A 56,195-nucleotide genomic window follows, 5' to 3' on the forward strand; every position below is an offset into this window, starting at 1 on the left:
CACCCCGCCGCCGGGCCCCCCCCCCCCCCCCGTCGTCTCCGCGGGTTTGGTTTTTTATCTGGGCGCCGCGCTTCAACCCCCGGTTTTGCCGCCCCCCCCGCGACGTCAACTCTCAATCCGAAGCGAGCCCGTCGGGCGGGTGGTCAGGGGTGCCGGGTGGCCGGAGTCCGGCGCCGCGGAGGCCGGGCCGAGGGCACGATGGTGGTGAGCAGGGACAGCACGGTGCCGGTGATGGTCGTCAGGTCGGTGTCGTCCTGGCCTTCCAGCCACTTCCGGTAGGCCGTGCGGAAGATCTGGCTTCCCGTGCCGGCGGCGAGCTCCGCGACGTCGGGGTCGATTCCGCGCTCGCAGAGGGCCCGGCGGAACCCGTCGGCCATCTGATGCTGCTTGATCAGGTCGCGTTCCAGCAGCCGGGGGTTCGCCGCGATCATCCGGCTCCGCCGGTGCAGGGTTTCCCGCGATCCGAGGGCTTCCCAGTCGTAGCCGGTCAAGGTCCGGATCACCGCCTGGAGCGGCTGGGTGAGGTCGGGGGTCTGCAGGAGTTCCCCGACGAGCACCTCGTTGAGGTGGTCCGCGTCGGCGAAGAGGATTTCTTCCTTGTCCGGGAAGTACCGGAAGAAGGTCCGGGTGGTGACGCGGGCGCGTTCGGCGATCTGGACCGCGCTGGTGGCCTCGAAGCCCTGCTCCTCGAACAGCTCCATGGCGGCCTGCTTCATCCGCGTCTCACTTCCTTCTTCCCACCGGGGCATGGCGGCAGTGTACTTCCCGTGATGACTCGTCGTGACAACGCGCGGCCGCGGCCGGAGCCTCAGCGGAGGTGCTGGGACAGGAACAGCGCCGCGCGGTCGAGGGCCTGGCCCGCTTCCTCGAGGACGACGTCGACGCCGGCGTCGATCGCGCGGGCCGCCAGACGGGCCGAGTCGTCGAGCAGGACTTCGTGGGTCCCCGCCTGCAGCAGCGTCGCCGGGAATCCGGTGAGGTCCGCCGACAGGGCGGGGCTCAGGTGCGGGTGCCGCAGGTCCTGACCGGCGCAGTACATGCCGACGAGCGGTCCGAGCATCTCCCGCGTGAAGATCGGATCGATGCCCGCCTTGGTGTCCATGCTCTCGCCGCTGAGAGTGAGCCGCCGGCCGAGTCTCCGGCCGGCGCGATGCGTGCGGGGTCTTCGCCGTTCTCCAGCAGGGCGCGGTAGGCGTTGGCGCCGTCGTCGACCGCCGCCGGGTACGGGTGCTCCGGAGCCAAGCGGTAGTCCACGGACAGCGCGCGCATCGCCGTGCGGCTGACGAGGGCCCCGGTCGGCGAAAGCGCTGTCTCGGGCGAGCCGAGGCTCCAGGCGCCGCCGTGGAAGTACCGGATCGTTCCCGGGTGGTTGTCTCCGGTCGGCTCGACGAGGAGGGCGCGGCGGTCGCCGAGCGTCGCCTCCGAGCTGCGGATCCCGTCCGGGACGGCCATCCGGGCTTGCGTCGCGGCGTTCGCTGGCCTGGAAACACGGGTTCCGCGACGAGGACACGGCCAAGGCGGTCGCGGACTACAAGGCGCAAGGATCGACGTTCAGCCTGCGGGACAGCGGGATCCTGGACCGGCCGTCCAGCCTCCTGCTTTGCCTCAACGGCATGGAGGACTCGATCTTCCCCGTCGAGGACAGCATCCTCGTGGCCCTCTCCGGCGGTCGCGAGGAGATCCACGCGCGCAGTGGGCTGCGCCACATGGGCAATCCCGGCGGCGAGGAGATCGTTTACGACTGGCTCGACCGGCAGGTGGCGAACCACGCGTAGCACCGGGCGTCAGCCGGTCCGATCGGTCAGGATCGCGCCCACCACGAGGTCGAAGAGCCGCCTGGCGCGCGCTTCGTGCCCGGGCTGGTCGCCGAGCCAGGCGAACGCCGAAACCAGCGCGAAGAGATCCGCGCCATCGATGTCGGGCCGCGCCACGTCCGCGGCCTGGGCGTTGGTGAGGAGCCGGGCACCTGCCGCGCGCAGGGAGACGCAGGAAGCGTGCAGCGCGGATTCGGGTTCCTCGATCGCCTTCACCATCGACGTCACCACCCCGTGGTTGGCCGTGGTCATCGCGACGAACTCACGCACCCACACCGTCAGCGCCTCTCGAGGCGAACCGGTGGCCTCGACCTCGGCCGCCCGTGCCGTCAGCTCGTCGAAGCTCGTCCGGAGCAGGGCCTCCAGCAACGCCTCCCGGGTCGGGAAGTGCCGCAGCAGCGTCGCCAGCCCGACCCCGGCCCGGCGCGCGATGTCCCGCATCGACGCCTCGACACCCTGCTCGGCGAAGACGGCGCCGGCGACGACGAGCAGGCGGTCGCGGTTGGCCTGGGCATCCGCCCGCATGAGCTCTCCCTTGACTAAACGGATCACTGAACCATATATTCGGATCAGTGGTCCGGAAAAACGGATCCCTGGTTCACTTAGCTTACCGCGCGAGAGACGAAGGAGAGTGCCGTGCCGGCACAGACCATGAAAGCCATCCGGCTGCACGAGTTCGGCGGGCCCGAGGTACTGCGGTACGAGGACGTGCCGGTCCCCGAAGCGGGGCCGGGCGAGGTGCTCGTCCGCGTGCACGCGGTCGGGCTGAACCCGCCCGACTGGTACGCGCGGGAAGGCATGCCCGACGTGCCCGCCGAGCTGAAGCCCCCGATGGAACTCCCCTTGATCCCGGGCACCGACGTCTCGGGTGTCGTGGCCGCCGTCGGGGCCGGTGTCGACGGCTTCGCGGCCGGCGACGAGGTGTTCGGCCTGCTGCGCTTTCCCGCGGTGCTCCAAAGCGACGCCTACGCCGAGTACGTCACCGCCCCGGCGGCCGACCTCGCCCGCAAACCGGCCGGCGTCGACCACGTGCACGCCGCCGCCCTGGCCATGTCGGGGTTGACGGCGTGGCAGTTCCTGATCGAGCTCGGGCACGACCACCCCTCGCCGTTCCAGAAGGCCCAGCACCGCCCGGTGGCGCTCGACAGCGGGAAGACGGTGCTCGTCAACGGCGCGGCCGGCGGCGTGGGGCACCTCGCTCTCCAGCTGGCCAAGTGGAAGGGCGCCCGTGTCATCGCCGTGGCCTCCGGCGCCCACGAGGACTTCCTGCGTGAACTCGGCGCCGACGAAGTCATCGACTACACCAAGGAGCGGCCCGAAGACGTCGCTCGCGACCTCGACCTCGTCCTGGACAACGTCGGAGGTCCGCACAGCCGGCGCTTCCTGCGCACCCTCAAGCGCGGTGGGGCCCTCTACCCGGTGTACTTCGGCGAGTTCGACGACGAGGAGAACGCGAAGCTCGGGGTCACGGTCACCGCTACCCAGGTCCGCGCGAACGGCGCGCAGCTCGCCGAACTCGGGCGCCTGCACGAAGAAGGCACGATCCGCGTGGCGATCGACAGCACCTTCTCCCTCGAGGACGCCCAAGCAGCGCACAAACGAGCTGCCGAGGGACACCTGCGGGGCAAGATCGTGCTGACGGTCGCATGAGCGCGAACGCCGCCTCCGGCTGGGGGAGCGGCCACCTCCCCGCGATCCGTCCGGGGGCGGTGGCTCTCGACCCGGCGGAGCAGTTCGCCGTCCACCAGGCACTGGCGCGCTACGCCTTCGCCCTCGACCAGCAGGACTTGCCGGCACTGGAAGCCGTCCTGACCGAAGACGCCACCTGGACGTTCCTGATCGCCGGCGAGAACGAGCTCGGACCCGTCGCCGGACGCGCGGCCATCCTCGAGTTCGCCCGGGACGCGATGAGCGCCGAGACCGGCCAGCGCCGGCACAACCTGGTCAACGTGGCGTTGCACAGTGCGGACGCCGGCACAGCCCTGGTGCACGCCTATCTCCTGCTCACCTCGAACGGGGGTGTGATCGCCACCGGCTTCTACACCTTCCGGCTCGAGCACGCCGGCGGCGAGTGGCGGATCGCCGAGCTGTTCCTCGGCACGGACAACGCCTGGTAGCGGAGGGCCCGGATTTCCGGGTGGCGCCGGTCAAGACCGGGCGCGGAGGGCGTCGTAGATCGCGGTGGTGTAGGCCGCGGCCCGCGGTGAGCCGAGGATGTCGGCGCCCATGTTGTTCATGACAAAGCTGATCGTGACGTGCCGATCGAGGTCCAGGATGATCATCGAGCCGCCCCACCCGCCCCAGAAGGCGATGCGCCCGTCCGGGATCCACGGGAGCGTCCGCCGGAGCGCGCGAGCGGAGCCAGGATTTCGGCCACCGACGCCGCGTTCCCGTGCGCGTCGGCCGCGCCTAGTTCGGCCGCGCGCCACGCCGGGCCGTTGGCCGCGGTCGCGTCCAACGCGGGGCCGGTGAAAGTCTTGTACGCGACGGTGTCCCGGGCCAAGGCCGAGGGATCGAAGTCGATCGCGGGCGGGAGAACGTCGGCCACCCGGTCGGCATCAGACGCGCGTAACCCGATCTGGAAATCCGCGCCCAGGGGCGCGGAAATGTGCTGGTGCACGAACTCGCGCAAGGACTGACCGGTCAGGCGATGCACCAGCTCCCCGATCAGGTGGCCGTAGTTCAGCACGTGGTAGCCCGACGCCGAGCCGGGGCGCCACCAAGGCGCTTGAGCGGCCATCCGCGCCGCGGCCGCACGCGGGTCGTACAAGTCCTCGAGCCGAGCGGGGTGGTCGAGGCCGGAGACGCCGGAGGTGTGGGACAGCAGGTGCCGTACCTCGACCTGCGCCTTGCCGCGGGCGGCGAATTCGGGCCAGTAGCGGGCGACCGGCGCGGAGACGTCCAGTTCGCCCGCGTCGACGAGCAGGAAGGCGGCCAGGCTGGTCACGGTCTTCGTGATCGACCAGACGTTGGTGATCGTGTCGCGCCGCCAGGGACAGGCCGACCTCGGTTCCGCGACGCAGGTGCCCGGCCACGACATCGCGGACGGGTTCGAAGGCCGGGCTGACGGTTCCGTTCGGTTCGCTCATGCGGCCAGCCTCGAACGACGAAACGGCCCTGGGCCGCGTTCGGCAAATCCGTGAACTGCTGAACGCGGGCCTTTCCACGGACGTGATCCGCGCGGTCCTGCCGTGCCTCGCCTCACCACGCGATCCGATCGTCTTCGAAGGCGTCACGGCGGAGACGGTGGCGGCGCTCGAACGCGAGCGGGACAGGATGACCACGCGCATCGACGTCCTGGCCCGCAACCGAGACGCGATCGCCGCTTACCTGACCGAACTTCGGAAGCACGCCGGCTGACTCGTCGTCAACGGTGGCGCGCGTCGTGCCCGACTCCAGCGCCTGGTCCACGGAGAAATGGGTCGGCTCGGATCGGCGCGAAGCGGTTCCGTGGCGACGGCACCAGCCACGTCGAGATCGGCAGATCGGGCCAGGGCGACCGCGCAGTGATATCCTGCCCGGGCACTTCCACTGGGCACTACTTCTTCAGGTCACCGATGTCACAGAGCCACTGCAGGCAGTGAGCTGAGCGAGGGCCGGGACACGGGAAGCCGGATCCTCCGCATGAGCTGTGGCCGCGCGGGCTCGTCGAGCAACCTGGCCGGCGGGCCGGCACCAGAGCTTTCGCAAGGTCGAACCCGAGGTGCTCGTGCTTTGCGGAAACCGGCCGGCTTGTGCTCATGCCTGCGCGGCGCTGTCGGTAGCCGCAGCCATGATGCGGCGGATGCGCTCACGCAGGAACTGGTGCGCGCGGTCCTGGTGGTTGCGCGGATGCCACGCCATGCCGACTGTCAAAGCCGGGAGCGCCAGAGGAATCGGGAACGTGTGGAGGCCGAGCGCCTCCAGCATGGACCGGCCCAGTCTGGCCGGGGCGACGCAGACGACGTCGGTTTCGCGCGCCAGGAACAGCGCGCTCGCGAAGCTCGGGACCACGGCGACCACCTGCCGGTGCAGGCCGAGGCCGGCGAGCTGCTCATCGATCGGACCATGGGCCCGGCCGCGCCGTGACACGGCGACGTGCTCGGCCAGCGCGAACCGTCGCGGCGTGACGGTCTTCATCCTCGCCAGTGGATTGGCCGGCCGCACCACCCCGACCAGTGTCTCCGTGACCAGCGTTTCCGAGCGGATTTCCGGATCACCCGGACGGATGGTCCCGATCTCCAGATCCACGAATCCTTCGCGCAGGGCCGGGGTGTCCTCGAGATTCTCCGGCCGCAGCCGCAGCGAAATCCCGGGCGCCTGGACCCGCAGGTCGTCGATGAGGGACGGGATGAACATCGCGGACAGCATGTCGGTGACCTGAAGGTCGAACATGCGCACGGCCGTCCGCGGATCAGCGGCCTCCGAGGGCGCGAACAGGGCTCGCGCCCGAGTGGCGACCGCGTGCACTTCACCGCGCAGTTCGAGGGCACGGGCGGTGGGCACGAGGTCGCGGCCGGCGCGCACGAGCAACGGATCGTCGAAGGCGCGCCGCAGCCGGGCCAAGGCACGGCTCATCGCCGGCGCCGAGGTGTGCAGCCGCGCCGCGGCCTTCGTCACGCTGTTTTCGGCGAGCAGCGCGTCCAGCACCTCGATCAGGTTCAAGTCGTAATCCACCAGCCGATTATCACACGCGAAATTGATTTGTATCAACGTTGCACTGGAGAGAATCGGCTGGCGTCTCTACCGTCGAAAACGAGACGAGTGAAGGAGTACACAATGGACATCGAGACGCGGGCGGTGGTGATCGGCGGCGGGATCGTCGGTCTCACGAGCGGCCTCGCGCTGCGCCGCGCCGGGCTGGACGTGGTGATCTACGAGCGCGCTCCCGAGATCCGCGCCGCCGGGGCGGGGCTGGGGCTCTGGGCCAACGCGCTCGCGGCGTTCGACGAACTCGGCGTCGGCGAGCAGGTACGCGCCATCGGCAAACCCAGCGAAATGTACTTCCACGACGCCGGCGGGCGGCTGCTCGACACACCGGGTTTCGGCGAGGAGGACCACCAGTTCCTGCTGGTACACCGGGCGAAGCTGAACGACCTCCTCGCCGACGCGGTCGGGCGGGAGAACATCCGCCTGGCCACCGGGTTCGAGAAGTACGCCGAGCACGCCGATCGGGTCACGGTCCGGTTGTCCGACGGCAGCAGCGCGGACGCCGACGTGCTCGTCGGGGCCGACGGTGCGTACTCGACGGTGCGCGCGCAGCTGGTGCCGGACACCGCGGCGCGGGAACACGTCGGCCACCACGCCTGGCGCGCCGTCATCCCGGCCACCGGTCTCTCCGTGACCGAGAACCGGCTGACCCTGGGCACCGAGGGCTGTCGCGGCGGTTACGTCCGCACCTACGACGGCAGCGTTTACTGGCTGGTGAACCAATTCGACACGCCTCCGCTGACCGGCACCCGGAAGGAGCAAGCCCTCCAGCGGGCCGCCCACCTCGGCGAGGAAGGGCGGAACACGGTCCTGACCGAACTGATCTCCGCCACCCCCGAAGAGCTGATTCTGCACAACCGGGTCATGCTCGTACCACCTTTGCCGCACTGGGTTTCCGCGCGGGTCGTGCTGGCCGGCGACGCGGCGCACGCCATGTCCCCGCACATCACCGCGGGCGCCACGCTGGGCATCGAAGACGCGGCCCTGCTCGGCGACCTGCTCTCTCCCGGCGGCGACGTGCCTGGCGCGTTGGCCGTCTACGAAGCCCGCCAGATCCCGCGGTATGCCCATGCCGCGCGACTGTCCGAGGCCGTGGAGCACGCGCCCACTCCGCAGGAGTTCGCTCAGCGCTACGCCGAGTTCAGCCACTGGATGCTGACCCACGCGCGGGCAGAGAACGTGGCGAAGGCATGACCTTCACCGTCGAGGTCGACGTGCCTGTGCCGATGCGCGACGGCATCGCCCTCGCCACCAACGTGTGGCGGCCCGCCGGGCCGGGACCGTTCCCCGTGTTGCTGGTCCGCACCCCCTACGGCAAGGACGACGCCGGGACGTACGGCAACCCGAAGCTCCCGGACGTGTTCGCTCTGGTGGATGCCGGTTACGCAGTCGTGGCCCAGGACGTCCGGGGCACGTCCCGCTCGCCCGGGACGTTCGTACCCCACGCCCACGAGGGCCCGGACGGTCTCGACACCCTGGCGTGGCTGACCGACCAGCCGTGGTGTGACGGCGCGGTCGGCATGTGGGGTGGTTCCTACATGGGATTCGCGCAGTGGCAGGTGGCTCCGCACGACACGCCGGCATTGCGAGCGATCGCACCCGTGATGAGCTCCGCCGACCCGTACGCGGCTCCCTGGCGCTCGCCGGGCGGCGCGCTGTCCCAAGACGCCGTCCTGACCTGGGGGACCCTGTCGGCCCTGCGCAACCTGCGCCGCGGCGACGGGCACGATGACGCCGCCGACACCCGGGTACTGCTGTCCGGCCTGTCCGACCCGCACCTGCTGCACGACCCGCTGCCGGTCGCCGGCCGCGGCGCGCTGACCCGCCACCTGCCCTGGCTCGGCCAGGTGCTCGACCATCCGGAACGGGACGCGTTCTGGCGGGACGTCTCCGCGATCGACCACTGCCACCGCATCACCGTCCCGGCCCTCCAGATAGGAGGGTGGTACGACGTGTTCGTCGGCGAGACGGTGCGGTCGTACACGGCGATGCGTCAGCACGGTGGCAGTGCCGAGGCTCGCGACGGCCAGCGGCTGATCCTCGGTCCGTGGGCCCACGCCGACGGCACCGACCTGGGCACCTTCCCCGACCGGTCGTTCGGCCTCGCCGGCAGTATCAAGGCCGCCGGCGTCACGGAAGCCCACCTGCGGTTCTTCGACCGCTGGGTCCGCGGCCGGGCGACGGCCGACGGCGACACCCCGCGCGTCCGGATCTTCGTCATGGGTATCGACCGGTGGCGCGACGAGGCGGACTGGCCACTGCCGGACACCCGCTACACCGGCTTCTTCCTCACCGGCGGCGGCCGGGCCAACACCGCCGCCGGCGACGGCGTCCTGACGCGCGACGCCGTACAGATGGCGGCGGTGGACACCTTCCGCTACGACCCGCGCCGCCCGGTTCCGAGCCTGGGCGGCACCGTGCTCGCCGCCGCGTCCGGCTCCTACCCCGGCCCGGCCGACCAGGCCGCGGTCGAAACGCGCGAAGACGTGCTGTGCTTCACCACGGCCGTCCTCGAGCGTCCCGTCGAAGTCACCGGCCACGTCAGCCTGGTGCTGCATGTCTCTTCCTCGGCGCCGGACACCGACTTCACCGGCAAGCTCGTCGACGTGCACCCGGACGGCAAGGCGATCCTGCTGTGCGAGGGCATCCGGCGCGCCCGCTACCGCAAGTCCCTCACCGAGCCGGAGCTCTGGGAGCCGGGGACGGTCCACGAGCTCACCGTCGACCTTTCCGTGACCGCGAACGTCTTCCTGCCCGGGCACCGCATCCGGCTCGAAGTGTCCAGCAGCAACTTCCCCCGCTACGACCGCAACACCAACACCGGCGGGGCGATCGCCGCCGACGGCGAGGACGACGTGCGGGTCGCGGTCAACCGCGTCCACCACGGGCCGGCTCACCCCAGCCGCCTGGTGCTGCCGCTGATCGAACGGCCTTCCCCCGAAGCGCCCGAGGAGGCTCGAGCATGAACGCACTCGAAGAACTGACCGAGCGGGCGGCCATCGCCGACGTCGTCGCCGGCCTCGCCCACGCCCAGGACGACCGGGACTGGGCCGCGCTGCGGCGGCTGTTCGCCGACGAGGTGACGCTGGACCTGTCGACCCACTACTACGGCAGGCCACCGAAAACCGTGCCGGCCGCCGAGCTGGTCGAGCTGGCCCGCACGACCCTGGCGGGTTTCGACTGCACCCACCACACCGCCACCAACCTCGTCGTCCGGCTGACCGGCTATGAAGCCGAATGCCGCACCCACATGGTCGCCTACCACCACGTCCCCGCGGAGCCAGGTGTCGTCGACCACTGCACGATGCGCGGCTACTGGCGGCTCGGGCTCCGCAAACTCGGCGGCCACTGGCTGATCCACCGCTGGGCGGTGATGCGCACCGCACCGTGGGAAGGATCTCCGGACGTCTACGCGCTCGCTGCCGCCCGGGACTGACCATCGACACGAAGGAGAAGGACCGTGTTCTACGAAATCCGGACCGAGCACGCCCACCCCGGCCGCGGCGCCGAGCTGGCCGGATACCTGGCCGAGACCGTGATCCCGCTGCACGAGGAGGGGGGAATGCATGTGGTCGGATCCTTCACCGCGCTCGACGACGAGGACGCCTTCGTCTGGATTCGGCGGTTCGAGGACGCCGCCGACCGCGAACGCGTCGTGGACGCGGTCCACCGGGATCCCCGGTGCCCTGCCGTCATCGAGACCGTTTCCGCGCTGACAGCCGGATCCGCGTCCACGGTCCGGTTGGCGCCGACAGCCGGTTCACAGCTCCGCTGACTGACCGCGCGCGTGGCGTCGAGGATCAAGACGGGTGAATCGCCTGGTGCGGGAACACGGCGTGGACACCCCAGGTGTCGCTGGCGACTTGCGTGATGTGCAGGTCGACGACGGGACTGGCCAGGGCAAGCGCGACCGCCCTGTCCAGTCGCCGAGCGGCAGAAGGCCCCGGGCACCGTGACGGGGAGGTACAGCGTCGAGCCGGCGACCAGGTCGCGGCAGTCGATGGTGCCGCCGCCCTGGGGCGTCGGCGGGATCGTCGACTGCTCGCCCGGATCCGATGTCCTGATCCAGATCTGGGTGCCGCTGCGCCGGGGTGGCGTCACCCCGGGAATGCTGGTGATGGGCCTGCGGATCGAGACGCTGCGAGGCGGCCGGCCAAAGGGCCGCGCCTACTTGATCCGCTGGGTGCTGCTCACGGTCGACGGGTTGCTGCTGGGGCTGGTCGCGATGGTGAGCATCGTGGCGACCAGGCGGCGTCAGCGAATCGGTGACCTGGTGGCCCGGACACTGGTGGTCCGCACCGGCACCGACGGGCGTCGAGCGCGGGTGTTGCCTTCCGGCTCAGTGGGTGAAGCGGCCGCCGAGCAGGACCTGAGCCCGGGTGCGGACGACGGCGTGGTTGACCGTCGATGGCACTAAGGGGCGCTCGAACAGCTCTGGACCACTCCTGGCAACAATCGCTCGCGCCGTTGTGCCTTCACGAGCTGGTCACCCACTCAGGGTGCGACCTCGGAGCTGCGGCACACCGTCCGCACGCACGCCCTCGCACTGCCGCGGATCTCCGACCGGCTCGGCCCCGACCGGCCGCTGGGCGACGTCGCCGGCGACGAACTCAATGTCGCGCAGGGTGCCGAAGAACGCGTCCCAGTCCACCTCGCTCTGGCCGACCCCGCTGAGGGGATCGCGTCCAGCGGGGAAGTCTCGCGGGCCCCGTTGCTCTGGAGCTGGCAGGATGTGGTGCAGGGAGTCGTGCTCGTCGGACGCGCGATCCCTTTCCCGGCCCGAGGATTGGACGCAATGGGACGCTCGTCGGTGTTCACCTTCCAGTACATCGCCATCGACACGGAGGCTGGTGTCACGCCGGAGGAGTTCGAGACCTTCGTGCGTGCTGAAGGCGTTCACCTGCCCTTGTACCCGGGGTGGCGGTGGACCCTGCTGCGCGGGTTGCGCGGAGAGCGGACCGGGCAGTACCTGATGTTGTACGAGATCGAGAGCGCCGAGCAGCGCGACCGGTACGTCACGGCCCGGGGTGAGCGGACCGAGCCGGCCCGGCTGTTCTGGGCGCGGCACCCGGAGGCGGAGGCGGTGCTGGCGCGGTGGCGGCGGCTGGGCACGTTCGGTGAGCTGCCGACGTTGTTCACCGACTACCGGCTGCTGGCCGACAATCCGCGGAGCACGGTCACGCCCGGCCCCCGCTACCGCGACCGCCCGGGGGAGGAACCCGTCGCCCGGGTCGTGGGGATCCACAACCTGGCGTTGCGCGCCGGTGTGACCGAGGAGGTGTTCGACCGCTTCATCGCCGAGAACCACCACCGGATCGACGACTACCCGGACTGGCGGTTCCACGTGCTCAAGGGCGAGCGGGGCAACCGCCTCGACCAGTACGTGATGATGATGGAGATCGCGAGCCTGGACGCGCTGGACGTCTTCTACCCCGAGCCCGACATCGCCACCGGCGAGGCCGCGGAGTTCGCGTCCGCCCACCGTGACACCAAGCAGATGTACGAGGAGTGGAAGCAGCTGGCCTCGTTCTCGGGCTCGCCGCAGATCTACACGGACTACCTCGCCGTCGCGGAGAACCCGGCGTAGTCCCGCACGACCGGGACGGGCCCCCGGGTAGGTGAGGTCGGTCAGATGGTTGAGGCGAAGGCGGTGCGCAGGGCCGCGGTGGCCAGCACCCTCGCCGGCGTCCAGGCGTTGCCGCGGCAGCGCTCGGCGGCGTCGACATCGTGGTGGACAACGCCGGCGCCGCCCGCACCCACCTCGGGGGCATCGCCACCGCTGTCAGCACGTACACCACCGCCGCGAACACCTTCCGATCTGCCAACGGCACCGTCCCGCCACCTTGCTGTCCGGGCCGGAACGGCGGTGTCAGCGGCGGAGCGGGATCACTCCGTCGAGGTGCGGTGGCCGGCGTCTGCGGGCGGGCGGCGGTGCCGGAACGGCCGTCGCAGGTGGCGGATGGAATGGCCTGCCGGGTGGTCGGCTCGTTCGACGTCGCGACGGGCCGCCGCGGTGCGGTTGCACTCCCGCGAGCATTGGGACGGGCCGTCGATCCCGGCCATCGTCGCCCGATGCGGCAACCGGTCCAGCGTCACCGAACGCTGTTGCCCAGTCAGCGATCCCGACGTTTGTCGTCAAGATCTTCGACGACTTCGGGTAACGCTGATGATGACCTGGAACAACGCCGACGCCACGTCGCCTGGCAGTGGCAGGTACAGCGGCCCTCGATCGCGGCTTTGTGACAGCGGGCGGCGAGAACTGGCCCGAGACACCACCCGGCCGGTGTCCACCGAAGTCCGGGCATCGGATCGTCAGTGCTTCGGGCTCAGTCGACCAGCTTGCGCAGGGTGCGCCCGGCCAGGTCGACCACGCCGGGCTGGTGTCCGTTGGTGACCAGGTTGATGATCAGGCCGTCGACGCCGGGATCGAGGACCCTGGTTTTCAGGTCTGCGGCGACCTGGTCGGGATCGCCGACGAACTGTCGAGCCGTGACCGCGGCACGTTCTTTGTCGCCGAGCGTGTCGAGGTCGATTCCCCGCCTGCGCAGGAAGGCGCGCTGCTGTTCCCTGGCCCGGTCGCCGTTTTCGTCGATCATCACGAAGCCCAGGAAGCTCGTTTCCAACGTGGATCGGTCCCGGCCCGCTTCGGCGCATCGCTGGTCGAGCGCTTCGAGCTTGCGGGGCAGGTCTGCCGGGTCGCAGATGATGTTGAGGTGCTGGGCGAACCGGGCCGCCAGCGCGAAGGTCTTCTTCTCGCCGCTGCCGCCGAGCATGATCGGCAGGTCGTCGCGAATCCTGGGCTCGTTCATTGCGTTTTCGGTGTGATACCACTTGCCGTCGAAGGTGGGGCGCTGACCGCGCAGCATCGGTTCGATGATCTGCAGCGCCTCGTCGAGACGTTCGAACCGGTCGGTGAAGGTGCCGAACTCCCAGCCGAACTGCCGGTGTTCCAGCTCGAACCAGCCCGCGCCGATGCCCAGTACCGCGCGTCCGCCGCTAACCACGTCCAGCGTGGTGACGGTCTTGGCCAGCATCGGCGGGTTGCGGTAGGTGTTTCCGGTGACCAGCGCGGACAGTTGAATCCGCGAGGTGGCGGTGGCCAGTGCGCTCAGCGCGGAGTACGCCTCCAGCATCGGTTCGTCCGGCTCGCCGATGCCGGGCAACTGGTAGAAGTGATCCATCACGAACGCGGCGTCGAAGCCGGCATCTTCCGCTTCCCGCACCTGGCGGATCACCGTGGGGAACAGGTCCTTGACCGGCGTCCCGTAGCTGAAGTTGGGAATCTGGTAGCCAAGCCGAATACTCATGGTCCCAACGCTAAACCCTGGAGTGCGCTCCAGGGCAAGTCCAGCGCCTTGGTGGCCCGTCAGGCCCGGGACGCTCCGAGGAACCGCAGCACGGCCAGGACGCGGCGGTGGTCCGCGTCGGCCACGGGCAGGTCAAGCTTGGCGAAGATGTTGTTGATGTGCTTCGCCACCGCGCTCTCGCCGACCACCAGCGCCTGCGCGATGCCGGCGTTGGAGCGCCCCTCGGCCATCAGGCCGAGCACCTCCCGTTCGCGGGGGGTCAGCCGCGCGAACGGGTCGCTGTCGCGCCGCAGCAGCAACTGGGCGACGACCTGCGGGTCCAGGGCCGTGCCCCCGTCCGCCACGCGCCGGACCGCCGCCACGAAGTCGGCGACATCGGCCACCCGCTGCTTGAGCAGGTAGCCCACCCCGCTGGTGTTCGCGGACAGCAGGTCGGCCGCGTACCGCTCCTCCACGTACTGCGACAGCAGCACCACCGGCGTCCCCGGCCAGCGCCGGCGGATCTCCATCGCCGCCCGCACCCCCTCGTCGGTGAAGCCGGGCGGCATCCGGACGTCGATCAAGGCGAGTTCGGGCCGGTGCTCCGCCACCGCCGCCACCAGCCCCTCCGCGTCGCCGGCTTCCGCGACGACCTGGAACCCGCCCATCTCCAGCACCTTGATCAGGCCGACCCGCAACAACACCGAATCCTCGGCGATCACCGCGCGCACGGCAGCTCCGCGGTGATGGTGGTGGGCCCGCCGACGGGGCTGCTGACGTGGAAGGCCCCGTCGAGGGAGCCGACCCGCTTGGCCAGCCCGGTCAGCCCCGTGCCGCAGGCGGCGTCGGCACCGCCCAGCCCGTCGTCGGTGACGCGCACTCGCAGCACCTCGCCGACCTGCCGGACCACCACCTCCGCACGCAGCGCGTTGGCGTGCTTCGTGGCGTTGGTCAGCGCCTCGGAGATCACGAAGTACGCGACTGACTCCACGGTGGGCGCCACCCGCTCCTCCAGGGTGACCCGCAGCCGCACCGGCAGGGGCGTGCGGGCAGCCAGCCCGGACAACGCCGCGTCCAGTCCCCGGTCTTCGAGCACGGCCGGGTGCAGCCCCCGCACCAGGTCATTGAGCTCGGTGATCGCCTCCTTGGCCTCCAGGTGCGCTCTCGCGATCACCTCGCGGGCATCACCCGGCAGGTCCGGGCGGGTGGCCATGGCCAGGCCCAGGTTGACCGCGAGGGACACCAACCGCTGCTGGGTGCCGTCGTGCAGGTCGCGCTCGATCCGGCGGCGCTCGGCGTCGACGGCCTCGATCAGGTCGGTCCGGCTCACGGCCAGCTGATCGACCCGCTCCTGGAGCCGCTGCGCCCGGCTGGGCCCGAGCAGGCCCGACGCCAGCCGCGCCTCGGCCCGGGCTACCGCTCGCGCGGTCCAGGGCAGGGCGCACAGGAGGAGGAGTCCAGCCGCTGTGTAAGCCGGCAGCTGGGTCAGGTAGCCGAACCAGTCCTGGCGGATTCCGGTGGGCAGTGCCCATGACCAGGCGTAGGCGCTGACGGCTGCCAGGCACGCTGCCGCCACCGCGAGCACCAGGAGCTCCAGCAGCGCGAGCAGCGGGCCCAGCAGGAGGTGGTAGCCGATCTTGCGCCAAGGCCGCGTCGCCGCGAGCCACCGGGCGGTCGAGGCCCACGTCCGTCGTTCCGGCGTGGTGGGGGTGAGCCGGGGGACGTCCACACCGATGAGCACCCGGTAGCGAACCCGCTGGACGGCCGTCAGCACCGGGGTGCCGAGCAGGACCAGGGCGGCCGACACGGAAACCGCAAGAAGCCAGTTCCCCGTCCTGGCGACGGTCGTCGCCGCCCAGCCTCCCCACACGGGCACCAGCGCCAGGTGCGGCAGCACACCGGCGGCCAGAAAGCCGGTGTCCCGCCGCGCCCGGAGGACCGTGCGTCTCAGTCCGGCTGGAATCGTCATGGCACGACGCTAGGGCACCGCAGGAGGACGGTGCCATGAAGCCTGTACCCGATCTCATGGTGAACCTAGCTAGACAGCCGGGCGTCGGTACCGCCGCAACCATCGCCCGGACGCGGCCGATCGGCCGGTTCGCCGCCGCTGATGCCCTCGTCGTCAGGACGGCCTTTCGGTGTCGTGCAGGGCGAGCCACGTGCACAGGCCGGCCAAGGCCAGTTCCGGGACCGTGCAGACGAGTGCCTGGGTGAATTCGGCGCCGGCCTGGGCGCTCAGGACGTCGAACCAGGCGTCCATCACCATGAGCGCCGCGACGGCCGATGCCGACAGGCGGGCGCGGTCGTCGCCGTGGTGGGCCAAGCGCGCGGTGGTCGCGCAGCCGAGCGCCACCGCCAGGTCGAGTCCGATCCACACGGCCGGCCAGTGCCGCACCTGGGTGGTCTCGGGCAGGGACCGGCCCAGCACGAACACCCATGGCACCATGACCGCGGCGACCGCGCCGAGCACCCCGGGCGCCCAGCGGTTGCGGGGGCGCGCCCGGACACCCGGCGACCTCACCCAGAGTGGCGGCCGGGGCATCGTTCGAACGGTCACGGGATTCCTCCACCGAAGTTGTGGTGCTGCCGCCGGCGTCGGCGGCCCTGCGGTGAAACCTTGCCGCCGGAACCGGCCGAGATCAGTAGCCCGTGGTTCCGACTTCGTGGTGGTGCCGGCTACCGCACCGACCCGGGTGCCCGCGTGATGGTGCCGCCCGTCCGGTCTCGATTACCGTGGGATCACGGACACGGCACGACATGCTGGGCCCGCCGCTTCGGCGACATTCGCCATCGCGCTCGGGGGGATTCCGTCGCGCAGTGGTGCCAGCCGATGAGGTGTTGCTCGAACAGGGGATCCTCGACGGTGCCGTCCGGTCGTGCGCACCAGGCGTGCGGAATTAGCGCAGCCGATGCCGCTGTCGCGTAGCCCTCGACGTACGTGAGGTCGTAGTGGTGTCACATTCGCGAAGCGCCGCTGCTGCGGCGCGTTACGGGTGAAACGTCCTCCGTCGGCGACGAGGGTGATTCGTCTCGCCGCCGACGGGCGGGTCGCGGTGATCTCTCCCCAGTGAAATCCCGTCACCGCCGTCACTTCCGGGCGGCGGCGACCTTCTTGCGCGGGGCACGCTTGCGGGCCGCCTTGACCGGCTCGGCTTCTTGTACCTGGGCGGCGTCGTAGGCGGCGATCACCTCGGAGGAGAGACGTCCTCGTTCGGAAACCTCGTAGCCGTTGGCGTTGGCCCACGCGCGGATCTGCTGGTTGCGTTCGCGGTCGGACGCGGTGGTGGTCGACTGTCCGGTCGCGACGCGGACCTTGCGTCCGCCGGTGCGACGACCGGCGCTGATGTAGCGGGCGAGGTCGTCGCGCAGGGATGCCGCGTTGTCGTCGGAGAGGTCGATTTCGTAGGTGACGCCGTCGAGGGAAAACGGGATGGTGTGCGCGGCGGGGGTACCGTCGATGTCGTCGAGCATCTCGACGAGGACCTTCTGGGCCATTCCTGCTCCTTGATGCGGTATATACCAGTATGTAAGGCGCTCGAATGTCGTGCTCCTCTTCGGAGTGTATACACAGTGGTCTCGTCGGGGAAATATCTCCCGCCTGCCTGCAGCTCGCATCAAATGAGTCTCTGCCCGCGTGTCTGAGATGAATCGGATCTGCGGGAGGAGAAGCCACCGTGAAGCCGGAAAAGGCGCCAGGCGGTAACACGAATCTGCAAGTTGCACGCGCGGAGTTCGTGCCGGCCCGCCCTGCGCACCTACCGCCGGCGGCTTTGCCTGTGCGGCCTGACGATCCGCTGCGGTCACTGGCCAATGCTCTCGGTGACGTGCGTCCGGATCTGGGGGAATCGGTCGATGTTTGCCTGGATTTGATCCCGCTCGCACCAGCGCGGATCCTGCGCCACGCTCGGCAGGCCGCTCGGGAACTGGAAGCGGTTTCAGCTCTGGTCTGTTCGGAGCAGCAGCCGAGTTCGCCGTCAACCTGTTCGGCGAATTCCTGCCGATCGCACGCGCCTGCGGGTCGCGGAACAACGTCGCGACCGACGAGCCGGTTTTCGCTGTTCAGGTGCTCATTCGTGGGCGCCGGAAATCCCTGGCCGGGCGCAGGCTCACCTGCGCGGCGTGATCGGCGCGTTCGACGTTAACCGTGGCGAGAACCACTGGCTCGTGCGCGGACCACGTGTCCTCGGCTGATCGGCGGGGCGATGGGTCACCGAACGCCGCGGCTCGACTGCCTTGACATTCTGACAAAGTGACGCTGAGATGTCAGTCTGTCAGGATTCGCGCTGAGGACGGAGTCGGCATGGACGTCAAGGTCAACGGCACCGGCTACGTGGTGGACGCCGATCCCGACGCGCCCGCGGTCACGGTGTTGCGGGACGGTGTGGGGTTGACCGGGACGAAGCTGGTGTGCGGGGCCGGCGTCTGCGGCGCGTGCACGGTCCAGGTCGACGGCACGCCGATGGTCAGCTGCCTCCTGCCCGCCGCCGCGTTGTGCGGTCGCGAGGTGACCACCGTCGAAGGGCTGTCCGGCTCCCACCCGGTCCAGCGTGCGTTCGCCGCCCACGACGCCTTGCAGTGCGGCTACTGCACTCCCGGCTTCGTCGTCGAAGGTGCCGCGTTCGTGGACCGCTGGCGCGCCGAGCACGGCGACGTCGCGCCTTCGCGCGCCGAAATCGCCCGCGCGCTGTCCGGGCACCTCTGCCGATGCGGCGCCTACGCGAGCATCCACACCGCGATCGCCGCCGCGTGCACCGGGGCGCACGACACCGAAGACGTGCGGCCGGCCAGGGTCGAGGCGATGGAGAAGATCACCGGCCGGGCCCGCTACACCACCGATGTCCGGCTGCCCGGCCGGCTCGAGGGCGTGATCGTGCGATCCTCGAGCCCGCACGCGCTGATCCGATCCGTCAAGGCAGCCGGCGACACGGCGTTCGTCGATCTCCTTCCCGCGGACCGGATCGTGCGCTACATCGGCCAGCCGATCGCCGCCGTCGCGGGCAGGACCCGGGCCGAGGCGAGCGCCGCCGCGAGCCAGGTGCTCGTGGAGTACGAGGAGCTGCCACCGGTGCTCGACGCCGAGGCGGCGCAACGGCCCGGCGCGCCGCTGGTCTACTCGACGAAGGCCGAACGCAAGGCCGCGCCCAGCTCGGGTGAAGGCGCGCCGAGCTTGCCGACGTCGTGGAACGGCAACGTCCGCGGTCCGTCCTCGCTGGGCTGGCGCGGCCGCACCGCGGCCAGACGCGTCGAGGAGGCCAAGCAGCGCAACGATTCCAGGCTCGTCACGGCGACGTTCAGCACGCCGGTTCAGGTCCACACCGCCCTTGAACCGCACAGCTGTGTCGCGCATTGGCAGCCCGACGGGAGCCTGGACCTGTACGTCTCGACCCAGGCGGTCGGCGCGGTCGCGGAGTCGGCCGCCGAGCACTGGGGCCTGCGACCGGAGCAGGTGCACGTCGTGGCCGAGCACGTCGGCGGCGGCTTCGGCGCCAAGACCGCCCTCACCGCCGAGGCGATCGTCGCGGGCGAACTCGCGAAGCAGGCGGACGCGCCGGTGCGGGTCGTGCTCGACCGGTCCGAAGAGCTGACCGTGACCGGCTACCGGCCCGGCACCCGCACCGAGGTGAGCCTGCTCGCCGACGAGAACGGCGACATGGCGGCGCTCACCATGGACGTGCACGGCGACGGCGGGGTGGCGATCGGCTCGATGGTCGCGGGCCTCGGCCGGCTCGTCTACGGCACCGGGCCGCGCCGGCTGCGCGACTTCGACGTGCTGACCAACCAGTCGCCGGGCGCGCCGTTCCGCGGCCCCGGTGGCCCGCCGATGGCGTGGGCGCTGGAGCGCTCGATCGACGAGATGGCGGTGCGGCTGGGGGAGGACCCGATCGCGTTGCGGCGTCGCTGGGACGGCAACAAGAAGCGGCACGCGCTCTACGACTGGGCGGCGGCGCTGCCCGCGTGGACGCAGCGGCCCGCCGCGGGCGCACAGACCGGCCGGTTCCGCCGCGGGATCGGCGTCGCCGCGGCCAACTGGATGTACTTCGTCGACGGCAACACCGAGGTCGAACTGGTCGTCGACGGCGGGGTCGTGCTCGCCCGGACCACCGTGCAGGACATGGGAACCGGCATCCGCTCGGTGATCCACGGCATCCTGCGCCAGGACCTGGGACTACCCGACGACCGGGTCCGCGTCGAGATCGGCCGCAGCGGCCCGCGGCACGGCCCGACCTCCGGCGGCAGCCGCACCACGCCGTCGGTCGCGCCCGCCACCCGGGACGCGGCGCGCCTGCTGCGCCAGGCCCTGGGTGTCGCGGCCGGTTCCGTGGCGGATCGGCTCGGCAGCGCGGACGGCACGCGCGTCGTCGGCAAGCGCAAACGCGATCGGCGCGGCTACGTCACGCCGTTCGCGATGGACAACCTGTCGGTCGGCCGCGGGTTCAGCGGCGCGGTGCACGTCACCGAGGTCGAAGTGGACACCCGGCTCGGCAAGATCCGCGCGACCAGGGTGTGGGGCGGGATCGCCGCGGGTCACATCTACGACGACCGGCTGGCCCGCAGCCAATGCGAGGGCTCGATCATCCAGGGCGTCGGGTTCGCGCTGTACGAACAGCGCCACGTCGATCCCGCGACCGGCATCGTGCTCACCGACAACCTCGAGGACTACCGCATCCCCGGTATCGGGGACACCCCGGAGATCGAAGTGCACTTCCACCACGACGGCTGGGACCACGTCACCGGCGGCGGGGTCGGCATCGGTGAGCTGGCCACGCTGGGCGTCGCGGCCTCGGTCGGCAACGCGGTGCGCAACGCGACCGGGTGGAGCCCACAGGACCTGCCGATCCGCCCCGACGTCCTGCTGGAAGGGATCCGGTCATGACACTGTCCGATGTGGTCACCGCGGTGTCGCGCGGCGGCGAGTTGCGGGCCGGCGGGACGGACGTGGTCGCGCGCAGCCTGATCGGCCGCGCGACCGGCCCGTTCGTCGATCTCGGTGCGGTGCCGGGCATCCGGGGTATCGAGTGGCGGCCGGACGGGTCCGCGCGGATCGCCGCGATGACCACGGTGGCCGAGATCGCCGCGGACCCGAAGCTGCGCGCGGCCTACCCCGCGCTCACCATGACCGCGGGTGGTCTCGCCACCCCGCAGATCAGGGCGGCCGCGACGATCGGCGGGAACCTGTTGCAGCGCAACAGGTGCTGGTACTACCGCAACCCCCGGTTCAGCTGCACGCAGACCGGCGGCGAAGGGTGCCCGGCCCGCGACGGCCGGCACCTGTACTCGGTGGTGATCGACCAAGGGCCTTGTGTCGCACCGCATCCGTCGTCGATCGGGATGGCGTTGCTCGCCTACGACGCGCTGGTCGAGGTGCACGGGCGCGGCCTGCTCCCGGTCGCCGAGCTCTACGGTGACGGCTCCGACCCCACGCGTGATCACCTGCTCGGCCCGGCCGAGGTGCTGCTCGCCGTCGAACTGCCCGTCCCGGTGGCCGGCGAGCGGGCCGCGTACCACCGGGCGATCGGCCGCGCCGAAGCGGAATGGCCGCTGGTCGAAGCGGTGGCGCGGGTCGTGGCCGACGAGGCGTCCGGAGCGATCACCGCGGTGGCGGTCGCGGTCGGCGGGGTGGCGCACACGCCGTTGCGGCTGACCGAGGTCGAGGCCGCGTTCACCGGCGTGGACACCCTGCTCGCGGCGGCCGATCAGGCCACCGCCCGGTGCCGTCCGTTGCCGCAGACAGGGTACAAGGTCGCGCTGCTGCGGGACACCGTGCTGGAGGTGCTCGAACGAGCGTCCGGCGTCGTATGCGATATTCCTGAGCATGGCAGCCGCACCGATTGACCGGATCCTGGACGCGGCGTACGCGTGTTTCGTCCGGCACGGGATGCGCCGGACCACGATGGACGACATCGCCGCGGCCGCGGGCATGTCACGTCCGGCCGTCTACCAGTACGTCAAGAACAAGGACGACGTGTTCCTGCGGCTGGCGTCCAGGCTCTTCGAGCAGGCCCTGACCGCGGCGCGCACCGCCGCGTCCGCCGATGGGCCGCTGGCCGATCGGCTGTACAACGTGCTGGCCGCGAAGCTGTCGCTGACCCTGCGGGTGGTGCAGGACAGCCCGCACGCCGCGGAACTGCTGGACGAGAGCGCGCGGCTGTCCGGGACGCTGGTGGAAGGGTTCAAGACGTCGATCTTGACCTTGCTCACCGACACGGTGACTTCGGCGGCCGACACCGGCGAGATCGCGGTCGACGGCCCCGACCCGGTGGAGATCGCGGAGCTGGCGCTGGCCCTCAACCACGGCATCGAGGAAAGCCCGGTGGACCCGGACCGCCTGAGGGCCCGCCTGCGCCTGGGCATCACCTTGATGGTCGGCGGCCTGAAGCCGGGAAAGCCACTTTCAGGACGCTGAGCGCCGGCGCCCCGGCCCAACGCCGGCATGAGACCTGGTGTTGCCCCCGGCCGTGCGGTGCCGGCCACCTGGCCGACCTGCGCCGAATGCCTCGAACGTCAGCGCGGTGAACGGGGGACACGGATCCCGCGTCCCCCGCGCGAGCCACCGTCGATGTCCCCGGCAGGGGGACTCGGCCGCCCGTGTCCGCTCGCTAGTCTTCCGTGTCATTCCCTTCGTGCCGGCCGGAACACGGCCGGTGCGGCACCGCGCGTCGAGGAGAGAACGTGACCAGGTCGACTTCGGGATGGACGGCCGCCGACGTGCCCGGCCTGCGAGGGCACACGGCGGTGGTGACCGGCGCGAATTCCGGCATCGGCTTCGAGACCGCGCGGATGCTCGCCGAGAAGGGTGCGCGCGTGGTCCTGGCGTGCCGGAACCCCGGCAAGGCCGCCCTGGCGTGCGACGCGATCCGTGCGGCCGTACCGGATGCCGACCTGCACCCGGTCCGGCTGGACCTCACGGACGCCGCGTCCGTCCGGGACGCGGCGGCGGTGATCGGTGGCGAGTGCGACCGGATCGACGTCCTGGTCAACAACGCCGGTGCCGCGTTCGGGTCACTGGCTCTGGTCGACGGGGTGGACCGGACGTTCGTCACCAACCAGCTGGGGCCGTTCGCCTTCACCGGTCTGCTGGTGCGGCACGTGCTGGCCGCGCCGGCCGGGCGGATCGTCACGGTGACCAGCGGTGGCCACGAGATGGGGCGGCTGCAGCTCGACGACCTGGCCTTCGCGAACCGGCGGTACACCCGCTGGCGCGCCTACACGCAGACGAAACTGGCCAACCTCGTGTTCACGGCCGAACTCCAGCGACGGCTGGCGGCCGCGGGCGCACCCGCGATCGCGGTGGCCGCGCACCCCGGTGCCGCGGCCACCGAATTCGGCCGCAACAGCGGCGGTCTCATGCGGGTGGTGTCCGCGCCACCCTTGCGGTGGCTGCTTGCTCCGCTCGTCAACACCGCGGCCGAGGGTGCGCTGCCCACGCTGCGGGCCGCGGTCGATCCGGGGGTACGGGGTGGGGACTTGTACGGTCCCGGCGGGGTGCACGGCGTCAAGGGCCGGCCGGAACGGATCGAGGTGTCCGCCGCCGCCCGCGACGAGGTGGCGGGCGCGACGCTGTGGGAGCGGTGCGAACAGCTCACCGGCGTCCGCTACCCGTTGCCGTGACCGGGAACTAGGACTCGCCGTCGAGGCGGTACTCCGCGTTCACGAGCTCGAGGAGCTCGGCCACCGAGGTGTCCGCGGACCGCCGGTCGAAGGTGATTTCCCCGTGCTGCAACAGGTTCACCCGGTCGCAGACGTCCATCACCTGCCCGTAGTTGTGGGCGATGAGGATGATCGCGATGTCCCCGCGCTGCTTCAGCTCCCGCAGCAGGCGCAGGATCACCGCGCTCTCCTTGGCGCCCATCGCGGCGAGTGGCTCGTCGAGCAGCAGCAGCTTCGCGTTCGAGTACACCGACCGGGCCACCGCGATCGCCTGCCGCTGCCCACCGGACAGCATGCCCACCTCGGCGGTCACCGACGGGATGGTGATGCCGATCGAATCCAGCGTCTCCCGGGCGCGGCGCTTCATCTCGCGGCGGCGCAGGAACGGCAGCGGACGATGGGTCAGTTCGCGGTTCAGGTGCAGGTTCAGGTAGACGGGCAGGTCGTTGACCATCGCCAGGTCCTGGAAGACCGTCTCGATGCCCAGCGACCTCGCGTGCACCACGGATCTCAGCGTGATCGGCTCGCCTTCGAACAGGATCTTCCCGCCGTCCGGCTGGTGGTAGCCGGTGAGGATCTTGATCAGCGTCGACTTGCCGGCGCCGTTGTCCCCGATGAGCCCGAGGATCTCGCCGCGCCGCACCCGCAGGGTGACGTCGGTGAGCGCGTCGACCGGGCCGAAACTCTTGCTGACGCCTTCGACCCGGATGACGTCGCCGGTCATGTCGGCTCCCGGGAGCCGACGCGGTTGCGGGCGACGATCAGCGTCACGTTCAGCACCATCGCGCCCAGGATGGCGGCGCCGAGCACCAGGTTGAACGCGTTCGCGCTGACTCCGGTCAGGTTGAACCCGTCGAACACGATGCCGAGCAGCAGGGCGCCGAGGAACGCGCCGACCACCGTGCCGGAGCCGCCGAGCAGCGCGGTGCCGCCGATCACGGCCGCCGCCACCGCGAAGAACATCGTGGTGAACCCGCCGTTCGTCGGGTCGTACGAGCCGACCCGGGTGCCCTGCAGGATGCCGGCGAGCCCGGCCAGGGTGCTGGTGACCGCGAAGTTGACCACCTTCACCCGGTTGACCGCGATGCCGGATTCGGCGGCCCCGACCGGGTTCCCGCCGGTGGCCTGGGTGTGGATGCCGAACCGGGTCGCCGAGAGCACCACCTGCATCACGAGGACCACGCCGACGGCCCACAGGAACTCGCTCCAGCGTGCGCCGCCGAACACGTCGAGCACGCCGCTGTCCTTCGGCGCACCGACCGGGCGGGCGTTGGAGATGATGAGAACCAGCCCCTGCAACAGGAAAGCCATGCCGAGGGTGGTGATGAACGACGGAATCGTCAGCACGGTCCGGATCAGCCCGTTCACGACGCCGATCACCGCGCTCAGCACGATCGCCCCGAGCAGCGCGAGCCACAGCGGCCAGCCGTTGACGAAGAGCTGCATCAGCAGGAACGGGGAGAGGGTGAACACGAAGCCGGCGGACAGGTCGATTTCCCCGCAGATCAGCAGCATCACCTGCCCCGCCGCGATGATCGACCACGGCGCGACGTACTGGGCGATCGTCTGGTAGTTGTCCGGCGAGTTGAACGCGCCGGTCGTCGCCGTGAAGTAGCTTCCGGCGGCGATCGTGACCAGCAGGATGCTCAGTTCCTTGATCCGCATCACGCCGAGCAGCAGCGATCTCACGACGTCGCCCCGCTACCGGCTCAGCACCGACGCCGGCGGCAACGGGATCGAGCCCGGCATCGCGATTACGTCCTTGTTGTCGCCGCCTTCGAACCGGCTGCGGGCCGACGCGTACGGGCCGACGTTCTCCTTGGTGACGAACGTGAGGCCGGTATCGGTGACCGGCGGCGCGACCAGCGTGCCGGACAGCCGGAACAGGTAGAGGTAGAGGACCGACAGGAACCCCTGCAGGTACGGGGACTGGTCGATGGTGAAGTCGAGCGCCCCGCCTTTCACGCCGGTGACGGTGTCGTCGAGCAGGTCGAACCCGCCGCCGTCGAGCTTGCCGGCCTGGCCGCGGTCGGCGATGAGCTTCGCGCACGCGGCGGTGCTGCCGGCGTCGACCGCGTAGATCCCCTTCACCGCGGTGTTCCCGGTGTACGCGGCGGTCATCGCGTTGAGTTCGCCGGCCTGCTCGGCCCCGGTGTTCACCGACCGGACGCGCACGCCCGGCGCGGCCTGCTTGAGCGCGTCGGTGATGCCGTCGAGCCGGGGCTGGACGTTGTTGCCGCCCGGCTGGGAGATGCCGACCAGGATGTCGCCGGAGGTGACCTTCCGCGCGATGCGCTGTCCCATCCGGAAGCCCGACAGGTACAGGTCCTGGCCGACGTAGGTGAGCGGGTAGTTGCCGGCGGCGTTGGCGTTGTAGGCGATCACCGGGATGCCCTGGCCCAGCGCCCGTTTGGTCAGGTCGACGAAGGCGTTGTCGTCGGTCAGCGCGACGGCGATCCCGTCGGCCTTGCCGGTGATCGCGGTCTCCATGGCGCTCGCCATCTGGGCGACGTTGCCGTTCTCCGAGCCGGTCCACTGTGGCTCGGGGACCCCGAGCAGGGCCGCGGCGTCGGCGAGCCCGGTCCGCGTCGGCACGAAGAAGGAGTTCGTGGTGACGTGGTTGACGAACACGAACCGCCAGCCCGGCGTGCCCGGGAAGGGGCCGGCGTGGCCGCCGTTCTGGGCTTCCTGGACGCCGGTGCACGCCGCGAGCAGCGTGCTCGCGGTGATCGTCGCACCGCCCGCGCCCAGGTACTTGAGCGCGGTCCTCCGGGAAGTGGTGCCGGTTCCAGCTCTCATCGTGACCCCGCATTCATCGCAGCGGCAGTGCTTCGTACGACGGGTCTTTCGTGGTGCGGCATCAAAGACGGTAGCAGACGTATGATGTCTCGACCAGGTTCTCGCGGATTCGACCGTGCTTCTGGACTTTCGGGCGGCAAAAGCGTAGCCATACGTATGTTGTCTCCCGGTCGGTTGGTGAAAGGTGGCGGACTTGCCCGAAGTGATCAGCGCGATCGAGGCGCTCGACGTCCGCTTTCCGACGTCGCTGGACCTGGACGGTTCGGACGCGATGAACCCGGAACCCGACTACTCCGCCGCGTACGTCACCATCCGCACGAGCGCGGGGGAGGAGGGGTACGGCCTCGCGTTCACCGTCGGGCGCGGGAACGACGTGCAGGTCGCCGCCGTCCGGGCCCTGGTACCCCTGGTCGCGGGCATGCCGGTGGACGAAGTCCTCGCCGACCTCGGGGGCTTCTCGCGCCGCCTGACCGGGGACAGCCAGCTCCGGTGGCTGGGCCCCGACAAGGGGGCGATCCACATGGCGGCGGCCGCGATCGTCAACGCCGTGTGGGACCTGCGGGCCCGCCGGGTGGGCAAGCCGGTCTGGCGGCTGCTCGCCGAGTTGCCGCCGGCGGAGCTGGTCGACCTGATCGACTTCCGGTACCTGAAGGAAGCGCTTACCCGCGACGAAGCGCTGGACATCCTCCGTCGCGCCGAACCGGGCCGGGCGGCTCGCCAGGCGGAGCTGCTCGCGTCCGGCTATCCGGCCTACACCACCACTCCCGGCTGGCTCGGTTACTCGCCGGAGAAGCTGGCGACGCTCGCGTCGGCGGCGGTCGCGGACGGGTTCACGCAGATCAAGCTCAAGGTCGGGGCCGATCTCGACGAGGACGTCCGGCGGCTGCGGCTGGCGCGCGAGGTCGTCGGCCCGGACGTGCGGATCGCCGTCGACGCCAACCAGGTGTGGGGGGTCGAGCAGGCCATCGCGTGGATGCGGCCGCTGGCGGAGTTCGACCCGTACTGGATCGAGGAGCCGACCTCGCCCGACGACGTGCTCGGCCACGCCGCGATCCGCCGGGCGGTGGCGCCGATCAAGGTGGCCACCGGGGAGCACACGCACAACGCGGTGATGTTCAAGCAGCTGCTGCAGGCGGAGGCGATCGACATCCTCCAGCTCGACGCGAGCCGGGTCGCCGGCGTCACCGAGAACATCGCGATCCTCCTGCTGGCCGCGAAGTTCGGCGTGCCGGTGTGCCCGCACGCCGGCGGGGTCGGGCTCTGCGAGATGGTGCAGCACCTGGCGATGTTCGACTTCGTCGCGGTCAGCGGGACCCGGGCCGATCGGGTCATCGAATACGTGGACCACCTGCACGAGCACTTCGTCGATCCGGTACGGGTCGAGCGGGGGAGGTACCTGGCGCCGGACCGGCCGGGTCTCGGCGCCCGCCTGCACACCGAATCCATCTCGCGCTACCGGTACCCCGACGGTCCGGCCTGGCGCGCCGAGGCGGTGGTGGTCGCGTGACCACCGGCCCGCGAATCCTTCCGTAGCCTGTCAACGAGGAGAGGTCATGAAGATCCGCTACCTGTGCTCGGCCGCCGTCGTCGCGGCCGGCCTGCTCGCCGGCTGCAGCGGCGGGGGCACCACCGCCGCCGGCAGCACCGTCGTCGGCGTCGACTACCCCCGCTCGGACACCGACTTCTGGAACGCCTACATCAAGTACGTGCCCCAGTTCGCCGGCCAGGACGGCTTCGAGCTTAAGACCACGAACTCGCAGAACGACGTCGCCACCCTGACCGCCAACGTGCAGACGATGATCAGCCAGGGCGTCAAGGGCGTCGTCATGGCACCGCAGGACACCGCGGCGATCATCCCGACGCTGCAGCAGCTGGCCGGGAAGAAGATCCCGGTCGTGTCCGTCGACACCCGCCCCGACCAGGGCAACGTCTACATGGTGGTGCGAGCGGACAACCGTGCCTACGGCGAAAAGGCGTGCCGGTTCCTCGGCACGAAGCTCGGCGGCAAGGGGAAGGTCGTGATGCTGCAGGGCGATCTCGCCTCGATCAACGGGCGGGACCGCACCGAGGCCTTCAACGACTGCATGAAGCAGAACTTCCCCGGCATCACGGTCTTCGGGGAGGCCACCAACTGGGACGCCAACACCGCGGCCCAGAAACTCCAGACCCGGCTGACCGCGAACCCGGACGTCAAGGGCGTCTACATGCAGTCCAGCTTCGCTCTCGCGGGGACGTTGCAGCTGCTGAAGCAACGCGGTCTGCTCGTGCCGGCGGCCGACCCGAAGCACGTGTTCATCGTGTCCAACGACGGGATCCCCGAGGAGCTCGCGAAGATCCGCGCCGGCGAGATGGACGCCACCGTCTCCCAGCCCGCGGACCTGTTCGCCAAGTACGCGCTGCAGTACGTCAAGGACGCCATCGCGGGCAAGAAGCCGGTGCCGGGCAAGACCGACCACGACAGCACCATCGTGGCCATCCGTGACGGCCTGATGGAGGACCAGCTGGCCGCGCCCCTGGTCACCGCGGACGGTGCCACCTTCGGTCCGGTCCCGAGCGTCAAGGTCGACGACAAGTCCCTGTGGGGCAACAGCAAGAGCTGACCGGCTTCGGAGAGGAGGCGGAGATGAACACAGTGCCGGTGGTCGAAGCGCGGCAGGTGGTCAAGCGGTACGGCGCCACCGTCGCGCTGGACCACGCCGACCTCACCGTCCTACCGGGACAGACGCACGCGCTCGTCGGCCGGAACGGTGCCGGCAAGTCGACGCTCGTCTCCGTCCTCACCGGCCTGACCGCGCCGGATTCCGGCTCGCTGAAGGTGAACGGCGAGCCCGCGCCGGGACTGTCCGATCGGGACGCTTGGCGGTCACTGGTCGCCTGCGTGTACCAGCGCTCGACGATCATCCCCGATCTGTCGGTGGCGGAGAACCTGTTCCTGAACCGGCAGGAGACCGTGCGCGGGTTCGTCCGCTGGTCCGCGGTGCGCCGGGCGGCCACCCGGCTGCTCGAACGCTGGTCGGTCGACGTCGACGTCCGCCGGCCCGCGGGCGAGCTCGGGGTCGAGCAGCGGCAGTTCGTCGAGATCGCCCGAGCGCTGTCCTTCGGCGCGCGGTTCGTCATCCTCGACGAGCCGACCGCGCAGCTGGACGGCGGCGCCATCACCCGGCTGTTCGGGCACATCGCCGACCTGCAGCGCCAGGGCGTGACGTTCCTGTTCATCAGCCACCACCTGCAGGAGGTCTACGAGATCTGTGACACGGTCACGGTCTTCCGCGACGCCCGGCACGTGCTGACCGCGCCCGTCGCCGAACTGCCGAAGGCCGGCCTCGTCGCGGCGATGACGGGGGAGAACGCCGTCGTGGCCGAAGAACGCCCGTCCTCGGCCCGGCCGGGGGTGCCGCCGGTGCTCCGGGTGCGCCGGCTGAGCCTTGCCCCCACGTACGAGGACGTCTCGTTCGACGTCGCGCCGGGGGAGATCGTCGGCCTGGCCGGGGCCGGCGGCAGCGGCAAGACCGAGGTCGCCGAAACGCTGACCGGGCTGCGGGCGGCCGGCTCGGGCACCATCCTCGTCGGGGAGCACCGTCCTCGCCCCGGCGACGTCCCGGCGGCACTCGCCGCCGGGATCGGCTTCGTCCCGGAAGACCGCCACCGCCAGGGACTCGTGCCCGAGATGTCGGTCGCGGACAACACGACCCTGTCCGTCATGGACCGGCTCGGTCCCGGCATCTTCGTCCGGGCCGGCCTTCGTGACCGGCTGGCCGGGGCGCTGATCGACCGGCTGGAGGTGAAGACGCCCGGTCCGGAGCTCGCGGTGTCGGCGCTCTCCGGTGGTAACCAGCAGAAGGTCGTCATGGCCCGGGCGCTGGCCGGTGATCCGCGGGTGCTCGTGCTGATCACCCCGACCGCGGGGGTGGACGTGCGGTCCAAGGAGTTCCTGCTCGGCAAGGTGGCCGAAGCCGCCGCCGGGGGCACCGCGGTGGTGATCGCCTCGGACGAGCTGGACGACCTGCGCCTCTGCGACCGCGTGCTCGTGCTGGTGCGCGGCCGGCTCACCACCGAAATCCCCGCCGGCCGGCCGGACCGCGAGGTCGTGGCCGCCATGGAAGGAGTCGACCTCGATGCCGGATAGCCCTGCCACCGTGGCGGCCGAGGCGCGGACCGAACCCGCTGCCGCCCGGCCGCCGCGGCGGATCGCCCTCGCTCGCGTGCGCGACTTCGCGCTGGTACCCGGGATCGTCGCGATCGCCGTGGTCGGCCAGCTGGTGAACCCCGTGTTCCTCCAGTACGACAACGTGATCAACATCCTGCAGACCATGTCGGAGATCGCCTTGCTGGTGCTGGCCCAGACGCTGGTCCTGGTCGTCGGCAAGATGGACCTGTCGCTGGAGTCCACGTTCGGCCTGGCGCCCGGGGTGGCGGCCTGGCTAACGATCGACGGCGGCCATTCGCTCGGCCTCCTGCCCGCGTGGACGGCGGTGCCGGTCGTGCTCGCGGTCGGGGTGCTGGTGGGTGCGCTCAACGCCCTGCTGATCGTCCGGTTCGGGCTGAGCGGGTTCGTGGTCACCCTCGGCATGCTGATCGTGCTGCGTGGCCTGCTGACCGGGATCTCCGGCGGTCAGACGTTCTTCGGCATGCCCGACACGATGCTCTACCTCGGCACCACGCTGTGGGCCGGGATCCCCGCATCCATCTGGATCTGCGTGCTGCTGTTCGCCGCCGGCGTCGTTCTCCTCGGCCACACCCGGTTCGGCCGCAGCCTTTACGCGATCGGCGGCAACGAAGACGCGGCGAAGGCGGCGGGCATCCGGACCGACCGGGTCGTGTGGATCGTCCTGATCGGGGCGAGCGTGCTGGCCGCGCTCGGCGGCCTGCTGCTCTCGGGCCGGCTCGCGTCCGTGGCGGCGGGGCAGGGCAACGGTTACATCTTCACCGTGTTCGCCGCGGCGGTGATCGGCGGGGTCAGCCTGAACGGCGGCCGCGGCACGCTTTTCGGGGCCTTCACCGGGATCCTGCTGCTGTACATGATCCAGAACGTGCTCACCCTGGCCGGGGTGCCCGCGCAGTGGATCGGGGCGCTCAACGGCACGATCATCCTGGTCGCGCTGGTGATGTCCCGGATCACCAGTGGCAAACGGCAGAACTGAGCCGCTACTGCTCGCCCAGGGTCCGCAGCTCGGACAGGTGGTCGCGCAGCCAGCGCTCGGACGTGTCCACGTGCATCAGGGCGGCCGCGGTGGCCACGGCGGGGTCGCGGCCGGCCAGTGCGTCGTAGATCGCCTTGTGCTGCGCCAGGGTCACGTGTGTGACGCCCCGGTCGACGGTGCCGCGCCAGATCCTCGCCCGCAGCGTGCGCGAGGAGATGCCGTCCAGCAGCGCGGTCAGGGTTTCGTTGCCCGACGCGGTGACCACCGCGCGGTGGAAGGCGGCGTCGAGCACCGTCAGGCGCTCGACGTCCTCGACCGCCTCCTGCATCGCGTCGAGCAGCTCGGCGACGGTGCGGAGCTGGGCGTCGGTGATCCTGGTGGCGGCGACGCCGGTCGCGGCGGGCTCCAGGAGGCGGCGCACCTCGGTCAGCTCGAGCACGCTGCCTTCCATGAGCGACACCGCGGTGCCCAGGCCCTCCAGCAGCAGGCTGGGCGCGAGGCTGGTGACGTAGGTGCCGTCACCACGCCGGACTTCGAGGACCCGGGCCAGCTCCAGCGCCTTCACGGCCTCCCGCGTGGGGCTGCGGGAGATGCCCAGTTCGGTGGCCAGTTCGTGCTCGGGCGGCAGCCGGGAACCCGCGGGGAACCGCCCCGACCGGACGAACTCCCGGATCCGGTCGATCGCGTCGTCGGTCAGGGACTTCGCCATGGTGCTCCTCGGGCAGTGAACTGCCGAGATTCTAACAGTCATATGATGAATGTCGCGAAAGTGGTGAGTTGTTCGCCTGATTCGATGGGTGCAACACGACTTGCTCGCTCTCGGTTACCAAGACATGTGATGTTCCCTCGACGCAGCGCTGTGCCGCGCCTGTCAGCCAACCTGTGCGGCGCCGGTCCCCGGACGTTCGCCACGACCCCGGATTCGCCCGGTGCGGCGGGCGAAGGCCAGCAGGAACGCGGAGGTGACGAGGCAGCACAGGATACCGGCCGCGCCGGCTTCCGGGCCGAAGGAGCCGCCGGTCAGCACCGGTGACCCGGACAGCGTGGTGGTGGCCAGACCGCCGAACTCGCTCGACTTTCCCGACACCGCCGTGCCGAAGCCGGCTTCGACGACGTTCCAGGCGAAGTGGATACCGATCGGCAGCCACAGGGCACGGGTGGCGATGTAGGCGGCGGTGAGCAAGATGCCGCCCTGCAGGACGATCGCCGTGGCGCCCCACAGCATCGCGCCCGTGCCGGTTTCGGATGTGCCTGCCAGGTGTACCGCGCCGAAGAGCACCGCCGACACCACCAGGGCGGGCCAGGTCCCGAAGCGCTCCTCGGCTATGCGGAAGAGCACGCCGCGGAACACCACTTCTTCGGTGACCGCAACGCAGGCCATGATCCCGAGTGTCGCGAGGAATTTCCAGGAATCGCCGCCGGTCACGTGCCAGCCGCCGAACACGAGGATGACCAGCATCGTGGCCAGAAAGGCACCCGCGCCGATGGCGCTTCCCCCCAGCAGCCCGGATATCGCCCGGTCGCGGGGGAGCTCGGTCACCTGCTGCCGTCGTTCGACGAGCTTGCTCAACCGCGTGTAGCAGAACAGGGTCACGGCCGCGAGGGCCACGCCGGCCACGAGGTCGACGGCGCCGGAGTCGTTCAGGGCCACGGTCAGCTGTTGCGCGACCGCCATGATGATCAGCGTGGCCACCAGCAGCAACGGAAGGCGCCATCTCCGCGTCCAGGGCACGGGGCGGCTCGCGGTCGCGCCGGTCGTGTCGTCGGCGGGGGAGGTCATGGTGGTGTTCCCTTCACTGGTGGATTCCCGGCGCCACCGGGGTGCCGGAAGCGTAGGAAAAACCGGCCTCGGCCCGATTCCCCATCCCGGGGACATCGGTGTGTAGCTCGGACGGGGGTACTAGGCTCGGCGCCATGCCGACAACGTGGGTCCGCCGGCGGCTGGGGACGCTCCGGACGTGGTGGCAGGCCTGCGATGCCGCGGTGGGGGACCGGTGGCTCGCCGTGGTGTTCACCGTCTTGGCGTTCGTGCCGGCGCTGGCCGCCATGGGCGCGGAGTTCGGTGACCTGCCTCGGCGCCCGGCCGACCTTCTTGCGCTTGTCCTCGTGCTGGCGCAGACGCTGCCGCTCGCCGTGCGCAGGACCCGGCCCGTCGCGAGCCTGGCGATCATCGCCGCGGCCTTCGCGGTCCACGAGACGCTCGCGTACCCGCCGCACTTCGGCACAGTGACCGTGTACCTCGCGCTGTACTCCGCCGGCGCGCACCTGGAGCGGCGCCGGGTCGCGGTCGCCGCCGCCGCGACAGCCGCGCACGTCGGGCTCTGCGTCGCGCTGACCGCGTTCGGATCTCCTGACCGGTTGGCCGCCTTCCTGGTCTTCTACCTGATTTTCGTGGTGTTCTGGGTGCTGGGCACGTTCGTGCGCCACCGGCGGTTGGCGGAGGCCGAGCGGCGGCGGTCGGCCGCGGCCGCCGCGACGGCCGCGGAGCGGGCGCGCATCGCGCGGGAGCTGCACGACGTGGTCACCCACCACGTCACCGCCATCGTCGTGCAGGCCGACGCCACTCAGTTGCTCGTCGAGTCGCCGGATCGGGTCGTCAAGGCGCTCGCGGCGATGGGTGGGGCCGGCAGGCAGGCCCTGGCCGAGCTCCGGCACCAGCTCGACGTGCTGGAGGCCACGGGTGAGTCCGCGCCGCCCGGATCGGTCCAGGGCACGGTGCGGGACCTGGTAGAGCGCACCTGCACGGCCGGCCAGCCCGTCGAACTCGTCGAAACCGGTGCTGCGTACGCACTCCCCGTCGAGGTGTCCCTGGCCGTGTACCGGGTGGTGCAGGAGGGCTTGACCAACGCCGTCAAGTACGCGGCCGGGCAGCCGACCGAGGTGCGCACCTCGTACCGGGACCGTCAGGTCGAGGTCGAGGTGACCAACACCGCCGCTCCGGTGCCGATCTCCGTAGGCGTCCGCCGCGAGCTCGCCGGCGGGCGCGGCCTGGCCGGGCTGCGGCAACGGGTCGTGGCGCTCGGCGGCGGGCTGGCTGCCGGTGAACAGCCGGACGGCCGGTTCAGGCTGCACGCGGTGATCCCGATCGCCGGTGGCGCATGACCATCCGCTTGCTGATCTGCGAGGACCACGAGCTCGTCCGCACGGGCTACGTCACGGTCTTCGACGCGCAGCCGGACATGGAGGTCGTCGGGGAAGCCGCCGATGGCACGGCCGCGGTCGAAGCCGTCGCACGGCTGCGCCCGGACGTCGTCGTCATGGACATCCACCTGCCCGGCCCGGACGGAATCGAGGTCACCCGGCGGATCACGCGGCCCGGCGTCGCCCGGCCGCCGAAGGTGCTCGTGGTGACGGCCTTCAACACCGACGAGTACGTCTACGAGGCGCTGCGCGCCGGGGCGAGCGGGTTCCTGCTCAAGGACTCCCCGCTGACCGAACTGGTGAACGGCGTCCGCACGGTCGCCCACGGCGAGTCCCTGCTGGCGCCGGCCGTGACCCGCAGGCTCATCGGGCGATTCGCCGGCCGCGTCCGTCCGGCCGCCGCCAAGCCGGACGACGGTGCGGTGAAGGTGTTGGCTCCTCAGGAACGCGAGGTGCTGCGGCTGCTCGCTCGGGGCCTGTCCAACCGGGAGATCGCCGAGGAGATGGGGCTGGGCTTCGAGACCGTGAAATCCTACGTTTCGCGCATCCTGACCAAACTGGAGCTACGCGACCGGGTCCAGGCGGTCGTGTTCGCCTACCGGGTCGGATTCGCCGGCGCCGACGACTAGCGGCGGCGGTCGTCCCCGAGGCCGGAACGGGCGGTAACGTGTGGTCATGGGGACGTCCCATGCCCACTCGTCATCGACCACCGACGCGGATCTGGTGCACGCCGCGCAGGCCGGCGACGTCAGTGCCCTCGGCAGCCTGCTGATCCGCCACCGTCCGTCCCTGCTCGCGTTCGCCATCAGCCTGATCGGTTACGGACCCGACGCCGAGGACGCCGTGCAGGAGGCGTGCCTGATCGCCCTGCGCCGGCTCGGTGAACTCCGCGATCCCGCCGCCGCGGGGTCCTGGCTGCGCACGGTCGTCCGCAACGTGTGCCGCATGCGGTACCGGGCGCGGACGGACCAGCCCCTCGACGACGGACTCGCGGCGACGCTTCGCTCGTCCGAACCGGATCCCACCGAACTGGTGTGGCAGCACGCAACCCGGGACTGGGTCTGGCACGCGCTGGCGGACCTCTCACCCCCGCTGCGCCTTGTCGTGATGCTGCGCCACTTCAGCAGTGTGACCTCGTACCAGGACATCGCCGACGTCTGCGGCGTACCGGTCGGCACCGTCCGCAGCAGGTTGCACGAGGCGCGGGGCAAGCTGTCGCAGGCCTTGCTGGCCACCGCCGACGCCGCGCACGGCGACGTCCGGGTGGTCACCGGGGAGTGGCGCCGCTACAGCCAGGACATGGTGTCCGCCGTGTACCGGGGTGACGTCGCGGCCCAGCTCGCCGTTTCCTGGACGCCGACCGTGGACATCCGCGGACCGCACGATCTCCGCAACGAAGGGTACGGCGCCCTCGTCCGGGGACTCGAACAGGACATGCTCGACGGCGTCGGGTATCGCGTGACCAACGTCGCCGCCAGCCGGGACATCGTCGTCTGCGAGTTCGAGCTGCGAAGCCCGCCGGAGGACCCGCTCCACTGCCCACCCGGTGCGGCGTGGGTGTTGCACGTGCGCGCCGGGTGGGTTGAGCAGGCGCGGCTTTTCCAGCTTCGCCGGCAGCCCGTCGAAACAGCGTGACCCAGAACACACCCGGCTCTTCGAACTCTCGTCGCGCGCCCGGCATCTGCTCCGGGCACACCGCACACCGGCAGGGAACCCACCTGCCCAGAGTTCGGAGACGACATGATTTCCTACCCACCGCTGTCCTGGTCCGCCGACGACCTGCCCGAACTGCTCCGCCCGGCGATCGAGAAGTACCGCGACGAGGCCGACGAGCTCCGGCGGCTGCCGGGTGAACTCGTCGGCCAGTTGCGGGCCCACGGCGCGTTCCGTCTCAACACCCCCCGCGAGCTGGGTGGATTCGAGCTGCCGCTGGCCTCGGCCCTGAACGTGATCGAGCAGCTGGCCCGGCTCGACGGCCCGGTGAGCTGGGTCGTCTGGAACCTCAACGTCGGCTTCGGCGCCGCGTTCCTGGACGAACCGAGCGTGGAGCGGATCTGGGCCGACGGCCCGGACCCGCTGATCGCGCATTCAAGTCAGCCGGGTTTCCTGGTGCCGAGCGGAGACGGCTACCAGCTGTCCGGCGAGTGGAAACTCGTGAGCGGCATCGACTCTTGCGAGTGGGTCGGGCTCCTGGGCGTCGTCCTGGACGGTGAGCGGCCGCGCATGACGGAGGCCGGCCCCGACGTCCGCTTCTGCGTGGTACCCCGCTCGTCGGTGACAGTGCGGGACACCTGGCAGGTGACCGGCATGCGCGGCACGGACAGCAACACGGTGACGGCCCAAGACGTCCACGTACCCGCCGAGATGACGTTGAGGCCCACGGCGACGCCGCGCATCGACCGCCCGCTCTTCCGCGTGCCGTTGATGAACCAGATCAACTCCGGCGGTGCGGCCATCGTGATCGGCATGGCCCAGGCGGCGATCGACGAGGTGCTGGCGCTGTCCCGGACCAAAACGACGCCGGACGGCACCTCTCTGGAGCAGCAGCCCCGCGTCCAAGCCGCCGTCGGCGCGGCCACCGCCCGGCTCGATGCCGCCCGGGCGTTGCTCCTGGCGACGGTCGGTGCGCTGGACACCGCGGTCGAGGCGGGCCGGTCCGTGACGGAAGCGCACCGCGGAGCGGTCCGGGGTGCGCTCTGCCACGCCGCCGAAACCGCCCGCTCGGTGCTGACGTCGATGTACGAGATCGGCAGCTCGACGGTGCTGTACGAGGAGAACCGCGTCGGACGGCTCTTCCGCGACGGCCACGCGGCGGCCCAGCACGCCATCCTGTCCGCAGCCGGCTACGAAGTGGTCGGCCGCACCGTCCTCGGCCTGCCGGCCGGCGATCCCTTCCTGTGAACCCCGGCCGGCCTTGGCTGAGGGCCGCCGCGCCCGGCACCGATCGGGTTTCCCCGCTAGGGTCCAGGGTGTCTGCATGCGCAGCTGGTGACCGGAGTGTGGAACGCGCGGAAGATGAGGCAGTCCTCAATGAGCGATCTGGTGGTGACTCACCCCGAACTGACCGACGCCAGGTTCCTGGTGGTGTCCGTACACGGAGCTCTGGACCAACGCAGCGGACCGGAACTCGTCGCGGCCACACTGGGCGCGGTCACACCGGGCACGCGAGTGGTGGTCCTGGACCTGTCCGACGTCGAGTTCTGCTCGTCGGCGGGGATGAACGCCCTGGTGCAGCTCGACCGAGCAGCCACAGCCATGGGGGCGGCGTGCGCGCTCGCGGCCTTGCCGGTCCGGTTGGCGCGCCGGCTCGAGCTGACCGGCTTGAACCAGGTCCTGCGGTGCTACCCGGATGTCGCGGCCGCGACCGCCGATCCGAGCTGACCCGAGCGCCGGCTGACCGGGGCTGATCTCGGGGCTGGTGGCCGCTCCGGTCGTCGAGGCCGGAACGGCCACCAGTCGCCCAAGGCGCCGGCTGGACTGGCGTGCTCCTGCTCAGGCGTGGCACTCGTAGAGGGTCTGCGCCAGGCCCATTGGCCCGGTCTGCTCGTTCTCCTGGGTGGCTCGCCCACCGTAGGACGCCGGGTCGACGGCGGTGCAGTGCTGCTCGGTCCACTGCTGCCGCCGCTGAACGGCGCCGCCGCTCATGCCCGGCATGCCACCGCCGGATCCGCCGAGGACGAACTTCAGCTTGCCTTCGGCCGTCCACTGCTGCAGCTGGCCGACCGAGGGCGAGTCGTCGCTGCCCATGAAGCCGCCCATGCCGATGACCGTCTCGTCGGACCCGATGACGAAACTCGCCACCGTGCTCGCCGAACCGTCGACGGCCAGGGTGATCTCCGCGCCGCCGCTGTGCTGCTTGGCGTAGTCCAGGACGCGGCGCTGCTCGTCGGTGAGCTTGCCGTCCATGGCGCCGAACCCGCCGCCGCCCGGCATCTCCGGGCGGCCGCCACCGGGGAAGCCCGCACCGGCGCCACCCGGGAAGCCGCCGGTGCCACCGGGCAGCTGCGGCAGGTCGCCGGTGCCCGGGAAGCCACCCGCGCCGCCCGGGCGCATAACGCCGAAGCCGCCGCTCGGGCCCGCGGCCGGCATCACGCCGAGGTTCTCGCCGGTCGCGGCGGTCGCCGTGGACCACACCGCCGGCACCAGCAGCAGGGTGACGAGCCCGAGCACGAGCGAGACGTGCGAGAGCACCGCGCGGCGCGCCTCGGCCAGCCGGCCCGCGAGCAGCACGACCACCGCGACGACGCCCGCCACCAGGACCGCCCAGCGCGTCCAGCCCTGCCACGAGGAATCGCGGCTCGCCAGCACGAAGGCCCACACCGCGGTGAGGGCCACCGCGGCGGGCAGCAGCAGCCACCCGGCGGCGCCGTCGCCGCGGTAGGCGCGCCAGAACCGCGCCAGCCCCGCCGCGGAGATCGCGGCGATCGCCGGGGCGAGCATCGTCGTGTAGTACGGGTGCCAGATGCCCTGCGCGTAGCTGAACACCAGCGCGGTCACCAGCAGCCAGCCGCCCCACGCGAACCAGCCGGCCCGCAGCGCCGGGTCGCCCGGCTGCTTGGCCGCCCTCCGCAGGACACCCTGGACGGCGACGACCACCAGGACGAACAGCGCCAGCGGCAGCAGCCACGAGATCTGCCCGCCGACCGACGTGCTGAACATCCGGCCGGGACCGGTGTCACCGCCGAACATCCCGCCGGCGCCGCCGCCCAGCCCGGACGGCAGGGTGACTCCCTCGGGCAGGTCCGGGCGTGCTCCGCCACCGCCGGGGTTGCCTTCGTCGCCGAAGATCCGGCCGAAGCCGTTGTAGCCGAAGATCAGGTTCCAGGCGGTGCCGTCGGTGCTGCCGCCCATGTACGGCTTGGCCCCGGGCCACCAGTCGTGCAGCGCCGTCCACCAGAAGGACGACGCGAACAGGACGACGCCGGCCCCGAGCAGGTCGAGGATCCGCCGCTTGACCGGCGCGCTCGTCCCGACGAAGTACGCCAGCGCGAACCCGGGGACGACGATCCACGCCTGCATCATCTTGGTGACGAATCCGCAGCCGATGAAGAAGGCGCACCACAGCAGCCACTTCGTGCGCGCGCGGCTCGTGTCCGCTTGCACCGAGCGCGTGAACGCGTAGGCCGCCGCGACGAGCAGCAGCACGAGGAGCGTGTCCGGGTTGTTGTCCCGGTTGATCGCGACGGTGATCGGGGTCAGTGTGAGGATCACCGCGGCCAGCAGCGCGACGTTCTCGCCCGCCCACCGCCGCACCGTGCGGTGCAGGAGGAACACCGCCGCGACGCCCTCGAGCACCTGGGGGAGCAGCAGCGCCCAGCCGTGGAAGCCGAACACCAGCACCGAAAGCGCTTGCGGCCACAGCGACATCGGCGGTTTGTCCACGGTGAACACGCCGTACGGGTCGAACGAGCCGAACAGGAAGTTCGTGAAGCTGCCCGTCATGGACTTGACGGCGGCCGAGTAGTAGGTGTTGCCCAGCTGGCCCGCGCCGATCCGCCACGTGTAGAGCGCACCCGCGGCGACGCAGATCCCGGCGAGCGCCCAGGCCGGCCACCTCGTCCGGCGTGGCACCGCGACGCGGCCGGCGGGTGCCGCGTGTTCGGCGGCGACTGTCATTGTTCGTCCTTTCGGTTGTCCTTGCGGAAGACCCAGCTGCGCAGCAGCACGAACCGGCCCGCGGTCCCCAGCACCGAGGCCGCGAACAACACCGCCAGCTCCAGCGCGCGACCGGGGTCCGGGTCGAGCGCCGGCAGCGCGAGCAGCGCGGCCGAGGTGAACGCGTAGTAGAGCCCGAACACCACGAACCCCTGCAGGTGCGCCTTGCTCCGCGCAACGCCCGCCCCGGCGAAGGTGAAGCGGCGGTTGGCTTCGGTGTTGAACAGCGTGGTGAGCACCAGCGCGGCCAGGTTGGCCACCAGCACCGGCCACCACAACCGGAAGAGCCCGTACAGCACGAGGTTCGCGACGGTGGAGAGCACCCCGATCACCGCGAACGACAGGACTTCCCAGAGCCGGCCGCCACTCGGCGTGCCCAGCACGGCGTCCGGGTGGGCCGCGCGGGGTGCCGGCCGGCGGGGCAGGTCCGGCACCCGCGCGGTGCCGGCCGCTTTCGCGCGGGCGACGCGGACCAGGCCGCGGAGGTCGTCGAGCGCGGTCTTGGCGACGTCGACGCGGCTGTCGGTGTCCTCGACCCAGTCGACCGGCACCTCGTGCACGCGCAACCCGTTGTGCTCGGCCAAGAGCAGCAGTTCGGTGTCGAAGAACCAGGCGTCGTCCTCGACGTGGTCCAGCAGCGGCCGGATCACGTCGGTGCGCGCGGCCTTGAACCCGCACTGCGCGTCGGAGAACCGCGCGCCGTGGCTCAGCCGGATCAGCCCGTTGTAGCAACGGGAGACGAACTCCCGCTTCGGCCCGCGCACCGTGCGTGCCCCGGGGGCCAGCCGCGAGCCGATGGCCAGGTCGGAGTGCCCGTTGACCAGCGGAGCCACCAGCGGCAGCAGCGCGTCGAGCCCGGTGGAGAGGTCGACGTCCATGTACACGACGACGTCGGCGGTGCTGGCCCGCCAGGTCTCGCGCAGGGCCAGGCCGCGGCCCTTGCGGTCGAGGTGGCACACGCGGACCGAGGCGTGCTCGCGGGCGAGTGCCTCGGCGACCTCCAGCGTCCGGTCCGTGCTGGCGTTGTCGGCGATCACGATGGTCCAGCCGAAGGGGAACTGGTCGCGGAGGAACTCGCGCAGCACGCGCACGCAGCCTGGTAGGGCGCGTTCCTCGTTGTACACCGGGACGACGATGTCCACCGTGGCCGTCGCGGCACGGTGTTCGGGAGAGGCCCGGAGACCTCTGGTCGCGCCGACCGACATGCTTCCTCCGTTCTCGCTGGTTCGCGGCCGAGCACGACGCTGTGTGACCGGTTACGTTGCTCATACGGTGGGCTACCGATCGTGAGAAGCGCCTGGAATTCACCTGAGAGAATCATGAGAAGTGGATCTACAGCTCACGCACAGGCTGACCGCGTAGCCTCCGCCGGGTGCGACTGCTGGTGGTGGACGACGATCCCGACGTGCGGGAAAGCCTTCAGCGCAGCCTCGAGTTCGAGGGCTACGACGTCGGTACGGCGATCTGCGGCACGACGGCGCTCGAAGCCGTCGCCGGCCACGGGAAGCCCGACCTGGTGATCCTCGACGTGATGATGCCCGGGGTCGACGGCCTGGAGACGTGCCGGCGCATCCGCGCGGCGGGCGAGCGGCTGCCGGTGCTGATGCTCACCGCGCGCGACGCGCTCGGCGACCGGGTCACCGGCCTCGACTCCGGGGCCGACGACTACCTCGTCAAGCCGTTCGCCCTGGAGGAGCTGCTCGCCCGGGTCCGGGCGCTGCTGAAGCAGAACCGCGGCCGCCGCGCCATCCCCGACGTCCGCCGGTTCGCGGACCTGGCGCTCGACCCGGACACGCGCGAGGTCACCCGCGGCGGGCAGCGGATGGAGCTGACACCGACCGAGTTCGACCTCCTGACGGCCTTCCTGGACGCCCCGGGCAAGGTGCTGACCAAGCACCAGCTGCGCCAGGCGGTGTGGGGCACGGAACCGAGCCGTACCAACAACCTCGACGTCTACGTCGGCTACCTGCGGCGCAAGACCGAGGCGGGCGGGGCGAGCCGGCTGCTGCACACCGTCCGCGGTGTCGGGTTCGTGTTGCGGGCGCCGTGAAGCGCCGCGGAGAGCGCCGGATGCTGCTGCGCAGCCGCGTCGCGCTGATCACCGCGGCGATCGTCGCGCTGGCGATCGCGTCGATCAGCACCGTGACGTACGTGGCCACGCAGCACAACCTGCGCGCTCAGCTGGACGAGACGCTGCTCGGCGGCTGGCCACCGCCCGGCGCGCAGGACCCCGCGCTGCCGAAGCCGGACTGGGCCGACCTGTGCCGGGCGGTGAACCAGGGCCGTCCGCTGCAGCGGTTCCTCGAAGGGGTTCAGCTGCTCAAAGCCGACGGGACGACGTGCTCACCCGCCGGGGTGGACTCGGTCGTCCTCGAGCCGTCGGACCGGACGGCTCGGACGGTGACGCTGCGGGACGGCTACACGCAGTCCGGCACTCCGGTGCGGGTGCTGCTCGGCCCGGCCGGCGACGGGAACGTCGTGGCCATCTCACGCAGCCTCGCCGAAGTCGCGAGCACCTTGACCGGGCTGCGCACCGTCCTGATCGTGGTGTCGGTACTGGGTGCGGCGCTCGCCGCCGCGGCGGCCCTGCTGCTCACCCGCCGGACCCTCGAGCCGATGGCGCGGCTGACCGCCGCCGCCGAGGAGATCGCCCGGACCCAGGACCTCGAGCTCCCCGTCGCCGTGTCCGGCCGTGACGAGGTCGGCCGGATGGGCCGCGCGTTCGCCGCGATGACCGGCGCGCTCGCCGAGTCCCGTCGTCGCCAGCGAGCGCTGGTGGCCGACGCGGCCCACGAGCTGCGCACCCCGTTGACCAGCTTGCGCACCAACATCGACCTGCTGGCCCGCAGCGAGCACACCGGCCGGCCGCTGGCGGACGGGCAGCGAGCCCGGATGGTCGACCGGCTGCAGGTGCAGGCGGTGGAACTCGGCGACCTCGTCACCGAGCTCGTCGTGCTCGCCCGCGACGAGCACGAACTGGAGCACACCGACGTCGCCATGGCCGTCGTCGTCCGGCGGGCGGTCCGGCGGGCTTCGAGCCGTGCCCGGGACCACACGTTCGACGTCGGCAACGCCGAGTGGTCCGCCCGCGGCGACGCGGGCGCGCTGGAGCGGATGGTCCTCAACCTGCTCGACAACGCGATCAAGTTCTCACCCGCAGGCTCCGTGGTCACGGTCCGTTCGGCGCCGGGCCGGATCTCCGTCGCCGACGAGGGTTCCGGGGTTGCTCCAGCGGATCGCGGGCCGGCGTTCGAGCGGTTCTGGCGGGCACCGGCGGCGCGAGCGCTGCCGGGATCGGGCTTGGGCCTGGCGATCGTCGCGGACACCGCGGCCGCTCACGGCGGACGCGCACGGTTCGAGGATCCGCCGGACGGCCGGGGTGCGCTCGTGGTCGTCGAGCTGCCTCCGGCGGGGATCCGCGCCGACGAGACCGGGTCGCCGCAACCCTGAGGTTTGCCCGGGGGAGTGCACCACGCTGTATCCGAGGCGGCGTCTTGAGGAGGGGGATCGTCCCCCGGCGGAGGGACAGCCCGTGCGGAGACAGCGACATCTTCTCGTCTTGTTCGCAAGCCTCCTGGCCGCGACCGTGATCACGCCCGCCGTCGCGGCTGCGAACGCGGACGGGCCGGCGCGGGTGCCGGTCGGCGGGTCGGAGGGCACCAAGTCCTCCCACGTGGTCCGCGAGGGCACCGACACCGGGCCGGCCGATCCGGCCGCGCAGGTCACCGCCCAGGTGTTCCTCGCCGGGGACTCCCGGCGGCTGGCCGACTACGCCCGCGCCGTGTCGGACCCGCGCGATTTCCGCTACGGCCACTTCCTGACGCCCGAGCAGGTACGCGCCCGCTACGGGCCGGCGCAGCACCGGATCGACGCCGTCGGCGGCTGGCTGCGCGGCACCGGCTTGTCGATCGTCAGCGCCGGCCACGTGCCGTCGTCGCCCGCGGCACGGTCGCCCAGGCGGCGGAGGCGTTCGGCACCCGCTTCGACAACCACACCTACCACCGGATCCCGCACCGGGCGGCGGTGGATCCGATCACCGTGCCCGCCGAGGTCGGGCCCGACATCCTGACCGTCACCGGACTCACCGTCCCGACCGGTACCTGGCAACCGCCCGGGCCTCCCACGACCGGATCCGCTTTGCGGCGCGTGCGGACCCGCCTGTCCATCCCTGCCCGGACCACCACGGCGACACCCCGGTCACCGATTTGCCTTCCGCCTACGGGCATCCCGTGCAGTGGGCGCCCTGCGGGTGCACACCCGGCAGGTCCGCGACGCTTACGGGATCACCGGAACCAGCCTCACGGGCAAGGGGGTGACCGCCGGGATCATCAGCATCGGCAACGCGCAGATCGTCGACCGGCGGCCGGCCGACGTCGTGTCCGGGTCGATCAGCGTCGGCTACACGCCGGGTTACGCTCCGGACGACATCGTCGCGTATGAGCGCGCCTTTCAGGAAGGCGCTGCCGAGGGCATCACGTTCACGTTCGCCAGTGGCGACTCCGGTGGCGGCGCCACCGAAGACGGCGTCCGCACCGTCGAGTACCCGGCTTCCAGCCCGTGGGTGACCGCGGTGGGCGGCACCACCCTGGCGATCGGACCCGGGACCTCCTACCGGTGGGAGATCGGCTGGGCGACCGACGAAACCTCCCGGTCCGCCGACGGAACGTCGTGGGATCCGGCACCGCCTGGCTATCAGGGAAAGGCTTCCGGCGGCGGGACCGGCACCGTGTTTCCGCAGCCGTTCTACCAGCGTGGGGTCGTGCCCGCGTCGTTCGCCGGTTCGCCACCGATGCGGACCGTTCCGGACGTCGCCGCCTTGGCGGATCCCGACCCGTGCCTGCTCGTCGGCGAAACCGACTACAACCTCGACGGCACCCTGAGCTACAAGGTGGGCAACGGAGGCGGGACAAGCCCGTCCTGACCCGCCTTCGCCGGAGTCGAGGCGCTCCTGGTGCAGGAGCACGGTCCCCTCGGTTCGCGAACCCGGCGTTGTACGCGCGGCCCCGGTCGGCGTACCACGCGATCGCCGACAACCCCGCCGGGACAGCGAAGACCGTGGCGTACGCGGTTGTGGACCACGGATTCGTCGACCTGATCACGCCGGGGCAGTACGCGGAAGCGAACCTGACCTACGCCCCCGGCTACGACACGGTCACCGGCCTCGGCTCACCGACCCGGCAGCTGATCGAGTCTTCCGCCGGAAGCCGTCGACGGCCAGGCTCCGGGCGCCGGTGCAGGCGACCCGGCGAATGCCGTGCTGCGGACCTCATTCCGGATCCTTTCGCGCTCCCCGTCCGGGCGTCCGGTAGGTCCGGGCGGCGTTGTGGTGGAAGACGGCTTCGGCGGCCGTGGCGGGATGGGTGGCGAGCGCGTCGCGGACCACGTCCAGCCACGCTTCGTAGTCCGTGGCCAGGGTCATGACGGGCCAGTCGCTGCCGTACAGGCACCGCTCGGGGCCGAACGTGTCGAGGGCTTCGCGCACGGCGTCGACCACGACCGGGCGGGCGGTGCCCGCGGTGGTCTCGGTGGCCAGGCCGGACAGCTTGCAGAGCACGGTGCCGTGCCGCGCCAGCCGGCGCAGGTCCCGGCGCCACCGGTCGTACCCGGGGCCGCCCGGCGACGGCTTGCCCAGGTGGTCCAGCACGATGGTGGTCCCCGGGCAGGCCGCGGCCAGTTCGGTCAGTTCGGGCAGCTGGCGGGCGCGGACGCAGGCGTCGAACGGCAGCCCCGCCTCGCCCAGCAGCCGCACGCCCGCCCGGAACCCGCTCTCGCCCAGGAAACCGGGCGCTTCGTCCTGCACGTTGCGCCGGACCCCGGCCACGAAGGGGTCACCGCCGTGGCCGGCGACGAACCGGCCCACCGCTGCCGGGTCTTCGACGTCGACGTGCGCGACGATGCCGCGGATCCAGGGCCGCCGCCGCGCTTCCTGCCGCATCCACGCGATCTCGGCGGCGGAGTCCGCGGCGGCTCTTCCCGCTTCGACGACGATGACGCCGGCCCGTCCCGGCCCCTCGGGGAACTGACCGGGAGTGAACGGCCGGTCGAGCTCCGGAACGTCGTCGAGCCACGGGTAGCGCAGCCGCCGCGGGTCCCAGAAGTGCACGTGTGCGTCGAGGAGCCCGTTCACGCCGGCCGGCTCTCCGGACGCCCGCTCGGCCACGAGCGGTCACGGACCGGTTCGAGGCAGGCTTCGACCTCGCGCAGCAGGTTCTCGTCGACCGGCTCGGTGATCCAGCGGACGTTCCGGTGTACCTCCGCCGGATCGTCGGCGCCGACCAGCGTTCCGGCGAAGCCGCCGGTGGTCACGGCGAACCGGAGGGCGACCCGCGCGAGTTCCTCCCCGCGCGCCCCGCAGAGTGCGCCCGCTTCCGCGCACCGCGCGAGGACGTCCGGCGGGGCCGGGTGCCAGGGCGGTGCCCCGCGGTTGGTGAGCGCGCCCATCGAGAGCGGGGAGGCGTTGATGACGGCCGTGCCGTGGCGCGTGAACCAGTCCCGCCAGGTGGCGAGCTGCCGGTTCTGCAGCGTGTACCGGCAGGAGGAGACGATCGTGTCGACCCGGGTGCGTTCGGCGACGTAGGCCGGCGCGGCCGGGGGATAGCCGGTCACGCCGACCGCGTCGACGTGGTCGGTCTCCAGCCGCTCGAGGCTTTCGTGCGCGCTGCGGACGACCCGGCCGGCGCTGAAGTCGAAGCCGAGCTCGGAGACCTCCAGCCCGGTGTCCCCGAGGGTCGTCCGCTTCACGGGGCACCCGCGGCGGTGTGCTCGTCGAACGGGGTGGCGTAGGAAGGCGGGCGGGCCCGCAGGGCGAGCCGCAGGGTCAGGCGGATCCGGGTGGAGCGGGGCAGCTCCACCCGCAGCCACGGGCCGTCGACGTCGATCGACGCGGACGTCACGGCTGGCTCGCCGTGGCCGTAGTCGTAGAGATCGCCGATCCACGAGGGGTCGTCGCAGACGCTGTGGTCCGCGGTGCGGATGTGGTGTTCGGCGAACGCCCCGGCCTGGACGATGACCGACCGCCCCTCGTCCGGGTCGAGGTTGACCAGCTCGAGCACGGTCGCGTCCGGGTCGATGCTCGAAACCAGCGCCGACACCGACGGCGGCAGGCCGGGCCGCCGCGCGTGCGCGTCGTAGTAGCGCACGCGGGCCTGCTGCAGGCCGCCGTTGTAGACGACCTGCGGCCCGCCCCAGGTGAGCTGGACCAGCGCCTCGGTGACCACCGGGTTGGACTGCTGCCACAGGTGGATGTCGGCCTCGGGGACGTCCCGGTCGCGGTAGCGCTCCATGCGGGCCAGCCGGTGCCGCACCTGGGCCTGTGCGGCGGCCAGGATCCGCTCCGGGTAGCCGGGGTCGTCGCCGGCGAGGTAGGCGAACCAGGGCTCTTCGTGGCCGGCCTCCTCCTTGCTGCGGAAGGACCGCACGGTGCGCCAGTCGTACCCGCCGGCGGCGCGCAGCCGTTCGAGGCGGTCCCGGTCCCCGGCCGACGCGGTGTGGTGCCACAGCGCCATCGGGACACCCAGGAGCATCGGGTTGTAGTCGAACCACCCGCGGTCGTCATGGCGGTAGGGCACGTGCAGCGTCGGCGTGTGCACGTCCTCGCGCAGCTGGACCGACCACTTGGACTCGAGACTGGAGTCCGCTTCGGTGAAGGCCATGACCTTGCCGTGGGCGATGATCTCGTCCAGGGCCGGGCGCACCAGGTCGGTGAACGTGTCGTCACCCGTGGCGAGGGCGGCCGACAACGCGCCGACGACGGCGGCGTGCCCGACGCTGTACCAGCCGTGCGGCCACGACCAGCCGTAGTGGCCGCCGTACCAGCGGCCCTCCAGCAGCGCGCCCACCGTGCCGTCGGGAGCGACGTTGTCGGGCAGGACGCCGCCGTTGGCGGCCGCGCGCTCGCGCCAGGCACCGACGTACTCGGCGAGCCAGTCGCGGTAGCGGTCCTCGCCGGACAGCAGCAGGGCGTTGAGGACGAGACCGGACGCCGCCAGGTTGACCGCGACGTCACCCACCCCCATCCGCCGGCGCATCTGCTCGCCCAGCGCGGAGTCCTCCGGCGGCAGCCACCCGAGCGGGAAGCCGTATGTCCGGGCCTCCTTGGGCAGCCACGGGTAGGAGTCGCCGTCGAAAAGTCCTTCGCGCGCCGGGTCGCTGCCGTTGTGGGGCCGCCGGATGACGCGGTGCCCGGGGTCGTAGTTGCCGTGCGCGGGATCGACGTAGAGCTCCGCGAACCGCAGCGCGCGGTCCCGCCACCGCTCGGGCGCGGCCATGCACAGGAAGTACAGCAGCAGCAGGCTTTCACCCTGGTGGAACCAGTCGTAGCCGCGCTCGTACTCGTCGTGGAGCATGCCCAGCTCGGTCAGCTGCCGGGTGACGCCCTCCCAGTGGTGCTCGGACTCGGCGAGCAGGTCGCCGGCGCCACCGAGCAGGTAGAGCTGGGGCCAGTTGAAGAACGTCTCGTAGAAGTCGTCCACACCGTCGCGGGTGGTGAGCTCGCCCTCGTAGCGCAGCCGTCCGTCCGGGCCGGTGAAGTCGCGGGCGAACCGGCGCCAGGCCTCGTCGAGCAGGGTGAACAGCGCGCGCTGCGCGATCGCCCAGCCGGGCGGTTCGAGCAGGGGCACCGAGGCCGTGATGACGGGAGGCATCAGAGTTTCTCCATGGTGGGTCACTCCTTGGTCGCGCCGGCGAGCATCCCGGCGACCAGGAAACGTTGGGAGAAGAGGAAGACGACGAGAACCGGGGTGATCGCGAGCAGCGTGGCCAGTGCGAGTTCCGGGCGTTCGACCGCGGCGGTGCCGGCGGTCGGGTTGAACTGGGGGACGGCGTCGAGCAGGGTGCCCAGGCCGACCTGGACGGGGAACTGGTCGCTTTCCGGCAGCAGGACGTACGGCAGGAAGTAGTTGGTCCAGTTGGCGACGAAGCTGAAGAAGCCGACGAGCGCCACGACCGGCGCGGCCAGGGGCAGGGCGATGTGGCGGAACACGCCGAACTGCGAGCAGCCGTCGAGCTTCGCCGCGTCGACCAGGTCGCGGGGCAGCGCGGTGGAGAAGTAGATGTAGGTCAGGTACACGCCGAACGGGTAGAACGAGTACGGCAGGATGATCGACCACATCGAGCCGATCAGGTGGACGGCGTTGACCTCGAGGAACAGCGGCACCACCAGGGTCGCGTTCGGCATCAGCATGACGACCAGGGTCGCCACGAGCAGGGTGCGCCGGCCGCGGAACTCGGTCATGGCGAGGGCGTAGCCGGCCGGGATCGCCACGCACAGCGTGATCGCCAGGGCGATGAACGAATACAGCGCCGAGTTGCCGAGCCACCGGAAGATCGCGTTGTCCCCGAAGGAGGTCAGCGCGGTCCAGTTGTCCCCGAGCGCACCCCACGAGCCGAACGACAGGGGGTTGCCGTGCACGAGCTGGTCGTCGTTCTTGGTGGCGGCCAGCAGCAGCCACAGCACCGGAAGCACGAAGAAGACCAGGAACAGCGCGAGCACCAGGACCGACAGCGGGTTCGGCCGCCTCCGGCCGGGGCTAGTCGGCATCGAAGAACCCCGATCGGGCCACGAACAGGCCGGCGACGACCACGCCGATCACCAGCAGTTCCACCGAAATGGCCGCGGCCGTGTTCACGTTGTCGTTCTGGAAGGCGAAGTCGTAGGAGAGCTGGTTGAGCGAGTAGTCGCGGCCGGCGACCCCGACGCTCGCCTGCGAAAGCAGCTGCGGTTCGACGAACAGCTGCGTTCCCCCGGCGAACGCGAGGATCACCATGTAGACGATCCACTTGCGCAGCAGGGGGATCTGGATGCGCCACGCGGTCTGCCACGCGCCCGCGCCGTCGATCCGCGCCGCTTCCAGCAGGTCGGGGGAGATATTGTTCAACGCGCCGTACATCACGACGATCCAGCCGCCCGCCCCGGTCCAGAAGGCGATCATGGTGAACAGGACCGGCAGGTGGTCCGGCGCGACCACCTGGCCGAACGTGTCGAACCCGAACGCCTGCAGCAGGAAGCTCACCGGGCTCACGGACGGGTCCAGCATGAACAGCCAGACCAGCACGCTGGCCGCGCCGGCCAGCGCGCCGGGGATGTAGTAGAGGAAGCGCAGGGCGATACTGGCCGCGCCGGAGGTCAGGCGGTGCAGCAGCAGGGCCAGCCCGACGACGAACACCACCAGCGACACCAGCCAGAACAGCAGGTAGAGCGCCACGTGACCGACCGCGGAGAGGTACCGGAAGTCGCCGGCGGCCTCGACGAAGTTGGACAGGCCGGCGAAGCGGTCGCCCGCGTCGGTGAAGGCGAAGTAGATCGCGTACACCGTGGGCACGACGCCGAACGCGATCAGCAGGACGACGTAGGCCGCGACGAAGAGGTGGCCGGCCCGGCCCGGCCACCGCGTCCGCGGCCGGGCCGGCCGGACGGCCGTGCTCACGGGCTGACCTCGTACCCGTTGGACTTCGCGTGGTCGGTGATGGCTTTCTGCCAGTCGGGCAGGAGGGAGACGATGGTCTTCCCGGCGGTCTGGCCGGGGGTGACGGTCGCGGCCCAGATCGCCTCCTGGCTGAACTGCCCGTAACCCCAGCCCGGCCACACCTGCGCGGCGGCCGTCTGCAGCGTGCCGGTGATGTCGCCGGCGTAGTACCCGCTGGCCGACTGCTTCGCCAGCCAGGCCTTCGCCGCGGCGGTGTTCGCCGGGTAGCCCGGCGCGACCTGGCCCTGGTAGTCGGGTGCGGTGGTCACCCAGGTGAGGAAGTCGGTGGCGTCCTTGAGGTTGGCGCTGTGGGCGGACAGCAGCCAGGTGCCGCCGCCGACGTTGCCGACCGACGGGCTCGTTTCGCCGGCCCACTGGGGCATCGGCGCGACGGCGATCTGGCCCTTGGGTGTCTTCACGGACTCCTGGAAGATCGATCCGCCGAACCAGGACGGGCCCGGCAGCAGGAGGATCTTGTCGCCGGAGTTCTTGTCGAAGTCCGAGCTGAACACGCTGCTGGTGGACAGCGTGCGGTTCTTGACGAGGGTGTCGAGCAGCGCCGCCATCCGGGTGCAGGCCGGGCTCGTGGTGTCGACCTTCACCTTCTTCGGGCCGGTGATCTCGTTGGCGCCGCACTTGCCGGCCCACAGGTAGATCTCCGGGGTGAAGTTGTCCCCGGCCGTGCCGACCAGGTAGCCGGGGTGCTCGGTGGCCACCCGCTGGCCCAGCGCCTGGTACTCCTCCCAGGTCTTCGGCACCTGGTAGTTCCATTGCCGCAGCAGCGAAGCGTTGTACCAGAGCACGGTCTGGGCGAGGTCGTTGCGCAGGCAGTAGAGGGTGCCGTCCACGGTGCACGGGTCGTTGGCGCCGGGGGCCCAGCTGCTCAGCGTCGCGTCGGGGATCTGCCCCTTGTTCAGGGGCGCGGTGAAGCCGGCCTGCACCGCCCAGGAGGTCTCGTTGTTCTGGGTGCTGAACACGACGTCCGGCCAGCCGCTGCGGGTGCGGTTGAACAGGCTCACCTTGGTCTGCAGGTAGTTGGAGCCGTTGGCGTCGCCGTCGTAGGTGACGATGTTCAGCTTCACCGCCGGGTGCTGCTTCTGGTACAGCTGCGCGGCGGGCAGCCGCGTCGAGTCGACCCACACGGTGAGCGGTCCGCCGGTCTGCGGCGCCGGCTGGAAGGCGCTCTGGGCGCCGGTACCGCTGCTGCCGTTCCCGCACGCCGTGACCGCGGCGAGGACGGCTGTGACGCCGAAGACCAGTCCTGCGAACCGTCGGCCGCGCTGAACGGATCTGCTGGCTCCGAGGGCTGTCATGAGCTACTCCACTTCATCGTGGTGCCCGCAGGTCTACCTGATCAGGCAAGGTCATCCAGCTATGTGTCCGACACATTGAGCGCTGCGTGGCGCGTCGTCTATGAGAGTCGGTCGGAAGTCCGTAGTCAAGAGGATCCGCGCAGGAAAATGTGTAGTACTTATTTTCAGGTCGTCGATCCGAATGTATGCTTCATGGTTCCTGAGAGGTGGAGGAGGCGAGTGGTGGACGGCGTGCCCGCATCGATCGAACCCGGTCCGGCAGGCGGTGATCCGCCGGCAACCCGGTCGCCGACGTCGTACCGGCCGGGCTACGAGCTCGTCGCCGAACAGATCCTCCGGCTCATCGCGGAGCTGCGGCTGCGACCGGGCGACCGCATGCCCACCGAGAACGAGCTGGCGGCCCGGCTGAACAGCTCACGCACGGTGGTGCGCGAGGCGGTCAAGATCCTGTCCGCGATCGGCCGGGTGCGTGCCCAGAAGGGACGTGGCCTCTACGTCGCCGACGACGAAGGGATGCTCGGCTCGACGCACTGGGGCAGCCTGTTCCTGCCGACCGACCTCGACCACATCTACATGCTGTTCGAGTTCCGCCGCGTCCAGGAGATGACCGCCGGCCGGCTGGCCGCGACCCGGGCCACCCCGGCCGAGCTGCGGTCGATCGAGACGGCGGCCGACACCTGCCGCCAGGGACAACTGACCGGCGAGGCGGCGCTGTTCGACCGCGGGGACGACGAGTTCCACCTCGGCATCGCGGCCGCGTCCCACAACCAGTTCCTCCTGGCCGCCGTCCGCGAGGTGCGGCGGCTGCAACACCAGTCCAGCACGATCGGCCTGCACGGCACGGTCGGCGGACACGCGGCGGAAGCGGTCGAGGAGCACGCCGCGATCTACGAGGCGATCCGTGACGGCGACCCGGAAGCGGCCGCGCGAGCCGCCGCGGTCCACCTGGACAACACCCTGGAGGACTACCGCCGAGAGATCCAGCGGCGGGTGTTCGGCTGAGCCCTTTCCCCAGGGTCCGCTGGCCGTGCACGAGGTGAATGCAGGCGGCGGGACGGGCCCGTTCGCTTTCCCATCCTTCAGCGCAGTGTCCACTGCTGGTTCGCCTGTCCGCTGCAGGTCCAGAGAATCAGCTGGGTGCCGTTGGCGGTGCCCTGCCCGTACGCGTCGAGGCAGAGACCCGACTGGACGCCGGTGATCGTGCCGTTCGCGGTGACGGTCCACTGCTGGTTGGCCTGGCCGTGGCAGTCCCAGACGATCACCGGCGTGCCGTTGGCCGTGCCCTGGCCGGACGCGTCGAGGCACCTGGTCCCGCCGACGGTCAGCTCCTGGCCCGCCCGGGTCCACGCCTGGCCGGCCTGCCCGCCGCAGTCCTGCAGCCGCACCTGGGTGCCGCTGGCCGCGCTCGCGGCGTCCACGCAGCGGCCCGACTGCGTGCCCACGATCTGCTGGGTCGTCGACGTCCCCGGGGTGCCGATGCTCCCGGACACCGACTGCAGCGCGCCGAACCAGGTGGCGGCCATCTTGTCGTACCCGGTGGCCGTGGGGTGGACGCCGTCGGTCAGGTCGCCGGTGGTCAGCGCGGAGTGCATGTCGACCAGGTGCACGTGTTTGCCGGCGTTCTGGTTGTTCGCGACGATGCCGGGGATCGCGGCGTTGAACGTGCGGGCGGCGGACTCCTGCCCGGAATTCGCGAGCGGGATGATCGTCGCGACGAAGACCTCGGCGTCCGGTGCCGTCGCGGTGATGTGGTCGATCAGCCCGGACAGCCGGGCGGGCGCGCGGCCGACGTCGTAGTTCTGCAGGACGTCGTTGGTGCCGATGTGCAGCAGGACCGTGTGCGAGCCGGTGTTCCGCAGCCAGGTGACGACGTTCGCGTCGATCTGGTCGATGCGCCAGCCCGGATGGCCCTCGTGGTCGTGGTCGCCGAGGGCGGCCGGGCCGTTGTACTGCGAGCCGGTGAAGTCGACCTGGTAGCCGCCCGCGCTCAGGCGCTGCCACAGCCCGATCCGGTACCCGCCGGGCACCTGCGTGCCCTCGGTGATGGAGTCGCCGAGCGGCATGACCCGGACCCCGCCGTTGGATTCGGCGGCGGCCGGAGTGCCCGGGAGCAACGCGCCGAGGAACAAGGCCGCGGCGGCCGCGGCGAATCGGATTCTCATGGCTCTCCTCGATCGTTCAGCCGAAGGTCCACTTCTGGTTGGCCTGCCCGGTGCAGGTCCAGAGCCGGACGGCGGTGCCGTTCGCCGTGCCGCTGCCGGTCACGTCCAGGCACAGTCCGGATTGGACCCCGGTGATGGTGCCGGCCGAGGTGACCTGCCAGCGCTGGTTGGCCCCGCCGTTGCAGGTCCAGACGACGACCTTGGTGCCCGGTGTGGTGCCCTGCCCGGACGCGTCCAGGCACCGGGTGCCGTCCCCGCCGTAGACGGTCAGTTCTCCCGCGCTCGTGCGGGTCCAGGACTGGTTGGCCCCGCCGGTGCAGTCCCAGATCTGCACCTGGGCGCCGGGGGTGGTGCTGCCGCCGTCGACGTCCAGGCACTTGCCCGCACCGGCCGCGCGCACCGGGCTCGCGGCCGAGCCGGTGCCGCCCGGGCCCGCGGCGGCGATGACCTGCTGCGCGCCCGACGGCCAGGCGGTGCCGCTCACCTGGACGTTGCCGCTCAGCACGTTGTTGTGCGGCGGCCCGGTGGCCACGTTCGTCGCGCCGCCGTTGTACCAGTTCCCGCTGAAGGTGCTGTCGTTGGTGTTGTTGGTGCCACTGGCGTTGGTGAAGGCCCAGACCCCGGAGTCCTGGATCACGTTGGCCGACAGGGAAACGTAGCGGGAGCCCTCGTCCAGGTACAGGCCGACCGTGCGGTTGTTGTCGTACACGTGGTTGTGGTCGATGGAGCTGCCCGGGTTGGCGGAGAGGTTGTAGATGCTGCCGCCGTCGTGCATGAGCTTCTTCGTGCCGTGCACCCGGTTGTAGCTGACGACGGTGTCCCGCAACGTGGTCGGCGTGGAGTACACGGGCTGGTAGTCGTACAGGCCGCGGTTGCGGTAGTCCTGGCTGCCACCCGGGTCGTTCGCACCCCAGCCCCAGCCGACGTCGATGCCGTCGTAGGTCAGGTCGGCGACGTCGTTGTGCGTGATCACGGCGTGCGTGACGTAGGTCGACAGGATGCCGGCCATTTCCCGGTAGTCCAGGGCGACCCGGCGCACCGTGTTGTCCGACAGCGTGATGTCGCGGTTGGTCATCGCCGGGTTCGACGGGTGGTGGGCGTCCGGCCGCACGCCGCCGACCACGATGCCCGCGCCCGAGTCCTCGGTGAAGGTGTTGCGGTCCACGGTGATCGACGACGCCCCGAGGCCGACCCCGGACGCGTGCGCGTTCGCGTCGTTGCCGATGCCCAGCGCCACCTGCCCGAGGTGGGTGAAGGTGTTGCCGCTGAACGTGATCCCGGTGGCCGCCGACACCTGGACGGCGGCCGGCGCCTGCGCCCAGCCGTTGCGGGCGCCCTCGAACAGCGGGCAGCCCGACTGGCACGAGCTCAGGAAGTCACCCGGCATCAACACCGCGGCCGGGAGGAACGTGCCGCTCTGCTGGTCGGCGTAGCCGACCGAGGTGCCCGGCGTGAGCCAGGTGGTGTGCTCGAAGTGCAGGCCGCTGAAGGTGAGGCCGCGTACCGGGTTGTCGTAGCTGCCGCTGATCCGCAGCAGCGACGTCAGCCGCGGCAGTTCGACGTCGTGGCCGCCGGGCACCCAGCCGCTCGGTGCCTTGTAGTAGAGCTTCCCGGCCTGCGGGTCCAGGTACCACTGGCCGGTGTTCTTGAGGAACGAGTAGGAGTTCTCGAGGAACAGCTGGCCGCCGCCGAAGGGCTTGGCGAGGGTGTCGTAGCCCCAGTTGTTGTTGTTCCACGCCGGTTGCCGCATGACGATCGACGTGCCGCTGACGTGGTCGACGGGGGAGTACCGGTCGGTGAAGGAGTTCTGGCTCTCCACCTCGATCCGGTTCTGCTGCGGCACCGTCGCGAGGTAGTTCAGCGCGGAGTTGACGATCGTCAGGCCGGACGTCGTGATCTGCACGTCGCCGCGCGAAATCGGGATCGACGCGCGTGGCGCCAACGCCCCGTCCACGAACAGCTGCCGTGAGTCGGCGCCCGGCGGCACGGACGCCGCCCAGATGTTCTGGTTCGTGTCCTGCACCGCCCAGCCGGTGACCTGCGAGCCGCCGGACAGGATCGGCGTCTGGCCGGACGCGGCCTGC

Annotated in this window: 52 protein-coding genes and 2 pseudogenes (1 of these 54 cut by a window edge); 28 read left to right on the forward strand and 26 right to left on the reverse strand. The window is 71.0% G+C overall.

Annotation, left to right across the window (positions count from 1 at the left end):
* Positions 1-143: 143 nt before the first annotated feature.
* Positions 144-749, reverse strand: coding sequence for a TetR family transcriptional regulator (locus ACGFMK_RS21345; protein WP_392765692.1), 606 nt, complete (start codon positions 747-749; stop codon positions 144-146).
* A gap of 59 nt (positions 750-808) precedes the next feature.
* Positions 809-1,452, reverse strand: a pseudogene (locus ACGFMK_RS21350) (alpha/beta hydrolase).
* 161 nt (positions 1,453-1,613) lie between these two features.
* On the opposite strand from ACGFMK_RS21350, the gene ACGFMK_RS21355 reads away from it, so the two are divergent.
* Positions 1,614-1,775 (forward strand): hypothetical protein, encoded by a 162-nt coding sequence (locus tag ACGFMK_RS21355; RefSeq protein WP_392765693.1) that lies wholly within the window; start codon positions 1,614-1,616, stop codon positions 1,773-1,775.
* 9 nt (positions 1,776-1,784) lie between these two features.
* On the opposite strand, the gene ACGFMK_RS21360 is transcribed toward ACGFMK_RS21355, so the two are convergent.
* Positions 1,785-2,339 carry a TetR/AcrR family transcriptional regulator gene (locus ACGFMK_RS21360; RefSeq protein WP_392765696.1) on the reverse strand — a complete coding sequence of 185 codons (555 nt, stop codon included), beginning with the start codon at positions 2,337-2,339 and terminating at the stop codon, positions 1,785-1,787.
* Between the two features lie 111 nt (positions 2,340-2,450).
* Here ACGFMK_RS21360 and ACGFMK_RS21365 point away from each other — a divergent pair, with 111 nt between their 5' ends.
* Both ACGFMK_RS21365 and ACGFMK_RS21370 read left to right on the forward strand, forming a co-directional pair.
* A complete protein-coding gene (locus ACGFMK_RS21365) occupies positions 2,451-3,464 on the forward strand; it encodes an NADP-dependent oxidoreductase (protein WP_392765699.1) in 1,014 nt (337 codons plus the stop codon).
* Positions 3,461-3,931, forward strand: coding sequence for a nuclear transport factor 2 family protein (locus ACGFMK_RS21370; protein WP_392765700.1), 471 nt, complete (start codon positions 3,461-3,463; stop codon positions 3,929-3,931). The genes ACGFMK_RS21365 and ACGFMK_RS21370 overlap by 4 nt, the downstream gene beginning before the upstream one ends.
* A 30-nt stretch (positions 3,932-3,961) precedes the next feature.
* On the opposite strand, the gene ACGFMK_RS21375 is transcribed toward ACGFMK_RS21370, so the two are convergent.
* Complete coding sequence (locus ACGFMK_RS21375; protein ID WP_392765703.1) at positions 3,962-4,096, reverse strand: hypothetical protein; 135 nt, start codon at positions 4,094-4,096, stop codon at positions 3,962-3,964.
* Positions 4,093-4,854: a serine hydrolase domain-containing protein gene (locus tag ACGFMK_RS21380; protein WP_392765706.1), complete on the reverse strand. Its 762-nt coding sequence runs from the start codon at positions 4,852-4,854 to the stop codon at positions 4,093-4,095. Before ACGFMK_RS21380 ends, ACGFMK_RS21375 begins: the two co-directional genes overlap by 4 nt.
* 47 nt (positions 4,855-4,901) lie before the next feature.
* Between ACGFMK_RS21380 and ACGFMK_RS21385 the strand changes: the two genes are divergently transcribed.
* Positions 4,902-5,174, forward strand: a complete 273-nt coding sequence (locus ACGFMK_RS21385; protein WP_392765709.1) for a MerR family transcriptional regulator — start codon at positions 4,902-4,904, stop codon at positions 5,172-5,174.
* 378 nt (positions 5,175-5,552) lie between these two features.
* Here ACGFMK_RS21385 and ACGFMK_RS21390 read toward each other — a convergent pair whose 3' ends face one another.
* Complete coding sequence (locus ACGFMK_RS21390) at positions 5,553-6,470, reverse strand: LysR family transcriptional regulator (protein ID WP_392765846.1); 918 nt, start codon at positions 6,468-6,470, stop codon at positions 5,553-5,555.
* 102 nt (positions 6,471-6,572) lie between these two features.
* Between ACGFMK_RS21390 and ACGFMK_RS21395 the strand changes: the two genes are divergently transcribed.
* The 6 genes from ACGFMK_RS21395 to ACGFMK_RS21420 all read left to right on the forward strand — a co-directional run bounded on the left by ACGFMK_RS21395 (position 6,573) and on the right by ACGFMK_RS21420 (position 12,090).
* Positions 6,573-7,697 (forward strand): FAD-dependent oxidoreductase, encoded by a 1,125-nt coding sequence (locus ACGFMK_RS21395; RefSeq protein ID WP_392765710.1) that lies wholly within the window; start codon positions 6,573-6,575, stop codon positions 7,695-7,697.
* The gene (locus ACGFMK_RS21400; RefSeq protein ID WP_392765713.1) at positions 7,694-9,469 is read left to right on the forward strand and encodes a CocE/NonD family hydrolase; all 1,776 of its coding nucleotides are present in this window, start codon (positions 7,694-7,696) and stop codon (positions 9,467-9,469) included. The genes ACGFMK_RS21395 and ACGFMK_RS21400 overlap by 4 nt, the downstream gene beginning before the upstream one ends.
* A complete protein-coding gene (locus ACGFMK_RS21405; RefSeq protein WP_392765714.1) occupies positions 9,466-9,939 on the forward strand; it encodes a nuclear transport factor 2 family protein in 474 nt (157 codons plus the stop codon). Before ACGFMK_RS21400 ends, ACGFMK_RS21405 begins: the two co-directional genes overlap by 4 nt.
* A 24-nt stretch (positions 9,940-9,963) precedes the next feature.
* A complete protein-coding gene (locus ACGFMK_RS21410; RefSeq protein WP_392765717.1) occupies positions 9,964-10,278 on the forward strand; it encodes an NIPSNAP family protein in 315 nt (104 codons plus the stop codon).
* A 177-nt stretch (positions 10,279-10,455) separates the two neighbouring features.
* Positions 10,456-10,920: an RDD family protein gene (locus ACGFMK_RS21415; RefSeq protein ID WP_392765720.1), complete on the forward strand. Its 465-nt coding sequence runs from the start codon at positions 10,456-10,458 to the stop codon at positions 10,918-10,920.
* A 378-nt stretch (positions 10,921-11,298) separates the two neighbouring features.
* Positions 11,299-12,090 carry a hypothetical protein gene (locus ACGFMK_RS21420; RefSeq protein WP_392765723.1) on the forward strand — a complete coding sequence of 264 codons (792 nt, stop codon included), beginning with the start codon at positions 11,299-11,301 and terminating at the stop codon, positions 12,088-12,090.
* A gap of 739 nt (positions 12,091-12,829) precedes the next feature.
* On the opposite strand, the gene ACGFMK_RS21425 is transcribed toward ACGFMK_RS21420, so the two are convergent.
* The 5 genes from ACGFMK_RS21425 to ACGFMK_RS21445 all read right to left on the reverse strand — a co-directional run bounded on the left by ACGFMK_RS21425 (position 12,830) and on the right by ACGFMK_RS21445 (position 17,284).
* Complete coding sequence (locus ACGFMK_RS21425) at positions 12,830-13,810, reverse strand: LLM class F420-dependent oxidoreductase (RefSeq protein ID WP_392765726.1); 981 nt, start codon at positions 13,808-13,810, stop codon at positions 12,830-12,832.
* Positions 13,811-13,869: 59 nt separating this feature from the next.
* Positions 13,870-14,520 carry a response regulator gene (locus tag ACGFMK_RS21430; RefSeq protein WP_392765729.1) on the reverse strand — a complete coding sequence of 217 codons (651 nt, stop codon included), beginning with the start codon at positions 14,518-14,520 and terminating at the stop codon, positions 13,870-13,872.
* Positions 14,508-15,758: a sensor histidine kinase gene (locus tag ACGFMK_RS21435; protein ID WP_392765732.1), complete on the reverse strand. Its 1,251-nt coding sequence runs from the start codon at positions 15,756-15,758 to the stop codon at positions 14,508-14,510. The genes ACGFMK_RS21430 and ACGFMK_RS21435 overlap by 13 nt, the downstream gene beginning before the upstream one ends.
* A gap of 153 nt (positions 15,759-15,911) precedes the next feature.
* On the reverse strand, positions 15,912-16,346 hold the full coding sequence (locus tag ACGFMK_RS21440; RefSeq protein ID WP_392765734.1) for a hypothetical protein: 435 nt from the start codon (positions 16,344-16,346) through the stop codon (positions 15,912-15,914).
* A gap of 530 nt (positions 16,347-16,876) precedes the next feature.
* On the reverse strand, positions 16,877-17,284 hold the full coding sequence (locus tag ACGFMK_RS21445) for an Lsr2 family protein (RefSeq protein ID WP_392765736.1): 408 nt from the start codon (positions 17,282-17,284) through the stop codon (positions 16,877-16,879).
* An 805-nt stretch (positions 17,285-18,089) separates the two neighbouring features.
* Here ACGFMK_RS21445 and ACGFMK_RS21450 point away from each other — a divergent pair.
* The 4 genes from ACGFMK_RS21450 (at position 18,090) to ACGFMK_RS21465 (ending at position 23,398) form a co-directional block, all read left to right on the forward strand.
* Entirely contained in the window at positions 18,090-20,663 is a 2,574-nt protein-coding gene (locus ACGFMK_RS21450; protein WP_392765739.1) for a molybdopterin-dependent oxidoreductase, read from the forward strand.
* A complete protein-coding gene (locus ACGFMK_RS21455; RefSeq protein WP_392765741.1) occupies positions 20,660-21,622 on the forward strand; it encodes an FAD binding domain-containing protein in 963 nt (320 codons plus the stop codon). Before ACGFMK_RS21450 ends, ACGFMK_RS21455 begins: the two co-directional genes overlap by 4 nt.
* On the forward strand, positions 21,603-22,193 hold the full coding sequence (locus ACGFMK_RS21460) for a TetR/AcrR family transcriptional regulator (RefSeq protein WP_392765744.1): 591 nt from the start codon (positions 21,603-21,605) through the stop codon (positions 22,191-22,193). Before ACGFMK_RS21455 ends, ACGFMK_RS21460 begins: the two co-directional genes overlap by 20 nt.
* A 266-nt stretch (positions 22,194-22,459) precedes the next feature.
* On the forward strand, positions 22,460-23,398 hold the full coding sequence (locus ACGFMK_RS21465; RefSeq protein WP_392765746.1) for an oxidoreductase: 939 nt from the start codon (positions 22,460-22,462) through the stop codon (positions 23,396-23,398).
* A gap of 7 nt (positions 23,399-23,405) precedes the next feature.
* On the opposite strand, the gene ACGFMK_RS21470 is transcribed toward ACGFMK_RS21465, so the two are convergent.
* From ACGFMK_RS21470 to ACGFMK_RS21480, 3 genes are read right to left on the reverse strand one after another with little or no spacing between them, the layout of a single operon-like run.
* Positions 23,406-24,161, reverse strand: coding sequence for an ATP-binding cassette domain-containing protein (locus ACGFMK_RS21470; RefSeq protein ID WP_392765748.1), 756 nt, complete (start codon positions 24,159-24,161; stop codon positions 23,406-23,408).
* A complete protein-coding gene (locus ACGFMK_RS21475; protein ID WP_392765751.1) occupies positions 24,158-25,126 on the reverse strand; it encodes an ABC transporter permease in 969 nt (322 codons plus the stop codon). The genes ACGFMK_RS21470 and ACGFMK_RS21475 overlap by 4 nt, the downstream gene beginning before the upstream one ends.
* Positions 25,127-25,138: 12 nt before the next feature.
* Complete coding sequence (locus ACGFMK_RS21480) at positions 25,139-26,236, reverse strand: sugar ABC transporter substrate-binding protein (protein ID WP_392765753.1); 1,098 nt, start codon at positions 26,234-26,236, stop codon at positions 25,139-25,141.
* Between the two features lie 184 nt (positions 26,237-26,420).
* Here ACGFMK_RS21480 and ACGFMK_RS21485 point away from each other — a divergent pair, with 184 nt between their 5' ends.
* From ACGFMK_RS21485 to ACGFMK_RS21500, 4 genes are read left to right on the forward strand one after another with little or no spacing between them, the layout of a single operon-like run.
* Complete coding sequence (locus tag ACGFMK_RS21485) at positions 26,421-27,743, forward strand: enolase C-terminal domain-like protein (RefSeq protein WP_392765756.1); 1,323 nt, start codon at positions 26,421-26,423, stop codon at positions 27,741-27,743.
* Between the two features lie 46 nt (positions 27,744-27,789).
* Positions 27,790-28,836 carry a sugar ABC transporter substrate-binding protein gene (locus ACGFMK_RS21490; RefSeq protein ID WP_392765758.1) on the forward strand — a complete coding sequence of 349 codons (1,047 nt, stop codon included), beginning with the start codon at positions 27,790-27,792 and terminating at the stop codon, positions 28,834-28,836.
* A gap of 23 nt (positions 28,837-28,859) precedes the next feature.
* The gene (locus tag ACGFMK_RS21495; protein ID WP_392765760.1) at positions 28,860-30,362 is read left to right on the forward strand and encodes a sugar ABC transporter ATP-binding protein; all 1,503 of its coding nucleotides are present in this window, start codon (positions 28,860-28,862) and stop codon (positions 30,360-30,362) included.
* Positions 30,352-31,377 carry an ABC transporter permease gene (locus ACGFMK_RS21500; RefSeq protein ID WP_392765763.1) on the forward strand — a complete coding sequence of 342 codons (1,026 nt, stop codon included), beginning with the start codon at positions 30,352-30,354 and terminating at the stop codon, positions 31,375-31,377. The genes ACGFMK_RS21495 and ACGFMK_RS21500 overlap by 11 nt, the downstream gene beginning before the upstream one ends.
* A 4-nt stretch (positions 31,378-31,381) precedes the next feature.
* Here ACGFMK_RS21500 and ACGFMK_RS21505 read toward each other — a convergent pair whose 3' ends face one another.
* The gene (locus ACGFMK_RS21505; protein ID WP_392765766.1) at positions 31,382-32,086 is read right to left on the reverse strand and encodes a FadR/GntR family transcriptional regulator; all 705 of its coding nucleotides are present in this window, start codon (positions 32,084-32,086) and stop codon (positions 31,382-31,384) included.
* 162 nt (positions 32,087-32,248) lie between these two features.
* Complete coding sequence (locus tag ACGFMK_RS21510) at positions 32,249-33,157, reverse strand: CPBP family intramembrane glutamic endopeptidase (protein WP_392765769.1); 909 nt, start codon at positions 33,155-33,157, stop codon at positions 32,249-32,251.
* 134 nt (positions 33,158-33,291) lie between these two features.
* Between ACGFMK_RS21510 and ACGFMK_RS21515 the strand changes: the two genes are divergently transcribed.
* The 5 genes from ACGFMK_RS21515 (at position 33,292) to ACGFMK_RS21535 (ending at position 37,899) form a co-directional block, all read left to right on the forward strand.
* Positions 33,292-34,479 carry a sensor histidine kinase gene (locus ACGFMK_RS21515; RefSeq protein WP_392765772.1) on the forward strand — a complete coding sequence of 396 codons (1,188 nt, stop codon included), beginning with the start codon at positions 33,292-33,294 and terminating at the stop codon, positions 34,477-34,479.
* Positions 34,476-35,147, forward strand: coding sequence for a response regulator (locus ACGFMK_RS21520; protein WP_392765775.1), 672 nt, complete (start codon positions 34,476-34,478; stop codon positions 35,145-35,147). The genes ACGFMK_RS21515 and ACGFMK_RS21520 overlap by 4 nt, the downstream gene beginning before the upstream one ends.
* Positions 35,148-35,193: 46 nt before the next feature.
* On the forward strand, positions 35,194-36,153 hold the full coding sequence (locus ACGFMK_RS21525) for an RNA polymerase sigma factor (protein WP_392765778.1): 960 nt from the start codon (positions 35,194-35,196) through the stop codon (positions 36,151-36,153).
* 105 nt (positions 36,154-36,258) lie between these two features.
* Positions 36,259-37,419, forward strand: coding sequence for an acyl-CoA dehydrogenase family protein (locus ACGFMK_RS21530; RefSeq protein WP_392765782.1), 1,161 nt, complete (start codon positions 36,259-36,261; stop codon positions 37,417-37,419).
* Positions 37,420-37,548: 129 nt separating this feature from the next.
* A complete protein-coding gene (locus ACGFMK_RS21535; RefSeq protein ID WP_392765784.1) occupies positions 37,549-37,899 on the forward strand; it encodes an STAS domain-containing protein in 351 nt (116 codons plus the stop codon).
* A gap of 111 nt (positions 37,900-38,010) precedes the next feature.
* Here ACGFMK_RS21535 and ACGFMK_RS21540 read toward each other — a convergent pair whose 3' ends face one another.
* Complete coding sequence (locus tag ACGFMK_RS21540; RefSeq protein ID WP_392765787.1) at positions 38,011-40,134, reverse strand: ArnT family glycosyltransferase; 2,124 nt, start codon at positions 40,132-40,134, stop codon at positions 38,011-38,013.
* Positions 40,131-41,378, reverse strand: coding sequence for a glycosyltransferase (locus tag ACGFMK_RS21545; protein WP_392765790.1), 1,248 nt, complete (start codon positions 41,376-41,378; stop codon positions 40,131-40,133). The genes ACGFMK_RS21540 and ACGFMK_RS21545 overlap by 4 nt, the downstream gene beginning before the upstream one ends.
* Before the next feature lie 167 nt (positions 41,379-41,545).
* On the opposite strand from ACGFMK_RS21545, the gene ACGFMK_RS21550 reads away from it, so the two are divergent.
* From ACGFMK_RS21550 to ACGFMK_RS21565, 4 genes and pseudogenes are all read left to right on the forward strand, one after another.
* On the forward strand, positions 41,546-42,223 hold the full coding sequence (locus ACGFMK_RS21550; RefSeq protein ID WP_392765794.1) for a response regulator transcription factor: 678 nt from the start codon (positions 41,546-41,548) through the stop codon (positions 42,221-42,223).
* 20 nt (positions 42,224-42,243) lie between these two features.
* The gene (locus tag ACGFMK_RS21555; RefSeq protein WP_392765796.1) at positions 42,244-43,623 is read left to right on the forward strand and encodes an ATP-binding protein; all 1,380 of its coding nucleotides are present in this window, start codon (positions 42,244-42,246) and stop codon (positions 43,621-43,623) included.
* Positions 43,624-43,906: 283 nt separating this feature from the next.
* Positions 43,907-44,199: pseudogene (locus ACGFMK_RS21560) on the forward strand (protease pro-enzyme activation domain-containing protein); the annotation flags it as partial.
* Positions 44,200-44,407: 208 nt separating this feature from the next.
* A complete protein-coding gene (locus tag ACGFMK_RS21565) occupies positions 44,408-45,094 on the forward strand; it encodes a S8 family serine peptidase (RefSeq protein ID WP_392765849.1) in 687 nt (228 codons plus the stop codon).
* A 345-nt stretch (positions 45,095-45,439) separates the two neighbouring features.
* Here the strand turns inward: ACGFMK_RS21565 and ACGFMK_RS21570 are convergent, their stop codons facing one another.
* From ACGFMK_RS21570 to ACGFMK_RS21595, 6 genes are read right to left on the reverse strand one after another with little or no spacing between them, the layout of a single operon-like run.
* Positions 45,440-46,300, reverse strand: coding sequence for an amidohydrolase family protein (locus ACGFMK_RS21570; protein WP_392765798.1), 861 nt, complete (start codon positions 46,298-46,300; stop codon positions 45,440-45,442).
* Positions 46,297-46,914 carry an aldo/keto reductase gene (locus ACGFMK_RS21575; protein WP_392765800.1) on the reverse strand — a complete coding sequence of 206 codons (618 nt, stop codon included), beginning with the start codon at positions 46,912-46,914 and terminating at the stop codon, positions 46,297-46,299. The genes ACGFMK_RS21570 and ACGFMK_RS21575 overlap by 4 nt, the downstream gene beginning before the upstream one ends.
* Complete coding sequence (locus tag ACGFMK_RS21580) at positions 46,911-48,815, reverse strand: hypothetical protein (RefSeq protein ID WP_392765802.1); 1,905 nt, start codon at positions 48,813-48,815, stop codon at positions 46,911-46,913. Before ACGFMK_RS21580 ends, ACGFMK_RS21575 begins: the two co-directional genes overlap by 4 nt.
* A 20-nt stretch (positions 48,816-48,835) precedes the next feature.
* Positions 48,836-49,711 (reverse strand): carbohydrate ABC transporter permease, encoded by an 876-nt coding sequence (locus ACGFMK_RS21585; RefSeq protein ID WP_392765805.1) that lies wholly within the window; start codon positions 49,709-49,711, stop codon positions 48,836-48,838.
* Positions 49,701-50,597, reverse strand: coding sequence for a carbohydrate ABC transporter permease (locus tag ACGFMK_RS21590; protein ID WP_392765808.1), 897 nt, complete (start codon positions 50,595-50,597; stop codon positions 49,701-49,703). The genes ACGFMK_RS21585 and ACGFMK_RS21590 overlap by 11 nt, the downstream gene beginning before the upstream one ends.
* Entirely contained in the window at positions 50,594-51,949 is a 1,356-nt protein-coding gene (locus ACGFMK_RS21595; RefSeq protein ID WP_392765810.1) for an ABC transporter substrate-binding protein, read from the reverse strand. Before ACGFMK_RS21595 ends, ACGFMK_RS21590 begins: the two co-directional genes overlap by 4 nt.
* Positions 51,950-52,180: 231 nt before the next feature.
* On the opposite strand from ACGFMK_RS21595, the gene ACGFMK_RS21600 reads away from it, so the two are divergent.
* Positions 52,181-52,951 (forward strand): FadR/GntR family transcriptional regulator, encoded by a 771-nt coding sequence (locus tag ACGFMK_RS21600; RefSeq protein ID WP_392765813.1) that lies wholly within the window; start codon positions 52,181-52,183, stop codon positions 52,949-52,951.
* Between the two features lie 77 nt (positions 52,952-53,028).
* On the opposite strand, the gene ACGFMK_RS21605 is transcribed toward ACGFMK_RS21600, so the two are convergent.
* Together ACGFMK_RS21605 and ACGFMK_RS21610 are read right to left on the reverse strand one after the other, a co-directional pair.
* Positions 53,029-54,111 carry an RICIN domain-containing protein gene (locus tag ACGFMK_RS21605; RefSeq protein ID WP_392765815.1) on the reverse strand — a complete coding sequence of 361 codons (1,083 nt, stop codon included), beginning with the start codon at positions 54,109-54,111 and terminating at the stop codon, positions 53,029-53,031.
* A gap of 16 nt (positions 54,112-54,127) precedes the next feature.
* A protein-coding gene (locus ACGFMK_RS21610) for an RICIN domain-containing protein (protein ID WP_392765818.1) crosses the window boundary here: on the reverse strand, positions 54,128-56,195 show its 3' portion. Its footprint extends 323 nt past the window's final position; only the last 2,068 of its 2,391 coding nucleotides appear in the window; the start codon falls outside the window, past its right edge — the gene reads right to left on this strand; its stop codon occupies positions 54,128-54,130.

Source organism: Amycolatopsis sp. NPDC049252, from assembly GCF_043197175.1.
Classification (GTDB): Bacteria; Actinomycetota; Actinomycetes; order Mycobacteriales; family Pseudonocardiaceae; genus Amycolatopsis.

Bases quoted from the DNA above. Each gene is read 5' to 3' on its own strand.
- ACGFMK_RS21345 (WP_392765692.1), bottom strand. From the start codon at position 749: ATGCCCCGGTGGGAAGAAGGAAGTGAGACGCGGATGAAGCAGGCCGCC.
- ACGFMK_RS21605 (WP_392765815.1), bottom strand. From the start codon at position 54,111: ATGAGAATCCGATTCGCCGCGGCCGCCGCGGCCTTGTTCCTCGGCGCG.
- ACGFMK_RS21490 (WP_392765758.1), top strand. From the start codon at position 27,790: ATGAAGATCCGCTACCTGTGCTCGGCCGCCGTCGTCGCGGCCGGCCTG.
- ACGFMK_RS21395 (WP_392765710.1), top strand. From the start codon at position 6,573: ATGGACATCGAGACGCGGGCGGTGGTGATCGGCGGCGGGATCGTCGGT.
- ACGFMK_RS21405 (WP_392765714.1), top strand. From the start codon at position 9,466: ATGAACGCACTCGAAGAACTGACCGAGCGGGCGGCCATCGCCGACGTC.
- ACGFMK_RS21555 (WP_392765796.1), top strand. From the start codon at position 42,244: ATGCTGCTGCGCAGCCGCGTCGCGCTGATCACCGCGGCGATCGTCGCG.
- ACGFMK_RS21480 (WP_392765753.1), bottom strand. From the start codon at position 26,236: ATGAGAGCTGGAACCGGCACCACTTCCCGGAGGACCGCGCTCAAGTAC.
- ACGFMK_RS21515 (WP_392765772.1), top strand. From the start codon at position 33,292: ATGCCGACAACGTGGGTCCGCCGGCGGCTGGGGACGCTCCGGACGTGG.
- ACGFMK_RS21425 (WP_392765726.1), bottom strand. From the start codon at position 13,810: ATGAGTATTCGGCTTGGCTACCAGATTCCCAACTTCAGCTACGGGACG.
- ACGFMK_RS21435 (WP_392765732.1), bottom strand. From the start codon at position 15,758: ATGACGATTCCAGCCGGACTGAGACGCACGGTCCTCCGGGCGCGGCGG.
- ACGFMK_RS21370 (WP_392765700.1), top strand. From the start codon at position 3,461: ATGAGCGCGAACGCCGCCTCCGGCTGGGGGAGCGGCCACCTCCCCGCG.
- ACGFMK_RS21470 (WP_392765748.1), bottom strand. From the start codon at position 24,161: ATGACCGGCGACGTCATCCGGGTCGAAGGCGTCAGCAAGAGTTTCGGC.
- ACGFMK_RS21505 (WP_392765766.1), bottom strand. From the start codon at position 32,086: ATGGCGAAGTCCCTGACCGACGACGCGATCGACCGGATCCGGGAGTTC.
- ACGFMK_RS21400 (WP_392765713.1), top strand. From the start codon at position 7,694: ATGACCTTCACCGTCGAGGTCGACGTGCCTGTGCCGATGCGCGACGGC.
- ACGFMK_RS21520 (WP_392765775.1), top strand. From the start codon at position 34,476: ATGACCATCCGCTTGCTGATCTGCGAGGACCACGAGCTCGTCCGCACG.
- ACGFMK_RS21595 (WP_392765810.1), bottom strand. From the start codon at position 51,949: ATGACAGCCCTCGGAGCCAGCAGATCCGTTCAGCGCGGCCGACGGTTC.
- ACGFMK_RS21420 (WP_392765723.1), top strand. From the start codon at position 11,299: ATGGGACGCTCGTCGGTGTTCACCTTCCAGTACATCGCCATCGACACG.
- ACGFMK_RS21495 (WP_392765760.1), top strand. From the start codon at position 28,860: ATGAACACAGTGCCGGTGGTCGAAGCGCGGCAGGTGGTCAAGCGGTAC.
- ACGFMK_RS21445 (WP_392765736.1), bottom strand. From the start codon at position 17,284: ATGGCCCAGAAGGTCCTCGTCGAGATGCTCGACGACATCGACGGTACC.
- ACGFMK_RS21385 (WP_392765709.1), top strand. From the start codon at position 4,902: ATGCGGCCAGCCTCGAACGACGAAACGGCCCTGGGCCGCGTTCGGCAA.
- ACGFMK_RS21545 (WP_392765790.1), bottom strand. From the start codon at position 41,378: ATGTCGGTCGGCGCGACCAGAGGTCTCCGGGCCTCTCCCGAACACCGT.
- ACGFMK_RS21355 (WP_392765693.1), top strand. From the start codon at position 1,614: ATGGAGGACTCGATCTTCCCCGTCGAGGACAGCATCCTCGTGGCCCTC.
- ACGFMK_RS21460 (WP_392765744.1), top strand. From the start codon at position 21,603: ATGGCAGCCGCACCGATTGACCGGATCCTGGACGCGGCGTACGCGTGT.
- ACGFMK_RS21360 (WP_392765696.1), bottom strand. From the start codon at position 2,339: ATGCGGGCGGATGCCCAGGCCAACCGCGACCGCCTGCTCGTCGTCGCC.
- ACGFMK_RS21380 (WP_392765706.1), bottom strand. From the start codon at position 4,854: ATGTCGTGGCCGGGCACCTGCGTCGCGGAACCGAGGTCGGCCTGTCCC.
- ACGFMK_RS21530 (WP_392765782.1), top strand. From the start codon at position 36,259: ATGATTTCCTACCCACCGCTGTCCTGGTCCGCCGACGACCTGCCCGAA.
- ACGFMK_RS21375 (WP_392765703.1), bottom strand. From the start codon at position 4,096: ATGATCATCCTGGACCTCGATCGGCACGTCACGATCAGCTTTGTCATG.
- ACGFMK_RS21580 (WP_392765802.1), bottom strand. From the start codon at position 48,815: ATGCCTCCCGTCATCACGGCCTCGGTGCCCCTGCTCGAACCGCCCGGC.
- ACGFMK_RS21535 (WP_392765784.1), top strand. From the start codon at position 37,549: ATGAGCGATCTGGTGGTGACTCACCCCGAACTGACCGACGCCAGGTTC.
- ACGFMK_RS21455 (WP_392765741.1), top strand. From the start codon at position 20,660: ATGACACTGTCCGATGTGGTCACCGCGGTGTCGCGCGGCGGCGAGTTG.
- ACGFMK_RS21585 (WP_392765805.1), bottom strand. From the start codon at position 49,711: ATGCCGACTAGCCCCGGCCGGAGGCGGCCGAACCCGCTGTCGGTCCTG.
- ACGFMK_RS21525 (WP_392765778.1), top strand. From the start codon at position 35,194: ATGGGGACGTCCCATGCCCACTCGTCATCGACCACCGACGCGGATCTG.
- ACGFMK_RS21540 (WP_392765787.1), bottom strand. From the start codon at position 40,134: ATGACAGTCGCCGCCGAACACGCGGCACCCGCCGGCCGCGTCGCGGTG.
- ACGFMK_RS21450 (WP_392765739.1), top strand. From the start codon at position 18,090: ATGGACGTCAAGGTCAACGGCACCGGCTACGTGGTGGACGCCGATCCC.
- ACGFMK_RS21510 (WP_392765769.1), bottom strand. From the start codon at position 33,157: ATGACCTCCCCCGCCGACGACACGACCGGCGCGACCGCGAGCCGCCCC.
- ACGFMK_RS21500 (WP_392765763.1), top strand. From the start codon at position 30,352: ATGCCGGATAGCCCTGCCACCGTGGCGGCCGAGGCGCGGACCGAACCC.